This window comes from Dickeya dadantii NCPPB 898 (assembly GCF_000406145.1).
In the GTDB taxonomy this organism is placed as follows: domain Bacteria; phylum Pseudomonadota; class Gammaproteobacteria; order Enterobacterales; family Enterobacteriaceae; genus Dickeya; species Dickeya dadantii.
The window spans coordinates 2,942,021-2,999,691 of the sequence record NZ_CM001976.1 but is presented as its reverse complement, the minus strand read 5'-3'; the positions used below and the strand labels follow the sequence as shown (position 1 = coordinate 2,999,691).

The window sequence follows — 57,671 nt, the reverse complement described above, 5'->3', positions numbered from 1 at the left end:
CATCGCCAAAGTGTCTTTTACCGGCGGCGTGGTTAGCGGCAAAACGGTGATGGCGAATGCCGCCGAGTCCAGCCTTAAAGCGGTGACCCTGGAACTGGGCGGCAAATCGCCGCTGATCATTTTTGATGACGCCGATCTGGATCGGGCTGCCGATATCGCCATGGCGGCCAATTTTTTCAGTAGCGGACAGGTGTGCACCAATGGTACGCGGGTATTTATCCCGACGGCGCTGAAGCCGGCTTTTGAACGCAAAATTCTTGAGCGCGTAGCCCGTATCCGTATGGGTGAGCCGACCGACCCGGCGGTGAATTTTGGTCCGCTGGCGAGCGCTGCCCATCGGGAGTCGGTGCTGCGTTACATCGAACTTGGCAAAGCTCAAGGCGCCAGATTGTTGACCGGAGGCGGCGTGCCGGAAGGCGAGGCATTCGCGCGTGGCGCCTGGGTGGCTCCGACGGTGTTCACCGATTGCCGGGATGACATGATTATCGTACGCGAAGAGATTTTCGGGCCGGTGATGAGCATCCTCACATATAGCGATGAGGACGAGGTGATTCGACGCGCTAATGCTAGCGATTATGGGCTGGCGGCTGGCGTGGTGACGCGAGACATCAGTCGGGCGCATCGGGTTATCCAGCAGCTGCAGGCCGGGATCGGCTGGATCAACACCTGGGGGGAATCGCCGGTGCAAATGCCGGTCGGCGGTTACAAGCACTCGGGCATCGGGCGTGAAAATGGCATCGTCACGCTGCAAAGCTACACCCAAACCAAATCCATTCAGGTCGAACTGGGAGATTTCAAGCCGATTTTTTAATGCTGACGGAGGATGACATGGATTATGACTACATCATTATTGGCGCCGGCTCTGCCGGTAACGTACTGGCCGCCCGATTGACGGAAGACCCGGATGTCAGCGTTCTGCTGCTGGAGGCGGGCGGACCGGACTACCGGCTGGATTTTCGGACTCAGATGCCGGCCGCGTTGGCCTGGCCATTAAAGGGGCGGCGTTATAACTGGGCCTATGAAACCGATCCGGAACCGCATATGGATAACCGGCGCATGGAGTGCGGCCGAGGTAAAGGATTGGGCGGTTCGTCGCTGATTAATGGCATGTGCTACATTCGCGGCAACGCCATGGATTTTGAACACTGGGCGAGCATGCCCGGTCTGGCGGACTGGCACTACCGCGACTGCCTGCCGTATTTTCGCCTGGCGGAACGGCGCGACAGCGGCGCCGATGCTTATCATGGCGATCAAGGTCCGTTGTGTGTGACGACACCCAAAGCGGGAAACAACGAGCTTTTTCATGCGATGGTCGCCGCAGGCGTACAGGCTGGTTATCCGTGTACGGATGACCTGAACGGCTATCAGCAGGAAGGGTTTGGCCCCATGGATCGCACGGTAACCCCTGACGGACGCCGCTCCAGCACCGCACGCGGTTATCTGGACATGGCGCGGGGGCGCCCGAACCTGACCATTGTGACCCATGCGCTGACCGATCGCCTCCTGTTCGACGGCAAGCAGGCCATCGGCGTCAGTTATCTGCGTGGCGACGGCAATCAGCCGCAACAGGTTTTCGCCCGGCGAGAAGTCCTGCTGTGCGCGGGAGCGATCGCCTCGCCGCAGATATTGCAGCGTTCCGGCGTCGGGCCGGCGGATGTGTTGCGCAGTCTGGATATTCCGTTGGTGCAGCATTTGCCGGGTGTCGGGCAGAATCTCCATGATCATCTGGAAATGTATCTGCAGTACCGCTGTAAACAGCCGGTTTCGCTTTATCCGGCGTTGAAGTGGATCAATCAGCCGAAGATCGGCGCCGAATGGTTATTTCTCGGCACCGGCATCGGCGCCAGCAATCAGTTTGAAGCCGGCGGGTTTATCCGCAGCAGCGCGGCCGTTGACTGGCCCAATCTGCAATTCCATTTTTTACCGGTGGCGATCAATTACAACGGTTCTCAGGCCGTGCGTGAGCATGGGTTCCAGGCGCATGTCGGATCGATGCGTTCGCCAAGCCGCGGCCGCATCCATTTGCGATCCCGCGACCCGCGTCAGCATCCGAGTATTCTGTTCAACTATATGTCGACCGAACAGGACTGGCAGGAATTTCGCGCGGCGATTCGCATTACCCGGGAAATCATGTCGCAACCGGCATTGGATCGTTATCGGGGAAGTGAAATTAGCCCGGGGCCGCAGGCGCAGAGCGACAGGGAACTGGATGCCTTTATTCGCCGGCAGGCGGAAACCGCCTATCATCCTTGCTGTTCCTGCAAAATGGGGCAGGATGCAATGGCAGTGGTGGATGGTCAGGGACGAGTGCACGGGCTTTCCGGATTGCGGGTGGTGGATGCATCGATCATGCCGCAGATTATCACCGGCAACCTCAACGCCACCACGATCATGATGGCGGAGAAGATCGCCGATCGGATTCGCGGATGTACGCCGTTACCACCCAGCGAGGCGGATTTTTATGTTGCGAGTTCCGCATTGGCTCATCCGGCATAAACCATCAACAGAAATCATCCGCTACGCGGCATGTAGTCATAAGGAAAGTCGTCGTGGAGGGAACAATCATACGGCGAATGGTCGCGCCGGAAAATCGCAGATAAAAAAGCAGCTGGCGTGTCGAGAGGTGGGGCATCAACCCGCGCAGGAATCGCCCTTCATAGCAAAACGCGGCGTTATAGCCGCGTTTTATCTGCTATCAGAAGGTACTGGTGTCTTTAAACAGACCCACTTTTAGGTCGGTTGCGGTATAGATGAGACGACCGTCCACCAGAACTTCACCATCAGCGATACCCATGATCAGCCTACGGTTGATAACGCGTTTAAAGTGAATGCGATAAGTCACTTTTTTCGCTTCTGGCAGCACCTGACCGGTGAATTTCACTTCGCCTACGCCCAGCGCGCGGCCTTTTCCTTCGCCACCCAGCCAGCCGAGATAGAAGCCTACCAACTGCCACATGGCATCCAGACCCAGGCAGCCTGGCATCACCGGATCGCCGATAAAGTGGCAACCGAAAAACCACAGATCCGGACGGATATCCAGTTCTGCTTCCACATAGCCTTTTCCATGCAGACCGCCTTCTTCGGTCATCGAAATGACACGATCCATCATCAGCATGTTGCCAGCCGGCAGTTGTGGCCCCAGCGGCCCAAACAGTTCACCGCGTCCGCTGGCGAAAAGGTCTTCTTTGGAATAGGAATCGCGTTTGTCTACCATGTTTCTATAAGCCCTGTTTTTGTGGAGCACGCAGGTTAGCGTACAGATGTACGCTGAGCAAGTCTGTTGCTTCTGGCCCAACCAGTTTCCTCAACGGAAAAACCACGGGAAGCGACGGCGTTCCGGAGGCGCCAACTGCGCGATTCGCTCGCGGATAGCCGCCAATAGACTGGGTTGCCGATCGTCATCGTACGGCATTTGGGTTAACAGCATTAGCGCTTCGGCCACTGAATCTACAACATAGATATGGAATTGTCCTTCGCGTACCGCGTCGACCACTTCCGGCTGCAAACACAAATGACGCTGATTGGTCGCAGGAATGATCACACCCTGTTTGCCGGTCAGACCACGGCGCTGGCATACTTCGAAAAATCCTTCGATCTTTTCGTTAACGCCGCCGATCGGTTGCACGTGCCCAAACTGGTCGACAGAACCGGTCACGGCCAGTTGTTGATTGATGGGGAGCAGCGATAGCGCGCTGACCAGCGCGCTGAGCTCAGCCAGCGAGGCGCTGTCGCCATCGACTTCGCTGTAGGACTGTTCAAATACAATCGATGCGGAGAATGGCAACTGCTGTTCCAGTTCCAGCTCGGAAATCAGGAACGCCTGCATAATCATCATGCCTTTGGCATGCAGATTGCCGCCCAGTTCGGCTTTGCGCTCGACGTCGGTCAGTTCGCCGTCGCCGGGATGCACCACGCAACTGATGCGGGTCGGTTCGCCGAACATCAGCGGATAACCGGGATACTCCAGCACCGACAGACCGTTAACCTGACCGATCATGTCGCCTTCGGTTTCGATCAAGATTTGACCAAGCTCGATTTCGTCCTGCATCCGTTCGGACAAGTAACCTTCACGCCAGCGGCGCGCGGTCACGGCATCAATAATAGCCTGTCCGGTGATGTCTTCCTCACGGGCATAGAGCGCGGCGTGTTTGAGTTGATGGAGCAGCCATTGCGGGCACAAGGGGACATTACCCTGATCGCCGCTGTAACGCACCGCCAGCGTAAACAGTTCCGGCCAGGCATCGGCGGCCAGCAGCGGCAACTGGTTTTCCAGACAGAGCGCATTGATGTAGGAACACCAGTGCACCATGTCTTCGGGTTCGATCAGTTGCAATTGTGATTCAAATTCGCCATAGATTGCCAGTTCGCCCAGCTCCGGCTCCATCTCATGGATATCGCCAAGGCTTTCACGATCGCCGAGCACAATCAGACGCAGATCGACAGGCATCGGTGGAATAGCCACCGGCAAGGGCCGCCGTTCGTCGGGAGACAGCCAGTGGTACTGACCGTCAATAATGATCTGCTTGAGTCGCAGCCACATCAGCGGCTGAGCCAGCAATGTTCGGGCGGACAGAATCAACGTGCCGCCGTTGACGCGATGGAGCAGGCCGGGCTGTAGGCTGATATCGTCCTGATACATCCTCACGCAGCCAAACAACTGTTCCGGCTCGATCCACTCCTGATAGCCGCAGCGCAGGGTGGCCGCAAAATTGTCGTCCGGATACTGGGCCGGCTGGATACTGATCTGACGGCCGTCGATCTGATAACGGTTACCATGCAGCGTTTCCGATTGACGGGCTGGCAGATGAGCGATGGCATTGGCAATCAATGCCAGATAGGCGTTGTTCTCCTGCGCCTTCAATAACATGAAGCGGGAAGGCGAGCGGGGATGGCAGAAAATCGTTAGCGCATCGGCCAGGCGCGGCTGTACCGCGGAGAACTCGGCGGGGGCAAGTTGGGCTGCCTGGGAGAATAACGTCTGATATGGCGTATGATCGGGCAGCAGTTGCTGCCATTCGAGTCGGTTGCTGGTCAAAGTATCTGCTGTAATCGTTTAAAGGAAAACCGCAATTATACAAGAATTCTTGGGGCTGCATATGCGCTGAGTCCGGAGATGCGAACAAGAGAACATCTATAGGCGAATTTTTGGACGAAAAATAGGCAGTCAGGCATTGCCTGAAACGGGAATATCGGGCAACAATGGAGACAAGTTCAGGCACGTTACACGGTCACTAAAGAATAATGTATGAAATATCAACAACTAAAAAATCTTGAGTGCGGCTGGAAGTGGAAGTACTTGGTCAAAAAACATCGCGAAGGTGAACCAGTTACGCGCTTTATCGAACAAAGCGCGGCCGATGAAGCCGTAGGTCGGTTGCTGAAAATGGAAAGCCAGCCAGCGCTGGTGCTGGAGTGGATTGCACAGTGCATGAATCCGGCGCTGGAAAACCGCATGAAACAGACGATTCGCGCCCGGCGCAAAAGGCACTTCAACGCAGAGCACCAGCATACCCGCAAAAAATCCATCGATCTTGAATATCTGGTCTGGCAGCGCCTGGCGGCGCTGGCGCAACGCCGCGGCATTACCCTATCGGAGACGATCGTGCAGTTGATTGAAGACGCGGAGCATAAAGAGAAATATGCCAGCCAGATGTCGCTGCTCAGGCAGGATCTGCAAGCGATGTTGAGCCAGCCGCCGGAAAACGAATAGCCTAATTAATGTATGCCGGCGGCAGGACGCGGTCTGATTATTAACACCGAACCCGCATCAGCGCTGGTGTTCTTTTCTCTCCGTGCTACCCGCAGTTGAACCGGGCTGCAAATATCATGTCTGCTAATTCATTAAGTGATAATAATTAAAAAAATGAAAAAACGATGACCACGGGAAAACTTAATGGCCAGGTGACGCCGATTAATATAGATGCCAGAAAGCGCATGGTCAGAGAATTATCTTTGCTCATAAAAAAAGTAAATAGCGTCGAGACCGAAAGGCCCAGGAAATAGAGGATTCTGATCATTTCCCACAGGTGATGGTGTGACACATTTACTTCCTTATGGTTACAGGGGCGCGTATTCTATGCTGTTAAAACTTTTCGATCAATCGATTAACCTGCCCGATGCCTGGATGAGCTCGCCGATAGACAACCCCTGCTGTGCGGGCGTTGGCGGGACACTTTGGTTCTCGTCAACGCGGCGGCTAACCGTTATCTGCATCCGCCGGTTGATGTGCCAGTTAAATGTTAACAACGTTAAGTGTTAACGGCATGGCATAGCGTTGTGAGCGCCATCGGTCAGCTATGCATTCCTTGTAATAATATTACGCGGAGTTCTCATTTATTTTTGACGGACGTGTCAAAGAATACAGATCCAGAAGAATCCGAACCTCGATTGATAATTTTTCCAGCGGCTATTTATTTACCGGTGGAACGGATAGATGGAAATGTTAAATCGATCCGGCGCAGATAGTCGATTTGATAAAGATAAAAGCCTGGATGAAAAATGTGAGATAAAACTGAGATATATATCACATCCAAAGTATGATTTTTTTATATTTTTTTGTGGTTTTCATGACATTTATATTAATTTTTTGTTTCAGTATGGACTTTGTCAGGATACTGGCATAGCTTGAGATTTTCTCCTGCCATAAAGGTAATGAAATGAGCGAGATATCAAGTCTGTCACTGAAAATCCCGTTGGATCTGAAAGAAAAGATCAAAGCTGCTGCGCTGGAAAACGAGGTCTCGATCAGTGCTGAGGTCAGTGCTCGTTTGCTGAAAAGTTTTGATATCGAAGACCATGCCCATGACGCTGATGAGGCAGAGATCGTTGATAGCCAGAATACGGAAGAGATCGTGGAGCAACCGCTGACGGCGAAGGAAATCAAAAAACTTCGTCAGTTGCTGAAAGGCAAGGGCGTTTCCAGGAAGAAGTAATTTCGGTTCTCGTATGCTGTATCCGCAGTAAGGATACAGCATCTATTCCTCCTTCATTCATCTCACCTCTGATTTTGTTTCTTCCTAACCTCCCATTTTTCCTTTGGCTCGCGGATCGCAGATATCAGGGGCGAAAGCGCCTGTGGCAACGTGAGCGATACCTGTGCGTGACAAGATCGTAGGCGACGATTGCAGATAATCTGACGGAATTCTTATTGCGTTGCACCTACTCAACCATAAAGGAGACGATAAATGGCGGGAAAGTGATACTCTCCGGATGATAATCCTTCAAAACCAGGTGAAACCCATAGCGCATAATGGCAGGCAATAATCACAAAGCATGTAACACAAAAAAGATATCTGAATGAAATAAGATTCACTTTTCTGTTAGAAAATTATCCTGAAAGCGTAAATATTTGACTGGTTTTCCCAAAATTCGTCGAGCATTTTTCTGTTCTATCGTAGACTGACGCTAATTTCAGAAGAAAAATTTTTTGGCGTAAGGGTATTTCTTGCATGAACAGTCACGCGTGTTATCACGTGATGAGGTAGAAAATTCTGTAAGATTTTTTTTTGTATTCACAACAACGCACTTACCATTCCTTTTATAATGTGAAACAATCCGCTATCAGCGTGGTCTACGACAATGTGATTGCGCTGATAATGGGGATGGCAGGATGCCGCATCCGATTATTGTTAATCAATAGCCGGAATAAATAACCGTGCCGCGGTTTAGGTTTTGGCCTGAACCGTGGCATGGTTACTTCACCTGCCGATTGATGGCGGGAATTGATGATCATGGAGGATAAAATGATTTCCAGGACTGGAATAACGCGTTGGCGTGCACATTGCGTCAACTGGATTGGTTCGACTTTCACCCATACCGGGTTCCATCATACAGACTCTGCTGCATGGCATGCAGGTAAGAGCTCTGTGCTGTTACCTCACCCTGTTTCCCGACTATCCGGGTCGAGATGGCTTGCCGATGGCCCATCTTGCAATGGAATGACTTTCTTAAGGTATGGAGCCTGGTAAATATAAATTATTTGCCACTCGATTTTTAATTGGATTGTAATCGAAAGGATTTTATTAAAGGGGCTTGTAATGAGTTTTTCTAATTTTAAAATAGGCTATAGACTGGCAATCGGATTTTCATTTCTTATCATTATGCTGCTGATCGCAGGGGCGGTGGCATTAAGTAATCTGAGCGATTTTAACCGTAAGATGGATTATACCGTTTCCGAGCTTTATCCGCTGACGGCAAAAGGGAATCAGCTGATCGATGAACTGAATAATGCTCTGTTAGGGCAACAGCTAATATTAATGCTGGATTCTAATGCGGATATTAAACGTAAGAACGAAGAAATCAAAGGATATTCTGCAGAGATCACGGCTTTACTGGCTGATTTAAACAAGAGTGCCAAAGATGCTCGTTCTATCAGTCTGCTCAACGATATTCAACAGATTCGCAGCGAATATAGCGTGTCGGGAAATAAACTGATGGATCTGGCCAGCCGCGGTAATAAGCAAGAGGCTGTGGCAGAATTGATTAATGTTTCTTTGTCGTTGCAGCAAAAATATAAGGACAAGGTAGCCGAGTTCATCGACTATCAGGATGACCAGATGACGAGCGCGCGGGAAGAGGTGCAGCGAAGCTATACCGATATTCGCATGGTTTTGTGGCTGGTTTTCATTATCAGCATCGTAGCCGGAGGGCTGATCGCCTGGTGGATCACCCGTAGCGTGACGCGGCCGCTGCAGGAGGCGTTAACGCTGGCGGAAAAGGTGGCGAAAGGCGATTTGACTACCGATGCGTCTGCCTGTGCGCAGGATGAAACCGGTAAGTTGCTGCAGGCGTTGTATGGAATGAATGACAGCCTGCGAAGTATTGTCAGTCAGGTGCGTGATGGGGCTGAAACTATTTCTTCCGCCGCGTCGCAGATTGCCGCCGGTAATCAGGACCTGTCCGCCCGTACCGAAGAACAGGCCAGCTCTCTGGAACAGACCGCCGCATCGATTGAACAACTGACCGCCACTATCAAGAATACGGCGGCAAATACGGAGCACGCGGCTTCGCTGGCGGGTCAGGCTTCCGATATTGTCCGTCAGAGCGGCGAAATGATGGCGGATGTCACTCGGGAAATGCGTGAAATCCGCAGCGCGTCCCAGCGCATGGCGGAAATCATCGGTGTTATTGACAGTATCGCTTTCCAGACCAATATCCTGGCGTTGAATGCCGCGGTGGAAGCCGCCCGAGCCGGCGAACAAGGGCGGGGATTCGCCGTTGTGGCCAGCGAAGTCCGGGCGCTGGCGCAGCGTAGCGCCAATTCGGCCAAGGAAATCAAAGAACTGATTGATAACTCGGTGCAGAAAGTTCAGGAAGGCATGTCGCTGGTGGAAAATACCGAACAGACCATGGTCGCGGTGATTGATAATGCGCACAATGCTGATGGCGTGATCACGGAAATCGCCAAAGCCAGTCTGGAACAGAGCGAAGGCATCAACCAGATTAACCTGGCGATTGGGCAGATCGATACCACGACGCAGCAGAATGCGGCGCTGGTGGAAGAGTCCGCAGCAGCGGCGCTTTCTCTGCAGGAACAGGCGCAAACGCTGGCGAAAACCGTCAGCGTGTTCAAACTGAATAACAACTGGTCCGACAAAGGGACAACGCGACGGCAGCCAGGAGGAAAAGCGCTGGCGCTGGCCGGGTTGCCTGGCGCGAAAGATGCGAACGCATCTGATACGCCGGAATGGGCGGCCTTCTAATAGCAATAATTGATGTCGAATGAAAACCGCAGTCGATGGTGACTGCGGTTTTTTTCTGTCCATCCGGGTCAACTGGGGCTACGCCGTTTGACGCTGCCTCGACCAGCGCCAGATATCGACCAACAGGAACATGACCAGGCTGATTCCCATCACCGGCAGGCTGACCGCCAGCGCACCCGCGATAACCAGCACCAGTAGCCGTAAGCGGCCGTTCAGTTGCAGAAAGGCGGTCGTCAGTGTCTGCAGTGGATTATGGGAAGAAGGATGTGTTGGTCGCCGAGTCCACCACATCCGGTATCCCCAGACGATCAGAGAACAGAGCCCGAGGCCGAATGCCGACAACAGCAGTTGATTCGGCAGCCCGAACAGTACCCCCATATGCGCGTCGACCCCCCAGCGCGTCAGTTTGGCCGCTAACGGATAGTCGGCAAAATTGACTTTGTCGATGACGCGGAACGTCATCGGGTCAACCGCCACGGCGTCAACCTGCGTGGGCCATGCCCGATCAATTTCGCTAACGGTCCACGCCCGTTCAGGCCTGGCCGCCGGGCGAATCTCTATTTTCCCGGCATCAATTCCCGCGGCTCTGGCGGCGGCCAGTACGCTATCAAAGGTTTGCGGCGCGGCCTGGAAGGCCGCCGGGTGCATTGGCATCGACATCATGTCGTGTTCTGCATGCGCTGAGGGAAGAGGCGCAGACGCGGTATCAAGGCGGGTATTGACCGAGGGCGTCTGCCAGCCCATGACCGCACGAAGCTGGGCGACGTTATCGCCGGCCCAGCGCGACCAGGTCAGGCCGGTTGCCGAAAAGAATAGCAACCCAACCAGCAGCAGCAGGCCGGTAGCCGCGTGATTGCCACGTAACCGCTGACGTTGCCGGACCGGGCTCAGGCGTTCTGCGGCGGGGTGACGGCGTGGGCGAGAATGGTTTTTGCGGGTCGAGATCCAGATATACAGGCCGCCCAACGCGGCAATCCATAGCCAGGAAGCGGCCAGCTCGCTGTAGTTTCGGCCGATGTCGCCCAGCAACAGACTACGGTGCAGATAATCCAAACTAGTGCGAAACGGCAGAATACCGCTGGTGCCATAGACCGTGAGCGCGCCACGGATATCGAGCGATACCGGGTCCACAAATACCGCAAAACTTTCGGATGAACCGAGATCCGGCAGGGAAAACATCACCCGTGTTGTCTGTCCGGCTTCCGGCGCTGGGCGAACGGCGATCAGCCGGGCGTGTTGCGCCTTATCGCCCAGCGCATGGGTCGCCGCCGTTATTTGTTGCGACAGCAACTGGGGCGTTCCCACCGTGTTGGTAAACAACTGATGAGAATAGAGCTTTGATTCAATCTGCGGCGTCAGCACGTACAACGTGCCGGTCAGCGCCGCGATAAAGATGAACGGGCCAACAAATAACCCGATATAAAAATGCAACCGCATCAGCAATGCTTGCAACGCTACGCGTTGTGAGCGGACCCGACTGTTGCGATACGTATCGTACGCGGGCGGTGCGTTAGTAACCGCACCCCCCTGAATGAAGGATGTCTCGGTTTTCGACTCGGACATAAAACCTCCGGATAGGGTAAGCCAGCAGCCGACAAAGACGAATATTTCTCCTGTCGACAGGCACGATTGTTCAACGGTATCTGGCGATAAAAACCATCGGCAGAGTGACCGTAAGTAGCGTCAGACACGGCTTTAATGAACAAACAGTTTTGATGACGATGGATTATCCATGGGGAGGGGCGCGGGGGAGCGGTGAAAGGAAGCGGGGATCATTGAACAGGGAAAATACGGGCCGAAGCGCTTGCCAACGAGGCGACCAGGCGGTAGCGACAGGGTAAAGCAGACCTGATAATGTCAGCAGCGGCAGATAAGAAAGCAGTACGCAGTAGCCGCAGGCAGCATGATCCATGCCCATGCCCATGCCCATCTCATCCATGTCTCCTTTTGGCATCGTAGAGGAGGCCATGACGTGGTGGCTGTGGTGATCCGGCATTGGGAGGCTGGCGGAAGGCGGATGATGGGGTGGCGACGATATCTGAACGTGATGGCTGGCCCGCAATGACTGCGATATGGGTGGGGCCAGGAAGATCATGACAAGGGCCAGTATTCCCAGCCAGGCCGGGGTTTGCCGTTGTCTCAGTTCAAACAGAGACATGCGTTACATGTGATGATGAGAAAAAGGCAACATAGACGACACTGTACCCGATCATGGAATAAGGGTTAAGAAAATGTTCTTTTTTGATCATCCCTGGTGAAAAAGTTGCGCGCTGCTTTCCATAAAACACCGGTTAATGGCCGTCAGACCCAGAAGTTTCTTGCTACTGTGGTCATGTGAGAGGAAAATTTACCTCGTTTCTAAACGGACTATTCCTAGGCATTTTTAAGGTGATATCCGTTATGGTTTTTCATCCTGAAAAGGCGGTTTGTCATTTAAGCGCGTCAATGTTGTTTAAACGGTGACCTATTATGATGAACCATTCTTTTCTCAAGTTGTCGGAAAGCTAACTTATCCATTAATATGGGTTTTAGTTGATTTAGGCACACATACAGGGGGAGATGTGCTGGTTAATAAATTTAGGGTTAAGCAGCGGGTTGCTAATCTTCGCTGGGTTTCAGCTGCGGTTATGTTGTCTCTGACATCATTGCACGCTTGGGCTTTTTCCATTGACGATGTTGCGCAAAAGGCGGAAAAGCTTGCTGAAAAGGGGTATGAAGCGCCAAAGAGTAATCTTCCGGCCCAATTTCGCGACATGAAATTCGTCGATTATCAGCAGATTCGCTTCAACCAGGACAAATCCTACTGGAATTCGGACCAGACGCCTTTCAAACTGCAGTTCTACCATCAGGGTATGTATTTTGACATTCCGGTCAAAATCAATGAAGTGACTGCCACTGAAGTCAACGAAATCAAATATTCTACCGACTATTTTAATTTTGGCTCCGTTAACCATGATCCGGCAACGGTGAAAGATCTGGGCTTCGCGGGCTTCAAGGTGCTTTACCCGATCAACAAAGCGGATAAGCACGACGAAATTCTCAGCATGCTGGGCGCGAGCTATTTCCGCGTGGTAGGTAAAGGACAAGTTTATGGTCTGTCGGCCCGCGGCCTGGCTATCGACACGGCGTTGCCGTCTGGCGAAGAGTTCCCGCGTTTCCGCGAGTTCTGGATAGAGCATCCGAAGCCGGAAGACAAGCATCTGGTCATTTACGCGTTGCTGGATTCTCCACGCTCCGTCGGTGCCTACCGCTTTGTGCTCTATCCGGGCAGCGACAGCATGATGGATGTGGAAGCTAAGGTTTATCTGCGCGACAAAGTGGGCAAACTGGGCGTGGCGCCGCTGACCAGCATGTTCCTGTTTGGGCCGAACCAGCCGTCTCCGACGTTAAACTATCGTCCGGCGCTGCATGATTCCAACGGCTTGTCCATCCATGCCGGCAACGGCGAGTGGATCTGGCGTCCGCTGAATAATCCGAAGCACCTGGCGGTGAGTACCTATACGATTGAGAATCCGAAAGGCTTCGGGCTGCTGCAGCGTGGTCGCGATTTCTCCGGTTATGAAGATTTGGATGATCGTTACGATCTGCGTCCCAGCGGCTGGATTGAAACCAAGGGCGACTGGGGTAAAGGCAAGGTGGAACTGGTAGAAATTCCGACCGCGGATGAAACCAACGATAACATTGTGGCTTTCTGGACGCCGGAAAACCTGCCTGAGAAAGGCAAGCCGCTGGAAGTTAAGTACCGCTTGCATTTCACCAAGGACGAAGAAGCGCTGCATTCGCCGGAACAGGCTTATGTGATGCAGACCATGCGTTCAACCGGCGATGTGAAACAGTCAAATCTGATTCGTCAGCCGGACGGCACCACTGCATTCCTGGTCGATTTCGTCGGCGGCAAATTGAAGGATTTGGATCCGAATACGCCGATCGCGTCACAAGCCAGTATCGGTGACAACGGCGAAATTGTGGAAAACAGTGTTCGCTATAATCCGGTAACCCATGGCTGGCGCCTGACACTGCGTATGAAAGTGAAGGACAACAAGCAGCCGACGGAAATGCGAGCGGCATTGGTCAATGGCGAAACCACATTGACTGAAACCTGGAGCTATCAGCTGCCTGCTAATGAATAAATCAACTTCTACTCTCGAGTATATCGAGAAATTGCCTCTGCCTGCCGAGCAGGCAGAGGCCCTGCGTGAGAACTTGTCCTCGTCTCAGGATCTATCTTCCTTGCATCAGGCTTTGTCTGATGGTTCTGTCGTCACCATGCAATCGCCGGATGATATTCCGCTGGTTTCCGTACCGCGTCGTCTGGAGCTGGCATGGGAAGACGGGCTAAACGGCGGCAAGCAACTGGGTAAAGACCGTGAAGGGCGAACTGCGCTGCAGGCGATGCCGCGTATCACCCGCGCCTCCATGTTCCCCGATGCCTGGCAGACGAACCCGATGGTGCGCTGGTGGGATATGATCAACGGGCGCTCCAAGCCACTCCGCCATCATGATAAGACGGCGGAAGAGAACGAAGCGGAGAATCGCTGGCGCAGAGTAGGGACGTTGCGTCGCTATGTTCTTCTGCTGCTGACGCTGTTTCAGACCGCCATCGCCACCTGGTATATGAAGACCATTCTTCCTTATCAGGGATGGGCGCTGATCGATCCTTTTGCGATGGTGCATCAGGACGTATGGCGTACGATCATGCAACTGCTGCCTTATGTGCTGCAGAGTGGGATTTTGATTCTGTTCGCTATCCTGTTTTGCTGGGTATCGGCTGGTTTCTGGACCGCACTAATGGGGTTCCTGCAACTGCTGATCGGAAAAGACAAATACAGTATTTCGTCGACAACGACCGGCAATGAACCGCTGAATCCGGAACACCGCACGGCGTTGATCATGCCGATCTGCAACGAAGATGTGGAACGTGTCTTTGCGGGCTTGCGGGCGACTTACGAGTCGGTTGAGGCTACCGGCGAGCTGGATCACTTTGATATTTATGTGCTCAGCGACAGTAACGATCCGGATATCTGCGTCGCTGAACAGAAAGCGTGGATGGATTTGTGTCGTGAAGTCGGCGGTGCGGGGCGTATCTTCTATCGCCGCCGTCGCCGCCGCGTGAAGCGCAAGAGCGGCAACATCGACGATTTCTGCCGTCGCTGGGGCAATCAGTACAGCTATATGGTCGTGCTGGATGCCGATAGTGTCATGAGCGGCGAGTGCCTGACGTCACTGGTGCGGCTGATGGACGCCAATCCGAGAGCCGGGATTATCCAGTCTGCGCCGCGTGCATCGGGTATGGATACGCTGTACGCCCGCTGCCAGCAGTTTGCTACCCGTGTTTATGGCCCGCTTTTCACCGCTGGTTTGCACTTCTGGCAATTGGGTGAATCCCATTACTGGGGTCATAACGCCATCATCCGTGTTAAGCCGTTCATTGAGCATTGTGCGCTGGCGCCGCTGCCGGGTGAAGGGTCTTTTGCCGGCTCCATCCTGTCGCACGACTTCGTTGAAGCCGCGCTGATGCGTCGCGCCGGGTGGGGGGTGTGGATTGCCTACGATCTACCGGGCAGCTATGAAGAATTGCCGCCTAACCTGCTGGATGAATTGAAACGCGACCGCCGCTGGTGTCACGGTAACCTGATGAACTTCAGACTGTTCCTGGTTAAAGGCATGCATCCGGTGCACCGTGCGGTGTTTCTGACCGGGGTAATGTCTTACTTGTCAGCGCCGCTGTGGTTCATGTTCCTGGCGCTTTCTACGGCATTGCAGGTGGTGCACACGTTGATGGAGCCGCAGTACTTCCTGCAGCCTCGTCAGCTGTTTCCGGTATGGCCACAGTGGCGGCCGGAACTGGCGATAGCTTTGTTCTCGACAACATTGGTTCTGCTGTTCCTGCCGAAATTGCTGAGCGTTATTCTGGTGTGTGCTAAAGGCGCTAAATCATACGGCGGAGTGGCCAAGCTGTTTATCTCTCTGTTGGTTGAAATGCTGTTTTCCGTGCTGCTGGCGCCGGTACGCATGCTGTTCCACACCGTGTTTGTGGTCAGCGCGTTTCTGGGATGGTCGGTGCAGTGGAAATCGCCGCAGCGTGATGATGATGCTACTCCCTGGAGCGAAGCGTTTGCCCGCCATGGTTCTCAGCTGCTGTTGGGGCTGGTTTGGGCCGGCGGCATGGCATGGCTGGATTTACGCTTCCTGTGGTGGCTGGCGCCTATCGTCTTCTCGTTGATCCTGTCGCCGTTGGTATCAGTGCTGTCCAGCCGTGCGGGTTTGGGGCTGGCCTGTAAACGCGCCAAGCTGCTGTTGATCCCGGAAGAGTCCGATCCGCCGCGTGAGCTGGTTGCGACCGATGAGTATTTCCGGCGCAATCGTGAGCGCAAGCTGGATCATGGCTTCATGCACGCGATCTTTGATCCGTCAATCAATGCGCTGACCAGCGCAATGGCGACGGCGCGTCACCGTTTCAGCAGGCCGATTGAGGATATGCGTGAACAACGTGTCAATGATGCGCTGAGTCGCAAACCTCAGGATGTTGATGGCAACCTGCGTCTGGCGTTGATGAGCGACCCGGTAACCTTGGCTCGCCTGCACCATCGGGTGTGGAGCCAGCCGGATACTCATAGCGACTGGCGAAGCCATTACCAGACCCTTGCCGCTCCGGTGATTAAAAGCGCTCAGTGAGTCAGGGTGAACGACGAAAAAGCAACGGCCAGTCCGTTGCTTTTTTTATGGGCTGAATACGGCATTGCCAGGATTACTTTTATCCTGCACCGGGGACGCGCTTTATTCTGGTTCAGACACCGGTATGCGATTGGGTTTACGGCGCAGAGAGAACCATGAGTAGAACACATTGATCATCACGACGGCAGCGGTAACCAGAAATACGGTTCTGAACCCGAAGCTGGCTGAAACACTTGCGCCCAGCAACGGCCCCGTTACATTGCCGACATCACGGAATGATTGGTTATAGCTGAATATCCGGCCGGCGACCTGATGAGAAGAATGGTAGAGCAGCAACGTTTGTACCGCGGGTAATAGCGCGCCGTCGGCGGCCCCCAGCAGGAAACGCAGCAGCGCCAGTTGCCAGGGTGATTGCACGAACGCCATGGGAATCAGCAGTAGCACCGAGAGTATCAACATAGCGATCAGGATGCGCTCCGGGCCAATCTTGTCGCCGAGTTTTCCCAACCGTGGGGCGCTCAGTAGTGCCGATACGCCCGGAATGGCGGCAATAACGCCGCTGATAAAGGCCAGATTATCGGTTTGCCCCGCCAGCTCACGTACATACAATGTCAGAATCGGCGCGATGGAACCTGTGGCTATCTGAATAATCATGGTTGTCACAAACAGGCTCACCACCAGGTGCGGGTTTTTCAGTGAGACCATCACCTGGTGCCCGCTGAGCATGTCCTTTTTCCTAATGGGTTCAATGCGTTCCCGAATAAGAAAGAGCGTAATCAGAAAACAGATGAACAAGACCACGGCAGTGATGAAAAAAACCGGTCGCAGGCCAAATGTATCCGCCAGATAGCCGCCCAATAGCGGGCCGAGCAAGGCGCCGCCCACTGCGCCGGTGGACAGCGTTCCCAGCGCCCAGCCGCTGCGATTGCGGGGCACCTGGGTGGCAATCAAGGCATTGGCGTTAGGCACGAAACCTCCCAGGATACCCAACGCTGCCCTGAGCAGCAGGAACTGCCAGATATTTTGTACTACGCCCATCAGCGCCATCACTATCGCCATTCCTAACGCTGAGCGCAGCAGCATCAGCTTGCGTCCTTTACGATCGGCAAGACGTCCCCAGAACGGCGAAGCGATAGCTGAAAACAGGAAAGTAATGCTGAAAACCACGCCTGACCACAGATTCAACGCTTCATGGCCCTGTATGCCGAGTTGCTCGACATACAATGAAAGAAAAGGCATGACTAGGCTGAAGGCGGCCCCGGTAAAGAAACATCCCAACCAGGCGATGTAGAGGTTACGTTTCCAGTCAATCGGGGCGGTGTTATCCATCGTATTTTCCTGACTGGGATATCCCAGGGCTTAGTACAGCGAAGGTTCCCCGGCAGGGCGTGTTTTGAAGCGTCGGTGCAGCCACATATATTGGTCTGGCGCCAGCAGGATATTTTCTTCAACCAGCTTGTTCATCCAGGCGGCGGTCACCTCCTCACTTTCCAGCGGGACATCCAATTGCGCAGGCTGAATAATCAATTCATATCCCCTGGCATCCGGCAGGCGGCGGGGAACAAACGGAACGATAGCGGGTTTGGCGGCGCGGGCCAGCATGTAGCTGCCGACGGTGGTCGCCGTTTTTTCGACGGCAAACAAGGGGACGAATACGCTGCTGCGCGGGCCGTAGTCATGATCGGGGGCGTACCAGATGATTTCTCCCTGCTTCAGGGCGCGGATCATGCCTTTTAAATCCTTGCGATCCAGCATTGATTTGTTGGAGCGCATTCTGCCCCAGGTTTGCAGCCAGTCGATCAGTTTATTGTCATTGGGGCGGTAAACGCCGATCCCGGCATTTTGCAGACCGAAGATGCGTGCGCCCAATTCCAGAGTCAGAAAATGCAGGCCAATCAGCAGTATGCCGCGTTTTTGTTCACGCAAGGGCTGTATATTTTCGATACCAGTTACCTTAAACCAGCGCTCTACCCGCCAGTCAGGCCAGAACCATGCCATACCGGTTTCCATCACCCCCATACCGACGGATTCAAAATTTTTCTTCACCAGCTGTTTGCGTTGCTCTTCAGGCATATCCGGAAAACAGAGTTGCAGATTGCGATGGGCGATAGCGACGCGGCGTTTTAGAAAACGCATGGACAATCTTCCCAGTCCGGCACCGATGCGGTAAATGAGAGGATAAGGCAGTAATACCAGCAGATAGAGAAGAACAATGCCTGACCACGTCGGCCAGTAGCGAGGGTGTAATAGTGAACGATGGAAAGAGGGGAGTTGTGTCATAACCTCAGTATCAGAAAACGGCGAACAACGCGCCGACGGTTTAATGTAATGATCAGCGTTTTCCAACAGAATAGCCGAAAGCGGCGTTATTAAGGAGAGAATACGCTTGTTGCTTTTATCCGCAAATTCAACACGGTATCCATAATAGCATTTGAGGGATATGGGTTTTAACGTTTGGTGACATTGGGTAGCGCTGTCCCCGCGCGAGGCGGGGACATTAATTTATAGCGGGGTAAATAACCCTTTGGCGTAATGCGGTTCGCAGCGCCAGTACTGGGGAGGCGCGATTAACTTTTTCTTTCAGCCGGATCGCCGCGTGCCACGGCCAGCGCGGATTGAACAATATCGCGCGGGCAAGGGCTATGGCATCCGCTTCTTCGGTTGCCAGAATAGCTTCTGCCTGCTCGGGCTCGGTGATCAAACCGACGGCGATGGTTACCAGCCCGGTTTCCTGACGAATTTTTTGTGCGAAAGGCACCTGATAATTGGGCGCGGGATGAATTTGCTGTAAGGGCGACAGACCACCGCTGGAGACGTGAATATAGTCGCACCCCAACTGACGCAGCACGTGGCCTAGCTCAACGGATTGCGCCAGATCCCAGCCCCCCTCGACGGCATCAGTGGCGGAAATACGAACGCCTACCGCTTTATGAGGCGGGAACACTTCACGCACTGCCATATAAATCTCGCGTAGCAGGCGCATTCGATTTGTCAGCGATCCCCCATATTCGTCGTCGCGCTGGTTGGTTAGTGGCGACAGAAACTGGTGCAACAGGTAACCGTGAGCGGCATGGATCTCGATCAAATCGAATCCCAGCCGATCTGCCCGTCTGGCCGAGGCGGCGAAGGCGTCAATCAGGTTCTTGATTTGATCGTGGCTCATGGCGACAGGCGGGGTGTCATCCGGGTGGTAAGGCAACGCGGAAGGCGCCACCGTCTGCCAGCCGCCTTGTTCTGGAGGCAGGAATGTTCGATTAGCCCAGGGCGCGCCGGTTGAGGCTTTGCGGCCGGCGTGGCCGAGCTGAATGCCCAGTGGGATGGCGGAGTGTTTACGGATGCCCCGCACAACCGGCGCCAGTGCGCGTTCGGTATCGTCGTCCCACAGACCGAGGTCCTGCGGTGAAATGCGCCCCTCCGGCAAGACGGCGGTGGCTTCCAGAATCAGTAATCCGGCGCCGGAATGCGACAGCGTACCCAGATGCATCATATGCCATTCGGTCGCTTTGCCATTTTCAGCTGAGTACTGGCACATCGGTGCGATGATGATACGGTTTGGCAGCGTCAGGTTTCCCAATGCCAATGGGCTGAACAGTTTGCTCATGAAGATAACCTCCGTCTGAGATATGCCCGGGAAACATTGCCAGAGATGTCGCTGCGCCTGAAATAACGATTTCACATTCCGATATGCACGTCATTCACTGACAGTATGCTATCCCTCGTGTATGATGCGGCGGCAATTTATTGTTTGCGCAACATCGCCTTCATATCATCTTAACGCTATTCACCTCAATAAAAACAGGATCGTACACCATGCCAGTGTTACATAACCGTGTTTCCAATGAGGAACTGAGAGCGCGCATGCTCGCTGAAACCGAACCGCGCACCACAGTTTCTTTTTACAAATATTTCCAGTTGGACGACCCGCAGGCTTTCCGCGATGCGCTCTATATCGCCTTTAGCCATGTAAAGGTATTCGGTCGCGTTTATATTGCCAGAGAAGGGATTAACGCGCAGGTCAGCGTTCCGGCCAGCCATTTTGAGGACTTTCGTCGTGCTCTGTTCGGCTCGCATCCGGCGCTGAACGGGATTCGGCTGAATATCGCGCTGGAGGATGACGGTAAGTCATTTTGGGTATTGCGCATGAAGGTGCGGGATCGCATTGTCGCAGATGGCATTGATGATGCCAGTTTCGATCCGACCCGGGTCGGCCAGTACCTCAAAGCGGAAGACGTCAACCGGATGGCGGACGATCCTGATACGTTGTTCGTGGATATGCGCAATCATTACGAGTATGAAGTCGGCCATTTTGAAAACGCGATTGAAGTGCCCTCCGATACCTTCCGTGAGCAGTTGCCGATGGCGGTCGATATGCTGGCGGGCGCACGTGACAAGAATATCGTGATGTATTGCACCGGCGGGATTCGCTGTGAAAAAGCCAGCGCCTACATGCTCCATCATGGTTTCAGGAATGTCTATCACGTTGAAGGCGGCATTATTGAATACGTGCGGCAGGCTAAAGCCAACGGATTACCCCTCCGGTTTATCGGCAAAAATTTTGTATTTGACGAACGGATGGGGGAACGAGTATCCGGGGATGTGATTGCCCACTGCCATCAATGCGGTGAGCCGTGCGATACCCATGTCAACTGCAAGAATCAGGGATGCCACTTACTGTTTATTCAATGCCCGACGTGTGCAGAAAAATATGAGGGATGTTGTAGCGCCGTGTGTCAGGATGAAATCCGGTTACCGCTTGAAGAGCAGCGTCAGCGCCGGAAAAATCGTGAAATCAGTATGAAGATCTTCAATAAATCTAAAGGATTGCTGAATGCCACTTTGGGTATTCCCGCACCGGAAGAGAAAAAATAACGCTGATGGCGAAAAGCGCAGAGCCTATAAAGACTCTGCGCAAAATATTATTTCTGACGAATACCTTCGACCGAAATGATCAGCTCCACTTCCTGAGAAGCCGGGCCAAGATCGGTAGTGATATTAAAATCTTTCAGCTTCAGTTTCCCTTCGGCTTCGAAACCGGCACGATAATTTCCCCACGGGTCATTACCTTGGCCCAGCGCTTTGGCTTCCAGCGTCAGCGGTTTAGTTACGCCGTTTAATGTCAGGTTGCCGGTAATTTTCAGTTCATCGCCGTCTTTTTTCACTTCGGTGGATGCGAATGTCGCCTGAGGGTGTTTGGCAACATTCAGGAATTCGGCGCTGCGAATATGTTTATCACGTTCGGCGTGGTTGGTATCAACACTGTTGGTATTGATGGTTACGCTGACTTTGTCTGAGGACGGATTATTTTCATCAAAGGTAAATGCGCCGTCGAAATCCTTGAACGTACCGTATAACCAGCTGTATCCCAGATGCTTGATACGGAACTGAACAAACGCATGCTGTCCTTCCTTGTCAATTTTATAGTCGGCAGCGGTAGCGGCTCCTGCGAAGCTGAACAGGGAAGCCATAGTCACGCCCAGAATTGCCTTCTTAAACATTGGTATTTCTCCTTAAACCCAGAATGAATTAATCCGCCTGTCGACCCAACATGCGTTTTAATGTCGCGTCACGGTCGATGAAGTGGTGTTTAAATGCCGCCAGCGCATGCAAGACGGACAAAATGACGACCGCCCACGCAAGATACAAATGGATAGTGCCGGCGGTATCCGCCTGATCCTGAATACCGCTCAGCGTAGCGGGCACCGAGAACCAGCCAAAGACGGAAATTGGCTGACCTTCGGCGGTGGAAATCAGGTAACCACTAATCAGGATGCTGAATAACAGCAGATACAAGAATATATGCGCTAACGTGGCGCCAATATGTGTCAGTGTGGAATAGCTGGATAGTGGACGCGGCGGGGGAGAAACCCAGCGCCATATCACCCGGAATAGTAGCGCCAGAAACAGCAATATGCCTATGCCTTTATGTATTTCAGGGGCGTTGTGATACCAGGGATCATAATATCCCAGTGCGACCATCCATAGCCCTAATGCAAACATGCCATATACTGTGGCAGCGGTAATCCAGTGCAGCAGTACGCTAATGTGTCCATAGCGGGTTGACGTATTACGCCAAAGCATTATTGAAATCCTTATCATCGGTTGACCTTTGTTTCGGGAAAGTAAACACCTGGAAACATAAAATCAATATAAAAATAGAATATCTGATACGATATTTTTATATTTCAATAAATTTGAAATTATAACGGCGTTATTGTTCAGAGTAACTGTGTAAGGTTATTAAAATATTTCTTTATTTATTTAAATTCAGGAAGGTAAATTTTGGCTTATTAAATTGAGTTATTTATTTTTTTGATTTCATTTTTTGGAGAATTTCTTTTAATAAATAAATTAGTCACTGAATTTGTTGTAATGAAGATATAAACGCTAAGACACCGCTCCGGGGAGCGGTGTCGGGGGAGATAATGACAATGGTGAATAGTGATAAATATAAAAAATATTAATGCTTAAGATAGTCAGCAGGTTGATATTCATTCGATTCGATTTTGGCAATCCCAGCCTCCAGGATAGAGATAAGCTGTTTTGCCACGTCCGTGGTTAACCATAATGTCCGGTCAACCTGCGCTTCATCTGGCGCCTGGTCCGCCGTAGAAAGGTAATGCAGGCGGATCATCATTGCGTCATAACTGTCAACGGTACTGATATCCCAGCCGACTAGCGGGTGCGTTTGAATAATCTCATTTTTTCTGTCCATAAATACCCCTTATTGACTAGTTACTACCGTGAGTGACTAAACGAGGTTTAAGACGGCTCTTGTAGCTGAGCAATATCAGTATATCTCTGTCAGATTCATTTATGGAAATTAAATGTAAAAAAAACTCAAGTGGATGTTTCAGCTAATTATCTGGTGAAATGCACGATGATTTCTGAACAAAATAGTACAGCTCGTTAATGTAAACGTACGATTTAGCGCCACATTCGCGAAAAAAATTAAGAGGCCAGACGTAAGAGGACTGGCCATGAGGTAATCTGTGCAGATGGAAAAAGTACTACTCGTTTTGAATAAACCAGTCGTCAGCGCTTTCCCATGTCTCCTGTAGGATTTCCGATATTCTCTCTTTATCGTCTTTGTTGCCGCCAAAGACGCTTAGATTATTGGCAGCAGCGTAGCGGATGTGGACCGGGGTATCCGGATAAATGCCATGCACCCGGTGACTCAGTTCGTCGGTCAGCGCTTCAAGTGCGCCAGCAGGCAGAAGGGTAGTTTTTGCTATGGTCAGTTCAATACGCATGATTGCCTCCTTTTTAACTGTATTTTTATACAGTATCTCAGGGAAGGCAACAATATACATAAAAAAATGTGTACTAAGTGACTCCCTGGCTGGCAGGGAGTGGGGGGATCAGGCGACAGACCAGTTCAGGCTTTGGCCGGCAAGAAACGGAATGATGGTCTCTTCGTTAGCGACAATTTCTTCCGGAAACTGTACCGGTTGACGGTGTAATTCAAGCGTGCCTTCGTTAACCGGCAACCCGTAAAAACGCGGGCCATTCAGAGAGCAGAACGCTTCCAGTTTATCCAGAGCGTTCAATTCCTCAAATACGGTGGCGTAAGCGCTCAATGAGGCCTGTGCGTTGAAGACGCCGGCACAGCCGCAAGATGATTCTTTACGGTGTTTGGCATGAGGGGCGGAGTCGGTGCCGAGGAAGAATTTCTCGCTACCGCTGGCGACCGCTTCGCGCAAAGCCTGTTGGTGCGTATTGCGCTTGAGGATCGGCAGGCAGTACAGATGCGGACGGATGCCGCCCACCAGCATGTGATTGCGATTGAACATCAGGTGCTGCGGAGTGATGGTGGCCGCGACAAAACGATCGGCAGACTGCACATACTGAGCGGCTTCGCGAGTGGTAATGTGCTCAAACACCACTTTCAATTCCGGGAACTGCCGACGCAGTGGCTGCATGATGCGTTCGATGAAACGGGCCTCGCGATCGAAAATGTCGACCTCTGGATCGGTGACTTCGCCATGAACCAGTAACGGCATGCCCAGTTTTTGCATCGCTTCCAACACCGGGTAGATAGTTTTGATATCCGATACGCCGTGGCTGGAGTTGGTGGTGGCGTGCGCCGGATAAAGCTTGGCGGCGGTAAATACGCCTTGCTGATAGCCCGAGATGATTTCGTTTTTGTCCAGTGACTCCGTCAGGTAACAGGTCATCAGCGGCTGGAAGGTCTCGCCGGCTGGAACGGCGGACAAAATCCGCTGCCGATATGCTTCAGCCTGGGCCACGGTGGTAATAGGCGGCGTCAGATTCGGCATCACGATCGCTCTGGCGAACAGTCGGCTGGTATAGGGTAATACAGCCTTGAGCATCTGATCGTCACGCAGGTGAAGGTGCCAGTCGTCAGGACGACGAATCTTCAGAACATTCGGCAAGGGGGTCATGAAAAAACTCCGGCGGTCGGTAAATAACGTCCCTGAAACAGGGAGTGATATGGCGGGGAATAAGCATAAGCGGAAAGTGTAGCGATTGCATCCGTTTGTAGCGAAAAGGTTGAAATTAGCCTGCGGTTGGCGTTTTATAGTTGGATATTCAATCGGTTGTTATATTCATGGAGTATTATGATGGAAATTCGTATCGTCGCCAGCGTTCAGGCTAAGCCGGAATTCATTAACGATGTCGCGGCTGCTGTCCGCCAGGTTGTTGCGCCGAGCCGTCAGGAAGCCGGCAATCTACAGTATGAGTTGCATGAAGAACTGAATAAAACCGGTTCGTTCGTGTTCTTTGAGCGCTGGAAAAGCCAGGAGGCTATCAACGAGCACGAGCAGACGGCGCATTTTCGCGCGCTTGTCGCTCAGTTGGAAGGCAAGATCGATGGCATGGATATCAAGTTGCTGCAGACGATTGCCTGAAAAAATAATGCCCGTCATTGACGGGCATTTAGGTGGAAAAGCACCCGCTGAAGCGAGGTGCTTTTTTTATATTATTATTCCACCGGTCGTGTCGCTGGCGCGCTGGACTGATTCTCGGCAGAATGACCACCGGCAGAACCTTTACCAGTGAACGCGAATGCCGGGCGTTGCCAGTCGCTGACGCGCGGAGCGTCAGGAACATATGCCGGCGCTGGCGCGCGAGTCATCGGCGCGGCGGCATAGTGCTGACGGGGCGGCACCGCAGTCGAAGTATCGGCTGGCGCTGGCGCGGCGATCGGTTCCTGAGTGGCTGGCGTATTCTCGGCCTGCACTGGCTCGTGAGTAACCTGCGGTTGCTCAGTTGCCTGTGTTTCGGCGAGTTCGCTGCTGGTCGTCGCGTTGCTATCGGCAGCAACAATCTCTGTAACAACAACCGCGGCGGGCGCTTCTTCGACGGACTCTTCGACAAGAGCGGCGATTTCCTCAAGCTTAGGTGCCGGCTGCTGTGTCTCCTGAGGCTGAGGAATCTCTTCCCGATCCTGCACGTTGCTGGCGTTAAGCTCCTGAGTCGCTTCAGTCAGCGTGACTTCTTGCTGCGTCGGAATGGATTCCGCCGCTGGTGTCTCCACCGCCGGGATGCTTGCCGGAGTCGTATCCAGAACATCTACTGCTTCTACTGCTTCAGGGAGCGTTGCAACCGCTACTGCCGCCAGTTCCGGTGCGATGGAAAGCGGGGCATCGATGGATTCGGATGCCTGTTCTTCCACCAGTTCTGGTTGTTGCGGCTGGGCAACCGGATAACGAATCCAGACTTTGCCTGAGGCCATTTCCGGTGAGGCTGAAGCCTGTGCCAGCGGCATCGGCGACTGCGTCGGGTAGCGTTCATCGCGGTAACGGCGACGACGCTGACCGCTGACTCGCAGATGGCGCGGCGAGCGGCGAGAACGACGCGGCAGGCCATTTTCGCGGTTGCTTTCAACTGCGTCATTGTCCGTATCGGCGGCGTCGCCCTCAGCAACCAATGCTGCGGGTTCGGGTGCTTCCACCACGGACGATTCCTGAACGTACGGTGCGGCGGGAAGCTGCGCTTCAGCATTCTCTACTGTGGCATCGCTGTCCTGAACCCGCACTTTCTGGGTCAGTTGACGACGCTGGCGGCGCTGCATCACCTGTGCCGGTTTTTCCTGCTCGGCGCCAGTGTCTTCCGTGTCGACGGCTACCGTGTTCAACTCTTTGACTTCGGTCTGCGCCTGACGTTTTTCTTCCTGACGACGGCGTTGGCGCTCGGCACGCTGCTCACGACGTTGTTCATCACGCGCGGCTTTGTCTTGCACGGAGACTTCCGCTACCGGTGCGGTTTCGATGTCGGCGTTCTGCGGTTGCGTGCGCTTGTTACGACGCTGTTCGTCACGCTCGCGCGGCTCACGATTGTCGCGAGTACGTTCACGACGGCCGGATTGACGGCGGTTGTTGCGGCGTTCCTGCTTTTGTTCCTGCTCGTCGGATGCCACGTCGACAGTTTCAGCCGATTTGGCTCCGGCGTCGACTGGCGCGGCAAAGATGCCTTTCAGTGCACCGACAAGGCGACCAAACAGACCGCGCTCGGAAGAGGCCGGTTGTTTTTCCTCTTTCGGTGCAGCAACCACAGGGGCTGGCTTGGTTTCCGCGGGCGGAATGTCCGACATGGTGAAGGACGCCAGCGCCGGCTGTTCCGGTACCCGGCGTTCGGGCACTTGCTCATCCGGTGAAGTCTGCGATTCGACATCCAGCAACTGAGGCAGCATGTAGCTCAGAGTTTGCTTTTCCTCGCCTTTACGGACACGCAGTACGGAGTAGTGCGGGGTTTCCATACCGTCATGCGGTACGATAATGGCGCGCACGCCCCCCTGACGTTTCTCAATCGCGTTGACCGCTTCACGTTTCTCGTTGAGCAGATAAGACGCGATGGGCACGGGTACGATAGCGTGGACTTCTTTGGTGTTCTCTTTCAGCGCCTCTTCTTCAATCAGACGCAGGATTGATAACGACAGCGATTCATTGTCACGGATGGTGCCTGTGCCGCTACAGCGCGGGCAGACATGGTGACTGGATTCGCCCAGTGACGGACTCAGACGTTGGCGGGACATTTCCAGCAGACCAAAGCGGGAAATACGACCGATCTGGATGCGGGCGCGGTCCTGACGCACCGCGTCGCGCAGGCGGTTTTCCACCTCACGCTGATGACGGACCGGGGTCATGTCGATGAAGTCGATGACGATCAAACCACCCAGGTCGCGCAAGCGCAGCTGGCGGGCGATTTCATCCGCCGCTTCCAGGTTGGTGTTAAAGGCTGTTTCTTCAATGTCGCCGCCGCGGGTCGCACGGGCGGAGTTGATATCAATGGCGGTCAGCGCTTCGGTGGTGTCGATAACAATCGAACCGCCGGAAGGCAGACGCACTTCGCGTTGGAACGCGGATTCGATCTGCGATTCGATCTGATAATGGCTGAACAGCGGGATCTCGCCGGTATACAGCTTGATTTTGCTGCTGAAGTCCGGGCGACCCAGTGCAGCGATATGCTCTTTGGCCAGTTCCAGAATTTTCGGGTTATCGATCAGGATTTCGCCGATGTCCGGACGTAAATAATCGCGGAACGCGCGGACGATAACGTTGCTTTCCTGATGGATTAGGAACGGCGCCGCACGGCCTTCCGCCGCTTTCTTGATCGCTTCCCAGTGTTTCAGGCGGAACGCCAGATCCCACTGCAGCGCGTCGGCGGATTTGCCCACACCGGCGGTACGGACGATCAATCCCATACCGTCCGGCAGTTCCAGCGAGCCCAGCGCTTCTTTTAATTCGGTACGGTCATCCCCCTCGATGCGGCGGGAAATACCGCCGGCTCGCGGGTTGTTCGGCATCAGCACCAGATAGCTGCCTGCCAGACTGATGAATGTGGTCAGCGCGGCGCCTTTGTTACCGCGCTCCTCTTTATCCACCTGAACGATGACTTCCTGGCCTTCGCGAAGCACATCTTTGATGTTCGGACGGCCATGCGCGTTGTAGTTGCTGGGGAAGTATTCGCGGGCGATTTCTTTGAGAGGGAGGAAGCCATGTCGCTCTGCGCCATAGTCAACAAAAGCGGCTTCAAGGCTGGGTTCGATGCGGGTGATTTTGCCTTTGTAAATGTTTGCCTTTTTCTGTTCATGACCGGGGCTTTCAATGTCCAGATCGTAAAGCCGCTGACCATCAACCAAGGCAACACGCAACTCTTCCTGCTGAGTTGCGTTAATCAACATTCTTTTCATCGTACTTAACTCGTTATTTTTACTTGCATTATTGATAGAGCTGCGGATGAACGGAGGCATGACCGGAGGGGACCGATGGCCTCGTGTCTTATCGCAGGGGCGTCAACCTCACGGTTGTCGCCTGCATAGAGGCGCATGTTTCGGTAGCCTGTATTTCCTGATGGAATACAGCGCATTTACTGCGGGAACAGCTTCTGAAAGTAGGTTGCCAGATCTGATTCCATATGCCGGCCAAGCTGCAAACCACAGCTCGCTAACTGCCTGATTATTCAATACGTCTTACGCCATTGCTGCGTTTATGAGTAATCCGGCAAAGATAATAATTCCGCAATTTCCCTTGTTTTACCGGAAATCAGCACGGAAAGCCAAAGCATTATTCCATTGCTGACACGTCGATAGCAAGGTGACTTTGCCTGTCAATATAAAGTTTATTGTGCTGTTTTTAACCAAACTGATGTCAGTCGATGCTGAAATCACTCTGGATGCGGACAGTAACAATATCTTCATAAGCCAGACTGACAGTTAAGCATAGAAAAAGATGTGGCGCTATCAGTGTGTGCTATTTAGAATCCGCCTCCATGAAAACAGAGAACCCAACCGTACAATTTCTGACGGTTTCCTCCGAGGAAGCCGGTCAGCGAATCGACAACTTTTTGCGCACCCGGCTTAAAGGCGTGCCGAAGAGCATGATTTATCGCATCCTGCGCAAAGGCGAGGTGCGGGTAAATAAAAAACGCATCAAGCCGGAGTACAAGTTGCTGGATGGCGACGAAGTGCGTATTCCGCCGGTGCGTCAGTCGGAGCGTGAAGAACCGGCGGTTTCCGCCAGCCTGGATAAAGTCTCGGCGCTGGTTGATTGCATCCTCTATGAAGATGATTATCTGTTGCTCCTGAATAAACCGTCGGGCACGGCGGTGCATGGCGGCAGCGGGCTAAGCTTCGGCGTGATTGAGGGACTCCGAGCGTTGCGTCCCGAAGCGCGTTTCCTGGAACTGGTTCATCGTCTGGACCGAGACACCTCCGGGGTGCTGCTGGTGGCTAAAAAGCGTTCGGCGTTGCGTTCGTTACACGAGCAACTGCGCGGCAAGGGGATGCAAAAGGATTATCTGGCGCTGGTTCGTGGCCAGTGGCAGTCGCACTGTAAAGCGGTGCAGGCGCCGCTGTTGAAAAATGTGCTGCAAAGCGGCGAGCGCATTGTCCGGGTTAATAGTGAAGGAAAGCCGTCTGAAACGCTGTTCAAGGTAGAAGAACGGTTTGATTGCGCCACGCTGGTGCGCGCCAGTCCGATTACCGGGCGAACCCACCAGATTCGCGTTCACACCCAATATGCCGGGCATCCGATAGCGTTCGATGATCGTTACGGCGATCGTGAATTCGACGCCCAGTTGGCGGGTACCGGGCTTAAACGCCTGTTCCTGCATGCGCTGGCGTTGCGTTTTGAGCATCCGCATACCGGTGAGACGATGCGTATTGAAGCGCCGCTTGATGCCGGCTTGCGTCATTGCCTGCAGGCTCTGCGGCAGCGCCAGAAATAAGCTTGTACCCACGTCCCAGACTACCCGAAGGGACGTGGTTCGCACATTGCTGTCATCACGGCAGTATCACAGTAATAATGGATTCACGCCTTCCTCTCGCAATAATTCCAGCAACGTAATCAGCGGTAAACCGACCAGCGTATTGGGATCCCGGCCGGATAACCGGTCAAACAGCGTAATGCCAAGCCCTTCGCTTTTAAAGCTGCCGGCGCAGTCAAAGGGCTGTTCACAATCGACGTAGCGTTCGATTTCGCGCACGCTGAGCGCACGGAAATATACATCAAACGGCTCTACCACGCATTGCAGACGCGTGGTTGCGCTGTTGAGTAGCGCCAGTCCGGTATAAAAAGTGATGCGCCGTCCGCTGGCCTGCTGCAGTTGACGTATAGCGTTTTCCCGGGTGTGGGGTTTACCGGTAATAGCGCCCTCTAGCACACAGACCTGATCGCTGCCGATAATAAGGCTGTCGGGATATCGCCCGGCCAGCGAACGCGCTTTAGCGATCGCCAGTCGGCTGACCAACTCACTGGCGCTTTCGCCATCGTCAGGTGTCTCATCGATATCGGGCGCCGCACACACAAACGGCAGGCCCAGTTTTTCCAGCAGGGCTTTGCGGTAAAGGGAAGTGGAAGCAAGGACAATTTGGGACATAAATGCAAACCAGGTCATAGCGTAATCAGAGAATGCATTTTAAACTGTCTGCCGCTTTGGAAGCGAATTTGGGTGTGCGAAAGCAATTTTGGGTGAAAGCACTGACATCGCCACCTTTTTCTTTGACTCTCCGTCGTTACGACGTTAATATGCGCGCCCTATGCAAAAGGTAAAATTACCCTTAACCCTTGATGCGGTTCGCACTGCTCAAAAGCGTTTAGATTATGTTGGTGTCTATACGGCTGAACAGGCGATGCGCGTTGCCGAATCAGTGGTTAGTGTGGACAGTGATGTGAATGCGACGCTGTCGTTCAGCATTGACAGCCAACGGCTGGCGGTGATTGATGGACAGGCTGATGTGACGGTGACGTTGCTGTGTCAGCGCTGCGGCAAGCCTTTCGAACATCAGGTCCACGCCACATTCTGTTTTAGCCCGGTCATCAGTGATGAACAGGCCGAAGCCTTGCCGGAAGCGTATGAACCTATCGAAGTCAATGAGTTCGGTGAGGTTGATTTGCTGGCGATGGTTGAAGATGAGCTTATCCTCTCTTTGCCCATTGCGCCGGTGCATGATTCTGAACACTGTGAAGTGTCCGAAACGGATATGGTGTTTGGTCAGTTACCCGCCGAGGCGGAAAAGCCAAATCCATTTGCCGTATTAGCCAGTTTAAAGCGTAAGTAATTAAGGAGTAAGGTCCATGGCCGTACAACAGAATAAACCTAGCCGTTCCAAACGTGGTATGCGTCGTGCTCACGATGCGCTGACCACTTCCGCTGTATCCGTAGATAAAGTTTCCGGCGAAACGCATCTGCGTCACCACGTCACTGCGGATGGTTACTACCGCGGTCGCAAGGTTGTTGCCAAGTAATTCCTGCGATTTAGCAAGGAAACACTTTGACGCGCCTAACCTTGGCGTTAGATGCAATGGGCGGGGATTTCGGTCCCTGCATTACAGTGCCTGCAGCGTTGCAGGCACTGGCTTCTAATCCAGACCTCCATCTGCTGCTGGTTGGCGACCCTTCTGCGCTTACTCCATTACTCGCTAAAGTCGATTCCTCTTTATTTTCCCGTTTGGAAATCGTGCCGGCTGAATCGGTAATCGCTGGCGATGCGCGTCCATCCCAGGCTATTCGAGCCAGTCGGGGGACATCTATGCGTATCGCCCTGGAGTTGATCAGGGAAGGGCGCGCGCAGGCCTGCGTTAGCGCAGGCAATACCGGCGCATTGATGGGGCTGGCGACATTATTGATCAAACCCATTGAGGGGATTGATCGTCCGGCATTGGTGACAATGCTGCCCCATCAGCAACACGGAAAGAGCGTGGTGCTGGATTTGGGCGCGAATGTTGATTGCGACAGCGCAATGTTAGTGCAGTTCGCCGTGATGGGCTCCGTCATGGCGGAAGAAGTGCTCGGATTGCAGAATCCGCGCGTAGCGTTGCTGAACATCGGTGAAGAAGAGAGCAAAGGGCTCGCCAGTATTCATGGTGCGGCAGCGCAACTGAAAACCATGCCTTCGATTAACTATATCGGTTATCTGGAAGGCAACGAATTACTGACCGGCAAAACGGATGTGATGGTCTGTGACGGCTTTGTGGGAAATGTCACATTGAAAACTATGGAAGGTGTAGTGCGAATGTTTCTGTCTCTCCTGAAGGGGTCGTCCGACAGGGGAGAAAGTCGGCAAGCACAGCCATGGTGGTTGAAATTTTTAGGGCGCTGGCTGCAACGGCGTCTGGCCAGGCGTTTTGGACACCTGAACCCTGACCACTATAACGGCGCATGTCTGTTAGGATTACGTGGAACTGTCATAAAAAGCCACGGTGCAGCGAACCAGAATGCGTTTGCTGTTGCAATTGAACAGGCGATGCAGACGGTGCAGCGGCAACTTCCGGAGAGGATTGCGTCGCGACTACAGGCTGTATTACCCAAGAGTGACTGAGCGTACATGTATACAAAGATTCTCGGAACGGGAAGCTATTTACCCGAACAAATCAGGACCAACGCTGATTTAGAAAAAATGGTGGATACGTCGGACGAATGGATCGTCACACGTACCGGTATTCGCGAACGCCGCATTGCTGCGCCGGATGAAAGCGTTGCCTCTATGGGGTACCGTGCCGCGCAGAACGCGCTTGACATGGCGGGCCTCGACAATAATCAGGTCGGCTTGCTTATCGTTGCGACTACGTCGTCCAGCCATGCTTTTCCCAGTTCGGCCTGCCAAATCCAGCAGATGCTGGGCATTAAAGACACGATCGCTTTTGATCTTGCCGCCGCCTGCGCAGGATTCGCCTACGCATTGAGCGTGGCCGATCAGTATGTGAAAAGCGGCGCGGTGGATTATGCACTGGTCATCGGTTCCGATGCCTTGTCCAGAACGCTCGACCCGGCCGATCGTGGGACCCTGATTCTCTTTGGCGACGCCGCCGGCGCTGTCCTGCTGGGCCGCTCGGAAGAGCCGGGAATCCTTTCCACGCATCTGCACGCAGACGGTCGCTATGGCAACCTTCTGACGTTGCCTTATGCGGATCGGCAAGAACCGCAGCCTGCTTATTTGACGATGGCGGGTAACGAAGTATTTAAAGTCGCTGTAACAGAATTGGCCCATATTGTCGAAGAAACGCTGGATGCGTCCGGCCTGAATAAAAGCGAACTCGACTGGCTGGTCCCTCATCAGGCAAACCTGCGTATTATCAGCGCCACCGCTAAAAAACTCGGCATGGGCATGGATAAAGTGGTGGTGACGCTGGATCGTCACGGTAATACGTCTGCCGCTTCCGTTCCTTCTGCACTGGATGAGGCTGTCCGCGATGGTCGCATTCAGCGCGGGCAGTTGATTTTGCTGGAAGCATTTGGCGGCGGTTTTACCTGGGGCTCTGCTCTGATTCGTTTTTGATTTATCAGGACGTATTACTATGACGACATTTGCAATGGTGTTTCCCGGTCAGGGCTCTCAGTCGGTGGGTATGCTGGCTGAACTGGCTGAAAAATTCCCGCTGATTAGAGAAACGTTTGACGAAGCTTCCTCGGTTCTGGGATATGATCTGTGGCTGCTTTCCCAGCAGGGGCCGGCGGAAGAACTGAACAAGACCTGGCAGACCCAACCGGTGCTGTTAACGGCGTCTGTGGCTCTCTGGCGCGTCTGGCGGCAGCAGGGCGGCGCGTTGCCGACGCTGATGTCCGGCCATAGCCTGGGCGAATATTCTGCGCTGGTGTGCGCCGGCGTTCTGGATTTCAAGCAGGCGGTCAGCCTGGTTGAACTGCGCGGTAAACTGATGCAGGAAGCGGTGCCGGAAGGGACTGGCGCAATGTATGCCATCATCGGTTTGGATAATGACGCGATTGCCGCTGCCTGTGCCGAAGCGGCGCAAGGCCAGGTGGTTTCGCCGGTCAACTTCAACTCGCCGGGACAGGTGGTTATCGCCGGTAACAAAGAAGCGGTTGAGCGCGCTGGCGCCGCCTGCAAAGCTGCAGGTGCGAAACGTGCATTGCCGTTGCCGGTCAGCGTGCCTTCTCATTGTGCGCTGATGGAGCCGGCGGCCCGTAAGCTGGCGGATGCGCTGGAAGCTATGACCTTTAATGCGCCGGACGTGCCGGTGGTCAATAATGTGGATGTCCGCGCCGAATCCGCGCCGGAAGCTATCCGCAGTGCACTGGTGCGTCAGTTGCATAACCCGGTCCGTTGGACGGAATGCGTTGAATACATGGCCGCTCAGGGGGTGGTTACCCTGGTGGAAGTCGGTCCCGGCAAGGTGTTAACCGGGCTGACCAAACGAATCGTCGATAGTCTCACGGCAACGGCGATTAATGATCCTGCTTCCTTATCGGCAGCGCTTGAACAGTAAAACGGTGAAGATAATGAATTTTGAAGGAAAAATTGCCCTGGTGACGGGGGCGAGTCGTGGTATTGGTCGTGCGATCGCCGAGACGCTGGCTGCCCGTGGCGCCACCGTAATCGGTACGGCCACCAGTGACAAAGGGGCGGCGGATATCAGCGAGTGGCTGGGACCAAAAGGCAAAGGTTATGCGCTGAACGTTACGGATAGCGCCTCGATTGAAAGCGTTTTAGCCAGCATCAAAGAAGCGTTTGGCGATATTGATATTCTGGTGAATAACGCCGGTATTACGCGTGATGATCTGATGATGCGTATGAAAGACGAAGCCTGGCAGGAAGTGCTGGATACCAACCTGAGCTCCGTTTTTCGCCTTTCCAAGGCGGTGTTGCGCGCCATGATGAAAAAGCGTTTTGGCCGCATCATCACCGTAGGGTCTGTCATCGGTTCCCGCGGCAACGCCGGTCAGGCCAACTATGCCGCCGCCAAGGCTGGGCTGGTTGGTTTTAGCAAGTCGCTGGCGCAGGAAGTGGCGTCTCGCGGCATCACCGTTAACGTGGTGGCGCCGGGCTTTATCGAAACCGACATGACGCGGGCATTGACAGAAGAACAGCGTGTGGGCATTTTGGCGAATGTTCCTGCCAACCGTCTGGGTGATGCGAAAGAAATCGCCAGTGCTGTAGCGTTTTTAGCCTCTGACGAGGCGGGTTACATTACTGGCGAAACATTGCATGTCAATGGTGGCATGTATATGATCTGATAAGCAACACCGTAATTTGCGTTAATTTGCAGCGAAAACTGCAAAAAGCACAAAATCTTGGTTCGACCAGTCTTGATTTTGTTGCATCTTTTTCAACATTTTATACACTACGAAAACCATCGCGAAAGCGAGTTTTGATAGGAAATTTAAGAGTATGAGCACTATCGAAGAACGCGTTAAGAAAATCATCGTTGAACAGCTGGGCGTTAAGCCGGAAGAAGTCGTGAACAATGCCTCTTTCGTTGATGACCTGGGCGCTGATTCTCTTGACACTGTTGAACTGGTAATGGCATTGGAAGAAGAATTCGATACCGAGATCCCAGACGAAGAAGCTGAGAAAATCACGACTGTTCAGGCAGCCATCGATTTTATTCAGGCTAATCAGCAGTAATCGAACATATCTAGGCGGTCGCTCGACCGCCTAAGTTTTATTCTACCTCTGTATCATTTTTTATTCCCTCCCTGGAGGATCAGCGTGTCTAAGCGTCGAGTAGTTGTGACTGGTCTGGGCATGTTATCTCCTGTCGGCAATACAGTAGCGTCAACCTGGAATGCTCTGCTTGCCGGTCAGAGTGGCATCAGCCTGATTGATCATTTCGATACTAGTGCCTATGCAACGCGTTTTGCTGGCTTAGTAAAGGACTTTAACAGTGAAGATTTCATCCCGCGCAAAGAAGCGCGCAAGATGGATGCCTTTATTCAATACGGAGTTGTAGCCGGCATTCAGGCCATGCAGGATTCCGGCCTTGAAGTGACGGAAGCCAATGCGAGTCGTATCGGAGCCGCTATCGGGTCGGGTATTGGTGGTCTGGGGCTGATCGAGGAAAACCATGGCGCGCTGGTGCATGGCGGCCCGCGTAAAATCAGTCCGTTCTTTGTGCCGTCTACCATTGTCAACATGGTTGCCGGGCATCTGAGCATCATGTTCGGCCTGCGTGGACCGACTATTTCCATTGCCACCGCATGTACTTCTGGTGTGCATAACATCGGCCACGCTGCGCGCATTATCGCGTATAACGATGCCGATGTTATGTTGGCCGGCGGGGCGGAAAAAGCCAGTACGCCGCTGGGTGTTGGCGGATTCGGCGCGGCGCGCGCCTTGTCGACCCGCAACGATAACCCGCAGGCGGCAAGCCGTCCGTGGGACAAAGATCGCGATGGCTTCGTGCTGGGCGACGGTGCCGGTATTCTGGTGCTGGAAGAGTATGAGCATGCCAAAAAGCGCGGAGCGAAAATCTACGCTGAAATCGTCGGTTTTGGTATGAGCAGCGACGCCTACCACATGACGTCTCCGCCGGAAAACGGCGCCGGCGCGGCGCTGGCGATGGAAAATGCCTTGCGTGATGCCGGTATTACCACTGAACAGGTGGGCTATATCAATGCGCACGGTACGTCCACAGCGGCGGGTGATAAAGCCGAGGCGCAGGCGGTGAAGTCGGTTTTCGGTGCGGATACCCGCGTACTGGTTAGTTCGACCAAATCGATGATCGGCCACCTGTTGGGTGCGGCGGGCGCGGTGGAGTCGATCTTCTGTATTCAGGCGTTGCGCGATAAGGCCGTTCCGCCGACCATTAACCTGGATAACCCGGATGAAGGCTGCGATCTGGATTTCGTGGCGCACGAGGCGCGTCAGGTGACCAATATGGAATACACGTTGTGTAACTCCTTTGGTTTCGGCGGCACCAACGGTTCCTTGGTGTTCCGCAAAGTCTGATGTGATGTTTTAATGAAGAGCCCGGTTATGCCGGGCTTTTTTTTGCCTGACTGAAAATCGGATGACTAAAAATCGGATGACTGAAAATCGGATAGTGCCGCTTGCCGGGTGTCCGGACGACTGACAGGCTTACCCCCTCTGGCTGAGGAGACGAATATGTGGTGGATTGACGGAAAAGCGGAGCAATACCTGCCGGTATCGGATCGCAGCATACAGTTTGGCGACGGCTGTTTCACCACGGCCAGGGTTGTGAACGGCCGTATTGTGTGGCTGGATCGACATATTCGGCGGCTGCAGCAGGCGGCGGAAAAACTGTTGTTGCCCGACCCAGGCTGGCAGCAACTGAGCGATGAGATGCAGCAAGCCGCCGAGGGCCGGGTTGACGGCGTGGTGAAAGCCATCATCAGTCGGGGCAACGGCGGCCGCGGCTACAGCCCGGCAGGATGCGACAAACCAGTACGCATTGTGATGCAGGCGGCGTACCCGCAACATTACGTCCACTGGCGTCAGGACGGCATCCGGCTGGCGCTTAGCCCGGTTTCGCTGGCGCAGAGCGCCTGGCTAGCGGGGATAAAACATCTTAACCGGCTGGAACAGGTGTTCATCCGCATGCATCTTGAACAGTCCGGCGCTGATGAGGCGCTGGTGCTTGACACTTCCGGGGCGCTGGTGGAATGCTGTGCGGCTAATTTATTCTGGCGCAAGGGAAAGCGGGTTTTCACGCCGGATGTTTCGCTTGCCGGCGTTGACGGCGTCGCGCGGCGGCATATTATGGCGCTGTTGTCGGCATCTGCGTATGAACTGCATGTGGTGACCGAACCGCTGGAAACGCTGGCGGACGCGGACGAAGTGCTGGTGTGCAATGCATTGATGCCGGTGATACCCGTGAACCAGGCGCATATCTGGTGTTATCGCTCACGAGAGTTGTACGACTTTCTGAGCCCTAACTGTGAGTCATGATGTGTTATGAAGAGAATAAAACGGGGTCTTGGGATTATTGTTCTGCTGGCGATGGTCGTCTGGGGGCTGTGGAAACAGATACAGCACTTTGCCGATTCACCGCTGGCTATCAAACAGGAAACCATTTTTACTCTCCCTGCCGGCACCAATCGTGAAGGTCTAAAAGAGCTGCTGGTAGAACAACAGATTATTGGCGCCAGCGGTTGGTTCCCCTGGCTGCTGCATCTGGAGCCGGAACTGGCGGCGTTTAAGGCGGGGACCTACCGGCTGATGCCTGCGATGACGGTGCGCGACATGCTGGCGTTGCTGGCCAGCGGCAAAGAAGCGCAGTTTTCGCTGCGGTTTGTGGAAGGTTCGCGCCTGAAAGACTGGCAGGAAACGCTGAAGTCGGCACCTTATCTCAAGCATACGCTGGATGATAAAACACCGCAGGAAATCGCCGAGGCGATGGGGTTGAAAGACAAGCCCAACCCTGAGGGCTGGTTTTATCCGGATACGTATCTGCACACGGCGGGCATGAGCGACAAGTCTATCCTGCAGCGTGCACACCAGCGGATGACGAAAATGCTCAATGACGTCTGGCAGGGGCGGGATGACGGGTTACCCTATAAAACCCCGGACGAACTGCTGGTGATGGCGTCGCTGATTGAAAAAGAAACCGCGATTAATGAAGAGCGGCCGCTGGTGGCTTCGGTATTTATCAATCGTCTGCGCATCGGTATGCGGTTGCAGACCGATCCGACGGTGATCTACGGCATGGGGGACAGCTATAACGGCGTCATTACCCGCAGTGCGCTGGAAGCGCCTACGCCGTACAATACCTACGTCATCAGCGGGTTGCCGCCTACGCCGATTGCCATGCCGGGCAAGGCATCCCTCGACGCCGCCGCGCATCCGGCTAAATCCGGCTATCTCTATTTTGTGGCCGACGGCAAGGGTGGACACAAATTTACCACCAATCTGAACGATCATAACCGCGCCGTACAGGCGTATCGTTCCGCGCAGGCCGCCGCCGGAAAGGAAAAGAATGAACAGTAAATTTATCGTAATTGAAGGCCTGGAAGGCGCGGGTAAAACCAGCGCTCATGCGGTGGTGGTGGAAACGCTGCGAACCTTCGGCATTGATGACATCGTGTTTACCCGTGAACCCGGCGGTACGCCGCTGGCGGAAAAACTGCGTGAGTTGATCAAGCAGGGCGTGGCGGATGAAAAGCTGACGGATAAGGCCGAACTGCTGATGCTATATGCGGCACGGGTACAACTGGTGGAGAACGTGATTCGTCCTGCGCTGGCCCGTGGCGCCTGGGTGGTGGGCGATCGGCACGATCTCTCTTCTCAGGCCTATCAGGGTGGCGGCCGGGGTATCGATGAGCAGTTGATGACGTCGCTGCGGGATACCGTGCTGGGCGATTTTCGTCCTGATTTGACGCTGTATCTGGATATCCCGCCTGAGTTGGGGCTTATACGTGCCCGCCAGCGCGGCGCGCTGGATCGCATCGAGCTGGAGTCGCTGGCGTTTTTCGAACGTACCCGCGCCCGCTATCAGCAACTGGCGGCGGCCGACGCCTCTATCATGACGATTGATGCGTCCCGCGAGCTGGCGCAGGTCAACGCCGACATTCGTCAGGTCTTGTCTGACTGGTTGCGGCAACTGAGCGGGCGAGGGGAGTGAACGATTGATGGAGTGGTATCCCTGGCTGAATGCGCCTTACCGCCAGTTGTTGGCGTCGCATCAGGCGGAGCGCGGCCATCATGCGCTGTTGCTGCACGCTATCGACGGCATGGGCGACGCCTCGCTGGCGTATGCATTCAGCCGTTGGTTGCTGTGCCGGCAGCCGGACGGCGCAAAGAGCTGTGGCCGCTGCCACTCCTGTGAACTGATGAGCGCCGGCACGCATCCGGACTGGCATACCCTTAGCCCGGAAAAAGGTAAGCACAGCCTGGGGGTTGACGCGGTGCGCGATGTGCTGGAGCCGGTGTACCAGCGTTCGCGGCAGGGCGGTGCGAAAGTGGTTTGGCTACCGCAGGCGGAAAGCCTGACCGAGGCGGCGGCCAATGCGTTGCTGAAAACGCTGGAGGAACCGCCGGCGCAAACCTATTTTCTGCTGGGATGCCGTGACCCGGGGCGGTTGCTGGCGACGATGCGCAGTCGCTGCCTGCATTTGCACCTGGATGTGCCGGCTGAGTCGCAAGGGATGCAATGGCTGCGCGGGCGTGGACACGATGATGATCTGGCGCTGCAGACTGCGTTGCGACTGGCGGCGGGAGCGCCGCTGGCCGCTGAAGCACTGCTGCAGCCGGATAGTTGGAAGGCGCGTCAGGCCGTTTGCCAGCAGTTGGCGCAGAGCCTGCAGTCCGGTGATGCGCTGGCGTTGTTGCCCGTGCTCAATCATGAGGACGCCGATCGCCGCATCCACTGGGTGAGCACGCTGTTTCTGGATGCCCTGAAATGGCGCCATCAGGCCGCCGATCGGCGGACCAACCAGGATCAGGCGGCGCTGGTGGCGCAATTGGCGTCACAGCCTGGCGAGGCTCGTCTGCATCATGGCTTACGGCGCTGGCTGCACTGTCGTCACCAGTTGCTGTCGGTGACGGGCGTTAACCGCGAATTGTTATTGACGGAACTGTTGCTGGCGTGGGAGAGCTTGTTGTCATCTCCGACGCTGCCGGTGTCGTCGTCTTTTTCCTGAATACCGGATACCCCTGATTATGTTCTTAGTTGATTCCCACTGCCATCTTGATGGTTTGGATTATCAGTCGCTGCACAAAGACGTGTCTGACGTGCTGAACAAGGCCCGTGAGCGCGAGGTAGGCTTTTTTCTGGCGGTGGCGACCACCTTGCCGGGATTCCGCGCCATGACCGAGTTGATCGGCGAGCGCGACAATGTGGCGTTTTCCTGCGGCGTACACCCGCTCAGTCAGGAAGAGCCGTACGATTTCGCCGAGCTGCGCACGCTGGCGGCGTTACCGTCGGTTGTCGCGCTGGGGGAAACCGGGCTGGATTACTATTATCAGCAAGACACCATCCCGCAGCAGCAGGCATCGTTTCGCGAGCACATTCGCGTGGGTCGGGCGCTGAATAAGCCGGTGATTGTGCATACCCGTTCCGCCCGCGAAGATACGCTTGCCATCCTGCGCGAAGAAAAAGCGGACGAATGCGGCGGTGTGCTGCACTGTTTTACCGAAGATCGGGAAACGGCGGAGAAACTGCTGGATTTGGGGTTCTATATTTCCTTTTCCGGGATCGTGACTTTCCGTAATGCGGATGCGTTGCGAGAGGTTGCCCGCTACGTGCCGCTGGACCGGCTGCTGATTGAAACCGACTCCCCGTGGCTGGCGCCGGTTCCCTACCGCGGTAAGGAAAATCAGCCCGCCTACGTGCGCGATGTGGCTGAATATCTGGCTGTACTCAAAAATGTCAGTCTCGAACAACTGGCATCCACCACCACCGAAAATTTTGCTCGGCTATTCCACATTGATGCAGCACGGTTGACCGTGGCCTGATACTGGTTGAGAATACGCGAGTTTTTTTTGGCTTCGTAATTAATCGCTAATAATCCCTGTCATTTGCAGCTTGCGCTGTACGATGGCGGGGTTAATTTTTAGCGTTAGATCACAAACCATAAGACTTCTGATAGTAACGTGGGTTTCCCATGAGTTGAAACGTGACTGCTATCAAACATTTGATGCAACATTTATTTTACTCTGCGTAAAAATTAATGAGGATGCATATCACATCCCGACCGCATGAAGGATGACCTCCCCACCTTCAGGCGAACTGTCAGAAGTAGAAGCACTATTACTCAGGAGCACTCTCTATTATGTTCAAGAATGCATTTGCAAACCTACAGAAAGTAGGTAAATCGCTGATGCTGCCAGTGTCCGTGCTGCCTATCGCCGGTATTCTGCTGGGCGTCGGGTCGGCCAACTTTAGCTGGCTGCCGGCGGTTGTTTCCAGCGTGATGGCGCAGGCGGGCGATTCGGTGTTTGCCAACATGCCGCTGATTTTCGCTATCGGCGTGGCGCTGGGCTTCACCAATAATGACGGCGTGTCCGCGCTGGCTGCGGTGGTTGCTTACGGCATCATGGTGAAAACCATGGCGGTGGTGGCGCCGCTGGTGCTGCATATGTCGCCGGCGGATATCGCCGCTAACCACATGGCCGACACCGGCGTGCTGGGGGGGATTATCGCCGGTGCGATTGCCGCCTACATGTTCAACCGCTTTTACCGCATTCGTTTGCCGGAATACCTGGGCTTCTTTGCCGGTAAGCGTTTTGTGCCGATCATCTCCGGCCTGACCGCCATCATCGTCGGTGTGGCGTTGTCGTTCATTTGGCCGCCGGTGGGCAGCGCGATTCAGACATTCTCTCAATGGGCCGCTTACCAGAACCCAGTACTGGCGTTCGGTATCTACGGCATCGTTGAGCGTAGTCTGGTGCCGTTTGGTCTGCACCATATCTGGAACGTACCGTTCCAGATGCAGGTAGGCGAGTTCACCAACGCCGCGGGCCAAGTATTCCATGGCGATATTCCTCGTTATATGGCGGGCGACCCGACCGCTGGTAAACTGTCTGGCGGTTTCCTGTTCAAAATGTATGGCCTGCCGGCCGCCGCGCTTGCCATCTGGCATTCGGCTAAACCGGAAAACCGCGCCAAAGTTGGCGGCATCATGATTTCCGCTGCGCTGACCGCGTTCCTGACCGGTATTACCGAACCTATCGAGTTCTCCTTCATTTTCGTTGCGCCGATTCTGTATGTCATCCACGCGGTGCTGGCCGGTCTGGCGTTCCCGATTTGTATTCTGCTCGGCATGCGTGACGGTACCAGCTTTTCGCACGGTCTGATCGACTTCATCGTACTGAGCGGCAACGGCAGCAAACTGTGGCTGTTCCCGATCGTCGGCCTGTGCTATGCCGCGGTGTACTACACCGTGTTCCGCGTGCTGATCGCCAAACTGGATCTGAAAACCCCGGGTCGTGAAGAGTCCTCGTCCGAGCAGTCCGCTCAGGGCAACTCTGAAATGGCGGCGTCGCTGGTTTCCGCGTTCGGCGGCAAAGAAAACATCACCAACCTGGATGCCTGTATCACCCGTCTGCGCGTTAGCGTGGGTGATGTGTCCAAAGTTGACCAGGCCGAGCTGAAGAAACTGGGCGCGGCGGGCGTGGTGGTAGCCGGTTCCGGCGTGCAGGCGATCTTCGGCACCAAGTCCGACAACCTGAAAACCGATATGGACGATTACATTCGTAATCACTGAAATATCCGTAACCACTGACGGATTACGGGGAGTTGACGAAAAGGGGCTACGGCCCCTTTTTTACATCCTGTTTTTTATATCCTGCTTTTTATATCCAGAGACTGCCCCCCGGCAGGGCAGAATCGTTTCCCCTCACAGGAAGTTCGGCAGTAGGATAACTGACACTGCCGTGCGTGATACGCCCGTCGTCAGTCACGACAGTAGATAACCAACGCCGCTCTGCCCATAACAACATCGTCCATCAGCGGCGTACCACAACATCATTCTTTCAGAGGGAACAGTATGCGGATTTCAGCTGAGCGTTTAACGCAGATAGCCTATGAACTGTTGCGTAACACCGGGTGTGACCACGACGAAGCCGAGTGCGTGGCGCTTCATCTGGTCGGCGCGAATCTTAAAGGGCATGACAGCCACGGGGTCGGCATGCTGCCGGAGTACGTCAGCTTCATCGCGCAGGGCATCATGCATCCCAATACGCCGGCTCGTTTGCTGCAGGATGGCGGCGCGGTGTTGCAGTTCTCCGGCGATCGCGGGTTCGGGCAACGCACCGGGCGCGAAGCGATGCTGGCGGCGATCGAGCGGGTGAAAACCACCGGCATCTGCCTGATGACGCTGGCGTCGACCTGCCATCTGGGCCGCATTGGCACCTATGGCGAAATGGCGGCGCAGGCCGGTCTGATTTCGATTCATTTCGTTAACGTCAGCGATATCGCGCCGCTGGTGGCGCCGTTCGGCGGCAGCGAAGCGCGTTTCGGCACCAACCCGATCTGTATTGCTTTTCCGGGCAGTGACGACAATCCCGATTTTATTCTGGACTTCGCCACCAGCATTGTGGCGCTGGGTAAAACGCGCGTGGCCTGGCTGGCGGGGAAAAGTTTTGATGAGCCGGTGATGCTGGACAGCGACGGGCGCCCGAGCGCCGATCCGCGAGTGATGTGGGAAGGCGAGTCGACCGGCGCGTTGTTGCCGATCGCACGTCACAAGGGCGGCGGCCTGATTCTGGCGGCGGAACTGCTGGCGGGTATTTTGTCCGGCGGCGGCACCATCCATCCGGGCAATCCGCGCGAAGGCGCCATCGTTAACAACATGACCACCATTGTGATTGACCCGGCTAAACTGGTGGGGATGGCGTGGCTGAAACAGGAGTACGATGCCATGTTGGCGTATGTCCGCGCGTCGCGCTCGCCGGATCCGGCGGTACCGATTCTGATTGCCGGCGAACCGGAACGCCAGGTCCGCCGGCAGCGTCAGGCTGAAGGCATCACCATTTCCGACGGCGAGTGGTGGAAAATTACCGACGCCGGGTGTTCTCTGGGCATGCCGGCGGTATTTTTTACGGCGTAACGTCGGTGCAACGCGTGGCGAGCATCGACAAAGAGAGTTGAAAAGTATTGGATTTATACCCTAAATAATTCAAGTTACAGGAAGGCGGCAACCGAGTGAATCCTCAGGAGCTTACATAAGTAAGTGACTGGGGTGAGTGAGGGCAGCCAACGCACCTGCAACTTGAAGTATGACGGGTATATCACTCATACTGCAGGCCGCATCGTTGAACAGCGCTCGTTTTTAAAGGAACTGTGTTATGGCTGAAGAAACCATTTTCAGTAAAATCATTCGTCGGGAAATCCCCGCCGATATCGTGTATCAGGATGAATTGGTCACTGCCTTTCGCGACATCGCGCCACGTACTCCCACCCACATTCTGATTGTGCCGAATGTGCTGATTCCCACCGTGAACGACACCGCGCCGGAGCATGAAGCGGCGCTCGGCCGCATGATCACCGTCGCGGGCAGCATTGCCCGTCAGGAAGGGATTGCGGATGACGGCTACCGTTTGATCATCAACTGCAATCGTCACGGCGGTCAGGAGGTGTATCACATCCATATGCATCTGCTGGGTGGTCGCCCGCTGGGGCCGTTGCTGGCCGGTTGATGCGGTCATGCGCGCATTTTCATCAGGTGCATTGGCCGCTCTGCTGCTGAGCATGTCGCTTGTCGGATGCAGCAAAACGGCCAGTCTGCCCATTAACTCCAAACAGACGCTGGTGCTGGACGCCTCGGTGATGGCGGCCGGCATTAGCGCTTCTCGTCCGTCGTTGTCACGTGGCGACGCAGGTCAGCAGGCGTCGGCCCGTATCAGCAATGCGTCGGAACGGCCGGTAACGCTGCACTACCGTTTTTACTGGTATGATCAACAGGGGTTGGATGTGCCGCCGCTGGATGTCAGCCAGACGGCGGTGATTCCTGCCCATACGGATATCTCACTTGTGGCCACGCACGCCAACCCGGCAGCCAGTCAGGTACGGCTTTATCTTTTTCTCTGAGGCGTGATTAAGAGGACAGACATGAAAAAATATCTTGGCATCGTGCTGATGGCGCTGGTGATTGTAGGCTGTACCAGCCGCGTGCCGCAAACGGAACAGCCGGCCACCATCGAACCCGCCGTCCCCACACCGTCGAAACCGCAGTTGCCGCCGTCAGAAAGTCAGCCATTGCCGACGCCGCCGAAGATTCAGGTGCCGGTGCTGGACTGGTCGGCGGCGGTTACGCCGCTGGTGGGGCAGATGGTGAAAACCGACGGCATCGCCAGAGGCAGCATTCTGCTGCTGAACAAGCTTAAAAATAACACCAACGGTTCGTTGCAGACCGCTCAGGCGACCACGGCGCTGTATAACGCGCTGGCCTCTTCCGGCCAGTTTACGATGGTGTCGCGCGAACAACTGGGCGTGGCCCGGCAGTCGCTGGGGTTATCGGAGGAAGACAGCCTTGAATCGCGCAGTAAAGCGGTGGGGCTGGCCCGTTATGTCGGCGCGCAATACGTGTTATATGCCGACGCCAGCGGCGACGTTAAGTCGCCCGAACTGTCGATGCAACTGATGCTGGTGCAGACCGGCGAGATTGTCTGGTCCGGCAATGGTACGGTCCGCCAACAGTGAGGCGCTGAACGCGCTGTTGCAACAAGCTCTGCCGGCGGTAGCGACCGCCGGTTTTTATTTACAGCCGGTCAGCGGCCTGAGTCACCAGAGCTGGCGCATTCATTCTCCGGCCGGGCTGTGGCTGGCGCGCGGCGAAACGCCGCAGGGGCGCCAGCTCGGCACTTCCCGACAGCGCGAGTTTCATGTGTTGCGACAACTGGCTGGGCAGTCGCTGGCACCGCATCCGGTGTGCTGGCACGACGGCTGGTTGCTGGTGGAGTGGTTGGCGGGCGAGCCGGCCGATGCGCGCCAGTTTGCGCAGTCGCTGGCGGAAGGACAACTGGCGGCGATGTTGGCGCGTCTGCATCATCAGCCGCGCTACGGCTATCCGCTGCCGTTGAAACGCCTGATGACGCAGCACTGGCAGCATATGGACCCTGCCCGGCGCTCGCCGCGTCTGAGGCGCGCCTATCAGCAAGTGGTGGATAAGCCGTTGCCGACGCCGTTGCTGATCGCGCCGCTGCATCTGGATGTGCATCCCGGTAATCTGCTGTGTACCGAGGTCGGCTGGCGATTGATTGACTGGGAGTACGCCGCGGACGGCGATATCGGGCTGGAGCTGGCGTTGTTGTTCCGGGCCTGCGAGCTGGATGACGCGCGTCAGCAGGATTTTTTACAGGCGTATTGCCGGCACTGGCGTCACCTGCGCCCGGCGTCATTGCGGCGGCAGGCGGCGCGCTGGCAATATTGGGTGGATTATCTGGTGCTGATGTGGTTCGAAGTCCGCTGGCGGCAGAGCGGTGAGACGTATTACCGACAGACGGCTGACGCGTTACGGCGGGTAGCGGGGTGGCGCGGTTGAGCCTTTACCGCCGGAGCGGGCGTTTGGCTATCATGCCGATTTCATCAGGCCGATTTGACCATCATGTCGATTTGCTCATCATGTCGATGGGTAATCATACAGAAGAGGTGTTTGTGGGGCCGTTAATGTTAGATGTGGCCGGCTATGAGCTGGACGCGGAAGATCGCGAAGTGCTGGCGCACCCGCTGGTGGGCGGCGTGATCCTGTTTAGCCGTAACTTTCATGACGCCGACCAACTGGCGGAACTGGTGCGTCAGATGCGTCGCGCTTCTCGCGAGCGGCTGGTGGTATCGGTCGATCAGGAAGGCGGCCGCGTGCAGCGGTTTCGCGACGGTTTTACCGCGCTGCCGGCCGCGCAGTCGTTTGCCGCGCTGAACCCGTTGCCGCAGGCGCAACGGCTGGCGGAAGACGCGGGCTGGGTGATGGCGGCGGAGATGATCGCTATGGATATCGATATCAGCTTCGCGCCGGTGCTGGATGTTGGGCACCAGAGCGCGGCGATTGGCGATCGCTCTTTCCATGACGACCCGGACACCTTGCTGGCGGTGGCGGAGCGTTTTATTGCCGGTATGCGTGCCGCAGGCATGAAGGCAACGGGCAAGCATTTCCCCGGACACGGTGCGGTAACGGCGGATTCCCATAAAGAAACGCCGCGGGACGAGCGGCCGCTGGCACACATTCAGCAGCGGGATATGCGGGTTTTTCGGGAACTGATCGCCCGTCAGCAGTTGGATGCGGTGATGCCGGCACACGTGATTTATACCGATGCCGATCCCCGTCCGGCCAGCGGGTCGCCTTACTGGCTCAAACAGGTGCTGCGTCAGGAGCTGGGGTTCGGCGGCATCATCTTCTCGGATGACCTGTCGATGGAAGGCGCGGCGGTGATGGGCGGCTATGCCGAGCGCGCGCAGGCGGCGCTGGATGCCGGATGCGACATGATTCTGGTCTGTAATCAGCGGCAGGGCGCGATTAGCGTGTTGGATAACCTGTCTCCGGTCAAAGTTCCGGGGCTGGAGACGCTCTATCATCGGGGATTGATCACACGTCGGGAACTGCTGAATTCATCGCGCTGGAAACAGGCGACGTCGCAGTTGACGGCACTGAGTGAGCGCTGGCAGGCACACAAAGCCGCCGGTTAAATCACCCGCTACATGAGGCTGGAGGGAAGGCACCGATGATCATTTATTTGCACGGTTTTGATTCAAGCAGTCCGGGTAATCATGAGAAAGTGCTGCAACTGCAGTTCATCGACCCGGATGTCCGGCTGGTGAGCTATAGCACCCTTCATCCGCGTCATGACATGCAGCATCTGCTCAGGGAAGTGGACAAGATGCTGCAATTGAACGCGGATAGCCGCCCGCTGATTTGCGGCGTCGGGCTGGGTGGATTCTGGGCTGAACGCATTGGTTTCCTGTGTGATATCCGCCAGGTGATGTTCAATCCCAACCTGTTCCCGCAGGAAAATATGGAAGGCAAAATCGATCGCCCGGAAGAGTACGCCGATATCGCCACCAAGTGCGTAGAGAATTTCCGCGAGAAAAACCGCGATCGCTGTATGGTAGTGCTGTCACGCCACGATGAAATGCTGAATAACCAGCGCAGCGCCTGTTTGCTGGGGGAATACTACGAAATCATCTGGAACGAGAGCGAAGGTCATAAATTCCGCGATATTTCTTCACATCTGCAACGCATCAAGGCTTTCAAATCTCTGGGGTGATGTTGCCTCTATAACCCGTCATACTCCACGTCGCAGGACAACACGCCAGCGTGTTGTCCTGCGACTCGAATTATTTATAAGGTCTATACTGTTTTGAGGTTGTCGTCCCGCGCCTGGTGGGAGAGACAGCCGCTTCTCCTCTACTGACCAGCGACACTAACTTCTTGGATTTCAACGTCTAATTCTCAGCACTGACGATCTGTAACTAAAATAAATTGATATAAATCAATTTTGGTATGACCAAATGACCTTACATGCTATTCTCATCGCATATATCCAATTTCTATTCTCATAACCATATGTAATATAAGGATATTATTTTTTACCCTTTATTAACTATTGGTTCACAAATTTTCAGGGGGTCATTTTGACATCATTGCCAATCAAGAAAATCGTGATTGTCGGCGGTGGCGCCGGAGGGCTGGAGCTGGCAACCAGTCTGGGGCGTAAGCTGGGCCGTAAGAAGAAGGCGGAAATAACACTGGTGGATCGCAACCACAGCCACCTGTGGAAACCACTGTTGCATGAAGTGGCGACCGGCTCGCTGGATGACGACATGGATGCGCTGAGCTATCTGGCGCATGCCCGCAATCATCACTTCAATTTCCAGTTGGGCATGTTAACCGACATCGACCGCGAACAACGCTCCGTTCAACTGGCCGAAATCCGCGGCGAGCAGGGGGAACTGCTGGTAGCGGCCCGTTCACTGCCGTACGACATTCTGGTGGTGGCGCTGGGCAGCACGTCTAACGACTTCGGTACGCCGGGCGTTAAAGATCACTGCATTTTCCTGGACAACCCGAAACAAGCCCGTCGTTTCCATAACGAAATGCTGAACCTGTTCCTCAAATTCTCTGCCTCTCAGGGGGAAAAAGAGAAGGTCAATATCGCGATTGTCGGAGGGGGCGCCACCGGGGTGGAATTGTCCGCCGAACTGCACAACGCGGTGAAACAGCTGCACAGCTACGGCTTTGACAGTCTCAGCAATCAGGCGCTCAACGTCACGCTGGTGGAGGCGGGCGAGCGTATTCTGCCGGCGCTGCCGCCGCGTATTTCTGGTGCGGCGCACCATGAACTGACCAAGCTCGGTGTCCGGGTGCTGACCAAAACCATGGTGACCAGCGCTCAGCAAAACGGCCTGAACACCAAGGACGGCGAGTTTATCGACGCCGACCTGATGGTGTGGGCTGCGGGTATCAAGGCGGCCGACGCAATGAAGGACATTGCCGGTCTGGAAACCAATCGGATCAACCAACTGGTGGTGGAGCCGACGCTGCAAACCACGCGCGATCCGGCCATTTTCGCCATCGGCGACTGTGCGTCCTGCCCACAGCCGGGCGGCGGCTTTGTGCCGCCACGCGCGCAGGCCGCGCATCAAATGGCGTCACGTTGTTACGCTAACATCCTTGCGCTGATGAATAATCAGCCGCTCAAGCCTTACGTCTACAAAGACCACGGGTCACTGGTGTCATTGTCCAAATTCAGTACCGTCGGCAGCCTGATGGGCAACCTGATGCGTGGCTCGGTGATGGTGGAAGGACGGATTGCCCGCTTCGTTTACATTTCGCTGTATCGCATGCATCAGATTGCGCTGCATGGCTACATCAAAACCGGCCTGATGATGCTGGTCGGCAGTATCAACCGGGTGATCCGCCCGCGTCTCAAACTGCATTAAGGCCGGATTGTTCCGGTCTGGCGCCTCGGTTGCCCGCTATTCGGCGGGCAACCTGTTATTCCCCGCTATATCCCTGCTATATCGCTTACATCACAGAATAAAATATTGTACTAACGGCAACTAAAGGTAAGAAAATTCCCAAATGTGACAGTTTTGTTATCTGTGCAACCTTTTTGGGGTAGAAATCCGATTGAGAGTACCAGGTGGATTAGGCAGACTTCATCACGTCAGGCGGCGTAGCGCGCACGCCGCGCCCCGGAAGGTGGGGCTTTCGGGTAAGCCATCAGCCCGTCATGAGCCGTAAGAGCGCTTAATACAGGGCGAGATGGAAGATGCGTGGTTATTTATTCAGGAGGTTTCCTGTGAACAAGTCAATGTTAGCGGGTGTAGGTATTGGTATGGCTGCAGCTCTGGGCGTAGCAGCCGTCGCCAGTCTGGATGTGTTTGCGTCCAGGCCGCAGTTTGCACAGGTGCTGATTGCAACACCTATCAAAGAAACCGTGAAAACGCCGCGTCAGGAATGCCGTAATGTCACCGTGACGCACCGTCAGCCGGTTCAGGATGAAAACCGCATTGCCGGGTCGCTGCTGGGTGCAGTAGCCGGCGGGGTGCTGGGGCACCAGTTCGGCAACGGCCGTGGTCGTGATGTGGCGACGGTAGCCGGTGCGCTGGCCGGCGGTTACGCCGGCAATCAGGTGCAGGGAAAAATGCAGGACGGAGATACCACCACCTCCACGCAGCAGCGTTGCCAGACGGTGTATGACAAGTCGCAGAAAGTGCTGGGTTATGATGTCACCTATAAAATCGGCGATCAGGAAGGAAAAGTCCGGATGGACCGCGATCCCGGCACCCGTATCCCGCTCGATCGCAACGGCCAGCTGATTATCAATCAGTCCAGCTAATGCGGTGGACAGTCAGGCCCGCGTCGTCATGTTGCTGACCGCGGGCCTGATGTCTTGTTGACACCCGCCCGCCTGACTCAGGCATCATATAAATCGGTATCCTGCACCGGCGAGTGGCGCTGGCTGGGCCGAATACGTTTGACCGAATCTCTCACCGCCAGCGTGCCGTTAAGCAGAATATTGCCGGCGCCCCGTCCCGGCTGCATCAGCTGAAGCTGTAACAACCTGACCGCTTCCCGTCCCAGCTCTTCACGCGGGATCAGCACGGATGTCAGCGGAATATCGTGCACCGCCGCCAGATTAGCGCCATCCATGCTCATCACCGAAATATCCTGCGGTACGCGCAGCTTCGCTTTATGCAGCGCATTGACGGCGCCCACCGCCATAAAGTCGCCGCCCGCCAGTATGGCGGTAGGGTATTGTTCCCGTGGGCAGGCGGCCAGAAAATCAGTGACGGCCTGCTCCGTTTCCGCACTGCCAAAGCCGCGGGGCGTCAGCAGGTGGATGTCGTCGATAAAAGGCAGATTGTGTTGTTGATAGGCATCGCGGATGCCCGCCAGTCGCCACTCCATGGTGTAGCGCCGCAGACATAGCAGGGTCAGGATCTGACGGTGCCCCTGGTCGATCAAATAGTTGGCGGCAAATTCGCCGATAAGCTGGTGTGCCGGCGACACGCCGGACAATTTCATTTTGTGATCGAGACAGTTGACCAGCACGCAGGGTTTGTTCAATTCGGCCGCCAGCGCGTGGATATAAGGGTCATCAATGCCGATCAGAATGGCGCCTTCGGTTTCCGGCAACGACATTTTTTCCAGAAACAGCGCCGCATCGCTGTCGTTTTCCGCCAGCCCGCAGTAGCGCAGGCGGACATCGTGCGAGTCCAGCGAGTCGAGAATACCTTCCAGTACCTTATGGTAGAAAATATCCGCCCGGCTATTAAAGGCGCGCTCCGGCGCGAACACCGTCAGGCTGTTTAGCAGCAAACGGCCGGTGGCCAGATGATCCATCACACCGTATTGCCGGGCGGAGGTCAGAATTCGCGTCCGGGCCGCATCGCTGGTATTGGATTTGCCCGCCAGTACCCGGGAAACGGTGCTGACGGAGAAGCCGGTTTGCGTGGCGATTTCACGAATTTTGAGGTTTTTTTTCATTTTGTGATCCCGTTCAATTTGAACCATGAAAAAATTTTCATCACCAGAAAAAAGGCGGCTGCCGGCGTATGAATGACCAGAAAGAATCAGTTTCGACGCTATCATGAAAATAGTTGCAAAAAAGTGAGTATCTCCGGCTTTTTAATTTTTCTACGCTGAATCGGTCGTGGTTCTTCAGGCGTCGTCACGCCGAGAAATACGCCGTCACGACATAAAAATACTTATAAAAATCCGATTATTAGAACATCAGGATGGTGTTGCGCCGGCAGGTGTTTCACCGTTGTCTGTCGTAAGGAGATCACCATGAGTCTCGACGTTAATTCCTCGCCCGTCATTAATGAAAAACGAAAGTTCAAACAATTGCGCTGGTGGATACTGGCGTTATTTCTGTTTGGCGTCACCGTTAATTACATTACCCGCAACTCGCTGGGTATTCTGGCGCCCGAATTAAAAACGGTGCTGAATATTACTACCGAGCAATATTCCTGGATTGTCGGCGCCTTTCAGTTGGCCTATACGATATTTCAGCCATTGTGCGGATGGCTGATCGACGTTATTGGATTAAAGCTGGGTTTCATGATCTGCGCCGTGATTTGGGCGCTGATGTGCCTGCTGCATGCCGGCGCCGGGAGCTGGGTTCAGCTCGCTATTTTGCGGTTCATGATGGGCGGGGCTGAAGCGGCGGCCACGCCGGCCAACGCCAAAACCATCGGCGAGTGGTTTCCCCGCGAGGAACGCCCCATCGCCGCCGGTTGGGCCGGGGTGGGCTTTTCCATCGGCGCGATGCTGGCGCCGCCCATTATCGTGGTCGCGCATTCCGCTTTCGGCTGGCAAGGCGCATTCCTGTTTGCCGGGGTGCTGGCGATGCTGTGGGTAGTGTTGTGGTGGCTGTTTTACCATAATCCGGGAGAACACCCGCGCCTGAGCAAAGAAGAACTGGCGTTTATCCGTCAGGACAATGAGCCGGAGCCGGTGAAACAACCGTTTTTTACCGCCATGAAAACGGTGATGAAAAACCGCCGTTTCTACGGCATCGCCATTCCCGCGTTTATGGCGGAACCCGCCTGGGCGGTGCTGAGTTTCTGGGTGCCGTTGTATCTGGCTAAAGAGCGCGGCATGGATCTGAAACAAATCGCCATGTTCGCCTGGCTGCCGTTTCTTGCCGCCGACTTCGGCAGTATCGCCAGCGGTTACCTGACCAAGCTCTACGCCCGGCTGTTTGGCTGCTCACGCATCAACTCGGTGGTGGGCAGTTCGGTGACCGGCGCGTTTCTGATGCTGTCGCTCGCGCTGGTCAGCGTGACCCAAAACCCTTATCTGGCCATCATCCTGATTTCTATCGGCGGATTCGGCCATCAAATCATTTCCTGCATGTTGAGCGCCGTGGTGGTGGATTCGTTTGATAAAGGCCAGATGGCGACGGTCAACGGTATGCGCGGTGCCAGTGCGTGGATCGCCAGCTTCCTGTTTTCGCTGCTGATTGGCGTCACCGCCGACAGGATTGGCTTCAACCCGCTGTTTGTCGCTATGGGCTTTTTTGATTTATTCGGCGCGCTATTCCTGATTGCGTTCATCGCGGAACGCCGCCAGCGCGCTCACTGACAGAACTTCCGGATAGACGAGTGATGCTATGAAGACATTGAAACATTGGGTATTGCACCATCAGGCCGAGGATCGGGTTGAACTGCTGGTGGACGGCGCACACCGCTTTTTGTTGTACGTGCTGGCGCCGGGGCTGATGCGGGTGCTGATTAAACAGCGTGGCGAACTGCGGTTGAATCGCACCTGGAGCATCGCGCCGCAGCAGGACGTGCCGTGGCAGGGTAGGGAGCGGGAGAGCAGCGAGGGGTTTGCGCTGCCGGGCTATACGTTGTGCTGGCAAGGCGATGCCTTGCAGATCAGCACCGGACAACTGCGGGTGACGGTGCACCAGCCGCTGTGGCTGGCATGGGAATACCTTGATGCGCACGGGCAGTGGCAACCGCTGGCGTCCGATCGGCCGACCGGCGCCTATCTGCTCAATATGCACGGCGACGGCGTGGCGCACTACCAGCGTCGTACCCCGCAGGAGCGCTGCTACGGGCTGGGCGAAAAAGCGGGTGACCTAAACCGCGCCGGCCGTCGCTTTGAATTCCGCAATCTGGATGCGATGGGTTATAACGCGCAAAACACCGACCCGCTTTACAAGCACTTGCCGTTCACCATTGTGAATCAACCGGGTGCCAGCTACGGCGTGTTTTACGACAATCTCAGCTCCACCTGGCTGGATCTGGGCAACGAGATTGATAATTACCACCCGGCTTACCGGCGCTATCAGGCCGAAGCCGGGGATCTGGATTACTATTTTCTGCTCGGCCCCGCCATTATCGATGTGACCAAAGCGTTTGTCCGGCTCACCGGCAAAACCTGTTTCGGCCCCAGATGGAGTCTCGGTTACAGCGGCTCCACCATGCATTACACCGATGCGCCGGACGCTCAGCAACAGCTGTTGTCCTTCATCGAACTGTGTCGCCAGCATGCGATTCCGTGCGATTCGTTCCAGCTCTCGTCCGGCTATACCTCGATAGGCAACAAGCGTTATGTGTTCAACTGGAACTACGACAAGGTGCCGCAGCCGGAGCAGATGAGCCGGGCATTCCATGACGCCGGTATGCATCTGGCGGCCAATATCAAGCCCTGCCTGTTACAGGATCACCCCCGCTATCAGGAGGTGGCGGCCAAAGGGCTGTTTGTGCGCGATTCGGAGTCGGATAACCCGGAACGCTCCAGCTTCTGGGACGACGAAGGCTCGCATCTGGATTTCACTAACCCGGATACCGTCGCCTGGTGGCAGGAGAACGTGACCCGGCAACTGCTGGAAAAAGGTATCGACTCCACCTGGAACGATAACAACGAATTTGAGATCTGGGATGGCGAAGCCCGCTGTCATGGTTTTGGCCAACCCGTTGCCATCAAACATATTCGCCCGTTGATGCCGTTGCTGATGATGCGTGCCTCAATGGAAGCGCAGCAGCGGTTTGCACCGGCACTGCGGCCTTATCTGATTTCGCGCTCCGGCAGCGCCGGGATGCAACGCTACGTGCAGACCTGGAGCGGGGACAACCGTACCAGTTGGCAGACGCTGCGCTACAACACCCGCATGGGGGTCGGCATGAGTCTGTCCGGCCTGTATAACGTGGGTCATGATGTCGGCGGTTTCGCCGGTAATAAACCCGATGCCGAACTGTTCGCGCGCTGGGTACAGAACGGGGTGATGCACCCGCGGTTTACCATTCACTCGTGGAATGACGACGCCACGGTCAACGAACCCTGGATGTACCCGACGGTGACGCCGATCATCCGTGACGCCATCCAACTGCGTTATCGGCTGTTGCCGTATTTGTATACCTTGCTGTGGCAGGCGCACGCGGATGATGAGCCGATGCTGCGCCCGACCTTTCTGGACCACGAGCATGACCCGCGTACCTTCGAGGAAACCGACGACTTCATGCTCGGTAAGGATCTGTTGGTGGCGAGCGTGGTGGAGCCGGGGCAACGTCAGCGGGAGGTTTATCTGCCGGATAATGGCGACGGCTGGTATGACTTTTATCGCGGCGACTGGTTCAGCGGCGGACAAACCGTGACGCTTGATGCGCCGCTGGAACGATTGCCGCTGCTGGTGCGGGCCGGCGCGATGCTGCCGTTGTCGGCGCGTACGGATTTTACCTGCCCGGAGGCCGATGATCAGCGCACCTTGCTGCTGTTCCCTCTGACCGGTAATGGCGTACGGCAAGGGGTATTGTTTGAAGATGACGGCGAAACGCATCGCTGGCGCGACGGGCAGGCGCTGTGGCTGCGTTGGGAAGTGCGTTGCAGCGCCCAGCGTATTGATATCACCTTCCGCCCGGAAGGGGCATTCGTTCCGGCGTGGCGCACATTAGCTGTACAGTTGCCGCCTGACGAACGGCGCGCGCTCTATATCAACGGCGAGTGCGGCACCGAGTATCAGTTGCCTGCCGGCCGCTAACCAGACGGGCGGCGCACGTCCAGTTGGCCGATGCGCCGCCCGTGACCGGTATCGCCTTATTGTCAGCCGAATACGGCGTCCCGTTTATCAATAGGCAGCGAAGGGGTATTATCGACAGCACATTGCCAATGCCGCCTATTGAGATAGGCTCTTATTCAGGCACCGGGAAGATATATGCTGGATCATTCAGAAGTTCAACGCTATCTGCAACGCATTGGCGTCAGTTCACTGCCCACGGAACCGGCCTTACAACTGCACAGGCTCCATCTTGCTCACCTTACGCACATTCCGTTTGAAAACCTGGATGTGGTGTTCGGGAAACCGATACGCCTTGATCAATCCGCTATCTATCGCAAGATCGTTGATGCGCGGCGCGGCGGTTTCTGCTACGAACTTAACTACGGATTTTATCTGCTGCTGAAGGCATTGGGGTTTGATGTGCAACTGCTGGCAGGGCAGGTGTGGAACGACGACGGCCATTACGGACAGCCATTCGACCATCTGTTTCTGAAAGTCGAGCTGCCGCAGGCGGCGGTGATTGCCGATATCAGTTTCGGCGATTCATTCTGCGTGCCGGTGCCGCTGTCTGGCGCGGTATCCCACGAAGAGCTAGTCAGCTATCGGGTGGCGGCCACGGATGACGGTTATCAGTTGCAGCAACTGACGGCGGGTCAGGCATGGAAACCACAGTACAAGTTTACGCTGCAACCCCGGCAACTGGAGGAATACGCCGACATGGCGCATTACCACCAGACCTCGCCGTCATCACCTTTTACCGGTAAATCGCTTTGCACCCGCGTAACGCCGGAAGGGCGGGTGACGCTATCGGACAACCGGCTGATCGTGACTCGCCATGGGCAGAAAAGCGAACGACGGATCGACAGCCACCGCGATTATCTGGACTGTCTGCAACAGCAGTTCGGGATTGTGCTGGCCGACGATTACGACAGCCAGCGCTGGTTTGAGCGCCTCACGACGGCGGTGTCCTGAGGCGCCTGACGAACGGAATACTGTTTAGCGGATATAGTATTTAGCAGAACAGCCTTTAACGGAACAGCCTTTAGCGGAACAGTGTCTCGGCCCAACGGGCCAACCCGGCGGTGACGGAACCGAAATCGTCGCCGCTGGCGATCGGCACATCGGGCAGACAGTCGCTGATGGCGGCGCGCAGCAACGGCGAGCGGGCGCTGCCGCCGGTCAGG

General features: G+C 55.1%; 52 protein-coding genes and 1 pseudogene (2 of these 53 running past the window's edge). 36 read left to right on the top strand and 17 right to left on the bottom strand.

Features of this window, described 5'->3' with window-relative positions:
• Both betB and betA read left to right on the top strand, forming a co-directional pair.
• On the top strand, positions 1-811 hold the 3' portion of the coding sequence (gene betB, locus DDA898_RS13610) for a betaine-aldehyde dehydrogenase (protein ID WP_038911467.1). It extends 662 nt beyond the left edge of the window; only the last 811 of its 1,473 coding nucleotides appear in the window; its start codon lies off the left edge, out of view; the stop codon is at positions 809-811.
• Positions 812-828: 17 nt separating this feature from the next.
• Positions 829-2,496 (top strand): choline dehydrogenase, encoded by a 1,668-nt coding sequence (gene betA, locus DDA898_RS13605; protein WP_038912579.1) that lies wholly within the window; start codon positions 829-831, stop codon positions 2,494-2,496.
• A 199-nt stretch (positions 2,497-2,695) separates the two neighbouring features.
• On the opposite strand, the gene fabA is transcribed toward betA, so the two are convergent.
• Together fabA and DDA898_RS13595 are read right to left on the bottom strand one after the other, a co-directional pair.
• Positions 2,696-3,214: a bifunctional 3-hydroxydecanoyl-ACP dehydratase/trans-2-decenoyl-ACP isomerase gene (gene fabA, locus DDA898_RS13600; RefSeq protein ID WP_013318468.1), complete on the bottom strand. Its 519-nt coding sequence runs from the start codon at positions 3,212-3,214 to the stop codon at positions 2,696-2,698.
• A 90-nt stretch (positions 3,215-3,304) separates the two neighbouring features.
• Positions 3,305-5,035 carry an AAA family ATPase gene (locus tag DDA898_RS13595; RefSeq protein ID WP_038901533.1) on the bottom strand — a complete coding sequence of 577 codons (1,731 nt, stop codon included), beginning with the start codon at positions 5,033-5,035 and terminating at the stop codon, positions 3,305-3,307.
• Positions 5,036-5,245: 210 nt separating this feature from the next.
• Between DDA898_RS13595 and matP the strand changes: the two genes are divergently transcribed.
• Positions 5,246-5,710, top strand: a complete 465-nt coding sequence (gene matP / locus DDA898_RS13590) for a macrodomain Ter protein MatP (protein ID WP_013318466.1) — start codon at positions 5,246-5,248, stop codon at positions 5,708-5,710.
• Between the two features lie 145 nt (positions 5,711-5,855).
• On the opposite strand, the gene DDA898_RS13585 is transcribed toward matP, so the two are convergent.
• Complete coding sequence (locus DDA898_RS13585; protein WP_013318465.1) at positions 5,856-6,041, bottom strand: GhoT/OrtT family toxin; 186 nt, start codon at positions 6,039-6,041, stop codon at positions 5,856-5,858.
• A 615-nt stretch (positions 6,042-6,656) separates the two neighbouring features.
• Here DDA898_RS13585 and DDA898_RS13580 point away from each other — a divergent pair.
• Together DDA898_RS13580 and DDA898_RS13575 are read left to right on the top strand one after the other, a co-directional pair.
• Complete coding sequence (locus DDA898_RS13580) at positions 6,657-6,932, top strand: hypothetical protein (protein WP_013318461.1); 276 nt, start codon at positions 6,657-6,659, stop codon at positions 6,930-6,932.
• Positions 6,933-8,036: 1,104 nt separating this feature from the next.
• Positions 8,037-9,701, top strand: coding sequence for a methyl-accepting chemotaxis protein (locus DDA898_RS13575; RefSeq protein ID WP_038911466.1), 1,665 nt, complete (start codon positions 8,037-8,039; stop codon positions 9,699-9,701).
• Positions 9,702-9,779: 78 nt separating this feature from the next.
• Here the strand turns inward: DDA898_RS13575 and DDA898_RS13570 are convergent, their stop codons facing one another.
• Entirely contained in the window at positions 9,780-11,264 is a 1,485-nt protein-coding gene (locus tag DDA898_RS13570) for a PepSY-associated TM helix domain-containing protein (RefSeq protein WP_038911465.1), read from the bottom strand.
• A 163-nt stretch (positions 11,265-11,427) separates the two neighbouring features.
• Positions 11,428-11,859, bottom strand: coding sequence for a DUF2946 domain-containing protein (locus tag DDA898_RS23910; RefSeq protein WP_071604540.1), 432 nt, complete (start codon positions 11,857-11,859; stop codon positions 11,428-11,430).
• Between the two features lie 469 nt (positions 11,860-12,328).
• On the opposite strand from DDA898_RS23910, the gene DDA898_RS13565 reads away from it, so the two are divergent.
• Both DDA898_RS13565 and mdoH read left to right on the top strand, forming a co-directional pair.
• Positions 12,329-13,831 (top strand): glucan biosynthesis protein G, encoded by a 1,503-nt coding sequence (locus DDA898_RS13565; RefSeq protein ID WP_107768320.1) that lies wholly within the window; start codon positions 12,329-12,331, stop codon positions 13,829-13,831.
• A complete protein-coding gene (mdoH, locus tag DDA898_RS13560) occupies positions 13,824-16,376 on the top strand; it encodes a glucans biosynthesis glucosyltransferase MdoH (RefSeq protein ID WP_038901528.1) in 2,553 nt (850 codons plus the stop codon). The genes DDA898_RS13565 and mdoH overlap by 8 nt, the downstream gene beginning before the upstream one ends.
• Before the next feature lie 102 nt (positions 16,377-16,478).
• On the opposite strand, the gene mdtG is transcribed toward mdoH, so the two are convergent.
• The 3 genes and pseudogenes from mdtG to DDA898_RS13545 all read right to left on the bottom strand — a co-directional run bounded on the left by mdtG (position 16,479) and on the right by DDA898_RS13545 (position 19,977).
• Positions 16,479-17,705, bottom strand: a complete 1,227-nt coding sequence (gene mdtG / locus DDA898_RS13555) for a multidrug efflux MFS transporter MdtG (protein ID WP_013318453.1) — start codon at positions 17,703-17,705, stop codon at positions 16,479-16,481.
• A 30-nt stretch (positions 17,706-17,735) separates the two neighbouring features.
• Entirely contained in the window at positions 17,736-18,656 is a 921-nt protein-coding gene (locus DDA898_RS13550) for a Kdo(2)-lipid IV(A) acyltransferase (protein ID WP_038911463.1), read from the bottom strand.
• A 222-nt stretch (positions 18,657-18,878) separates the two neighbouring features.
• Positions 18,879-19,977, bottom strand: a pseudogene (locus DDA898_RS13545) (NADH:flavin oxidoreductase/NADH oxidase).
• Positions 19,978-20,186: 209 nt separating this feature from the next.
• On the opposite strand from DDA898_RS13545, the gene trhO reads away from it, so the two are divergent.
• Positions 20,187-21,245 (top strand): oxygen-dependent tRNA uridine(34) hydroxylase TrhO, encoded by a 1,059-nt coding sequence (gene trhO, locus DDA898_RS13540; RefSeq protein WP_013318450.1) that lies wholly within the window; start codon positions 20,187-20,189, stop codon positions 21,243-21,245.
• Positions 21,246-21,292: 47 nt separating this feature from the next.
• Here trhO and DDA898_RS13535 read toward each other — a convergent pair whose 3' ends face one another.
• The 5 genes from DDA898_RS13535 to pyrC all read right to left on the bottom strand — a co-directional run bounded on the left by DDA898_RS13535 (position 21,293) and on the right by pyrC (position 24,778).
• The gene (locus DDA898_RS13535) at positions 21,293-21,871 is read right to left on the bottom strand and encodes a YceI family protein (RefSeq protein ID WP_013318449.1); all 579 of its coding nucleotides are present in this window, start codon (positions 21,869-21,871) and stop codon (positions 21,293-21,295) included.
• A 28-nt stretch (positions 21,872-21,899) separates the two neighbouring features.
• The gene (locus DDA898_RS13530) at positions 21,900-22,454 is read right to left on the bottom strand and encodes a cytochrome b (RefSeq protein ID WP_038901525.1); all 555 of its coding nucleotides are present in this window, start codon (positions 22,452-22,454) and stop codon (positions 21,900-21,902) included.
• Positions 22,455-22,833: 379 nt separating this feature from the next.
• Positions 22,834-23,088, bottom strand: coding sequence for a biofilm formation regulator BssS (bssS, locus tag DDA898_RS13525; RefSeq protein WP_013318447.1), 255 nt, complete (start codon positions 23,086-23,088; stop codon positions 22,834-22,836).
• Positions 23,089-23,383: 295 nt separating this feature from the next.
• A complete protein-coding gene (dinI, locus tag DDA898_RS13520; protein ID WP_038902710.1) occupies positions 23,384-23,626 on the bottom strand; it encodes a DNA damage-inducible protein I in 243 nt (80 codons plus the stop codon).
• A gap of 108 nt (positions 23,627-23,734) precedes the next feature.
• Positions 23,735-24,778 (bottom strand): dihydroorotase, encoded by a 1,044-nt coding sequence (gene pyrC, locus DDA898_RS13515; RefSeq protein WP_038911462.1) that lies wholly within the window; start codon positions 24,776-24,778, stop codon positions 23,735-23,737.
• 180 nt (positions 24,779-24,958) lie between these two features.
• Here pyrC and DDA898_RS13510 point away from each other — a divergent pair, with 180 nt between their 5' ends.
• On the top strand, positions 24,959-25,246 hold the full coding sequence (locus DDA898_RS13510; RefSeq protein WP_033111932.1) for a putative quinol monooxygenase: 288 nt from the start codon (positions 24,959-24,961) through the stop codon (positions 25,244-25,246).
• Positions 25,247-25,320: 74 nt separating this feature from the next.
• Here the strand turns inward: DDA898_RS13510 and rne are convergent, their stop codons facing one another.
• On the bottom strand, positions 25,321-28,530 hold the full coding sequence (rne, locus tag DDA898_RS13505) for a ribonuclease E (protein WP_038911461.1): 3,210 nt from the start codon (positions 28,528-28,530) through the stop codon (positions 25,321-25,323).
• 578 nt (positions 28,531-29,108) lie between these two features.
• Here rne and rluC point away from each other — a divergent pair.
• Positions 29,109-30,065, top strand: coding sequence for a 23S rRNA pseudouridine(955/2504/2580) synthase RluC (gene rluC / locus DDA898_RS13500; protein ID WP_013318441.1), 957 nt, complete (start codon positions 29,109-29,111; stop codon positions 30,063-30,065).
• A gap of 66 nt (positions 30,066-30,131) precedes the next feature.
• Here the strand turns inward: rluC and DDA898_RS13495 are convergent, their stop codons facing one another.
• On the bottom strand, positions 30,132-30,716 hold the full coding sequence (locus DDA898_RS13495; protein ID WP_038912578.1) for a Maf family protein: 585 nt from the start codon (positions 30,714-30,716) through the stop codon (positions 30,132-30,134).
• Between the two features lie 160 nt (positions 30,717-30,876).
• Here DDA898_RS13495 and yceD point away from each other — a divergent pair, with 160 nt between their 5' ends.
• The 23 genes from yceD (at position 30,877) to DDA898_RS13380 (ending at position 51,312) form a co-directional block, all read left to right on the top strand.
• Positions 30,877-31,398 carry a 23S rRNA accumulation protein YceD gene (gene yceD / locus DDA898_RS13490; protein WP_013318439.1) on the top strand — a complete coding sequence of 174 codons (522 nt, stop codon included), beginning with the start codon at positions 30,877-30,879 and terminating at the stop codon, positions 31,396-31,398.
• 16 nt (positions 31,399-31,414) lie between these two features.
• The gene (gene rpmF, locus DDA898_RS13485; protein WP_012769343.1) at positions 31,415-31,585 is read left to right on the top strand and encodes a 50S ribosomal protein L32; all 171 of its coding nucleotides are present in this window, start codon (positions 31,415-31,417) and stop codon (positions 31,583-31,585) included.
• A 26-nt stretch (positions 31,586-31,611) separates the two neighbouring features.
• A complete protein-coding gene (plsX, locus tag DDA898_RS13480; RefSeq protein ID WP_038911460.1) occupies positions 31,612-32,658 on the top strand; it encodes a phosphate acyltransferase PlsX in 1,047 nt (348 codons plus the stop codon).
• Positions 32,659-32,664: 6 nt separating this feature from the next.
• Complete coding sequence (locus DDA898_RS13475) at positions 32,665-33,615, top strand: beta-ketoacyl-ACP synthase III (protein ID WP_038911459.1); 951 nt, start codon at positions 32,665-32,667, stop codon at positions 33,613-33,615.
• A 19-nt stretch (positions 33,616-33,634) separates the two neighbouring features.
• A complete protein-coding gene (fabD, locus tag DDA898_RS13470; RefSeq protein WP_038911458.1) occupies positions 33,635-34,564 on the top strand; it encodes an ACP S-malonyltransferase in 930 nt (309 codons plus the stop codon).
• Between the two features lie 13 nt (positions 34,565-34,577).
• Complete coding sequence (fabG, locus tag DDA898_RS13465; protein WP_013318435.1) at positions 34,578-35,312, top strand: 3-oxoacyl-ACP reductase FabG; 735 nt, start codon at positions 34,578-34,580, stop codon at positions 35,310-35,312.
• A 154-nt stretch (positions 35,313-35,466) separates the two neighbouring features.
• Positions 35,467-35,703 carry an acyl carrier protein gene (acpP, locus tag DDA898_RS13460; protein WP_012765204.1) on the top strand — a complete coding sequence of 79 codons (237 nt, stop codon included), beginning with the start codon at positions 35,467-35,469 and terminating at the stop codon, positions 35,701-35,703.
• 84 nt (positions 35,704-35,787) lie between these two features.
• Positions 35,788-37,026, top strand: a complete 1,239-nt coding sequence (gene fabF / locus DDA898_RS13455; RefSeq protein ID WP_038901518.1) for a beta-ketoacyl-ACP synthase II — start codon at positions 35,788-35,790, stop codon at positions 37,024-37,026.
• A 156-nt stretch (positions 37,027-37,182) separates the two neighbouring features.
• The gene (pabC, locus tag DDA898_RS23250) at positions 37,183-37,986 is read left to right on the top strand and encodes an aminodeoxychorismate lyase (protein ID WP_038901517.1); all 804 of its coding nucleotides are present in this window, start codon (positions 37,183-37,185) and stop codon (positions 37,984-37,986) included.
• A gap of 6 nt (positions 37,987-37,992) precedes the next feature.
• The gene (gene mltG / locus DDA898_RS23245) at positions 37,993-39,024 is read left to right on the top strand and encodes an endolytic transglycosylase MltG (protein WP_038911457.1); all 1,032 of its coding nucleotides are present in this window, start codon (positions 37,993-37,995) and stop codon (positions 39,022-39,024) included.
• On the top strand, positions 39,014-39,658 hold the full coding sequence (tmk, locus tag DDA898_RS13440; protein ID WP_038911456.1) for a dTMP kinase: 645 nt from the start codon (positions 39,014-39,016) through the stop codon (positions 39,656-39,658). Before mltG ends, tmk begins: the two co-directional genes overlap by 11 nt.
• A 7-nt stretch (positions 39,659-39,665) precedes the next feature.
• The gene (gene holB / locus DDA898_RS13435) at positions 39,666-40,676 is read left to right on the top strand and encodes a DNA polymerase III subunit delta' (protein WP_038911455.1); all 1,011 of its coding nucleotides are present in this window, start codon (positions 39,666-39,668) and stop codon (positions 40,674-40,676) included.
• A 19-nt stretch (positions 40,677-40,695) separates the two neighbouring features.
• Complete coding sequence (locus tag DDA898_RS13430; RefSeq protein WP_038911454.1) at positions 40,696-41,490, top strand: metal-dependent hydrolase; 795 nt, start codon at positions 40,696-40,698, stop codon at positions 41,488-41,490.
• Between the two features lie 317 nt (positions 41,491-41,807).
• Positions 41,808-43,241 (top strand): PTS glucose transporter subunit IIBC, encoded by a 1,434-nt coding sequence (gene ptsG, locus DDA898_RS13425; protein ID WP_013318428.1) that lies wholly within the window; start codon positions 41,808-41,810, stop codon positions 43,239-43,241.
• Positions 43,242-43,523: 282 nt separating this feature from the next.
• Positions 43,524-44,585, top strand: a complete 1,062-nt coding sequence (locus tag DDA898_RS13420) for a malate/lactate/ureidoglycolate dehydrogenase (RefSeq protein WP_038911453.1) — start codon at positions 43,524-43,526, stop codon at positions 44,583-44,585.
• 238 nt (positions 44,586-44,823) lie between these two features.
• Positions 44,824-45,174, top strand: coding sequence for a purine nucleoside phosphoramidase (gene hinT / locus DDA898_RS13415; RefSeq protein WP_013318426.1), 351 nt, complete (start codon positions 44,824-44,826; stop codon positions 45,172-45,174).
• A gap of 7 nt (positions 45,175-45,181) precedes the next feature.
• Complete coding sequence (locus tag DDA898_RS13410; protein ID WP_033112344.1) at positions 45,182-45,565, top strand: YcfL family putative periplasmic lipoprotein; 384 nt, start codon at positions 45,182-45,184, stop codon at positions 45,563-45,565.
• 21 nt (positions 45,566-45,586) lie between these two features.
• Positions 45,587-46,177: a penicillin-binding protein activator LpoB gene (lpoB, locus tag DDA898_RS13405; RefSeq protein WP_038911452.1), complete on the top strand. Its 591-nt coding sequence runs from the start codon at positions 45,587-45,589 to the stop codon at positions 46,175-46,177.
• A complete protein-coding gene (locus DDA898_RS13400) occupies positions 46,155-47,018 on the top strand; it encodes a phosphotransferase (RefSeq protein ID WP_038911451.1) in 864 nt (287 codons plus the stop codon). Before lpoB ends, DDA898_RS13400 begins: the two co-directional genes overlap by 23 nt.
• Before the next feature lie 113 nt (positions 47,019-47,131).
• On the top strand, positions 47,132-48,157 hold the full coding sequence (gene nagZ, locus DDA898_RS13395; protein WP_038912576.1) for a beta-N-acetylhexosaminidase: 1,026 nt from the start codon (positions 47,132-47,134) through the stop codon (positions 48,155-48,157).
• A gap of 35 nt (positions 48,158-48,192) precedes the next feature.
• Positions 48,193-48,735, top strand: a complete 543-nt coding sequence (ycfP, locus tag DDA898_RS13390) for an alpha/beta hydrolase YcfP (protein WP_013318421.1) — start codon at positions 48,193-48,195, stop codon at positions 48,733-48,735.
• 367 nt (positions 48,736-49,102) lie between these two features.
• A complete protein-coding gene (locus DDA898_RS13385; protein ID WP_038901509.1) occupies positions 49,103-50,410 on the top strand; it encodes an NAD(P)/FAD-dependent oxidoreductase in 1,308 nt (435 codons plus the stop codon).
• Positions 50,411-50,772: 362 nt separating this feature from the next.
• Positions 50,773-51,312 carry a glycine zipper 2TM domain-containing protein gene (locus tag DDA898_RS13380; protein WP_013318419.1) on the top strand — a complete coding sequence of 180 codons (540 nt, stop codon included), beginning with the start codon at positions 50,773-50,775 and terminating at the stop codon, positions 51,310-51,312.
• A gap of 77 nt (positions 51,313-51,389) precedes the next feature.
• Here the strand turns inward: DDA898_RS13380 and DDA898_RS13375 are convergent, their stop codons facing one another.
• On the bottom strand, positions 51,390-52,463 hold the full coding sequence (locus tag DDA898_RS13375; RefSeq protein WP_038912575.1) for a LacI family DNA-binding transcriptional regulator: 1,074 nt from the start codon (positions 52,461-52,463) through the stop codon (positions 51,390-51,392).
• Positions 52,464-52,766: 303 nt separating this feature from the next.
• On the opposite strand from DDA898_RS13375, the gene DDA898_RS13370 reads away from it, so the two are divergent.
• From DDA898_RS13370 to DDA898_RS13360, 3 genes are all read left to right on the top strand, one after another.
• The gene (locus DDA898_RS13370; protein ID WP_013318417.1) at positions 52,767-54,065 is read left to right on the top strand and encodes an MFS transporter; all 1,299 of its coding nucleotides are present in this window, start codon (positions 52,767-52,769) and stop codon (positions 54,063-54,065) included.
• A gap of 28 nt (positions 54,066-54,093) precedes the next feature.
• Positions 54,094-56,469 (top strand): glycoside hydrolase family 31 protein, encoded by a 2,376-nt coding sequence (locus tag DDA898_RS13365; protein ID WP_038911450.1) that lies wholly within the window; start codon positions 54,094-54,096, stop codon positions 56,467-56,469.
• Between the two features lie 174 nt (positions 56,470-56,643).
• Positions 56,644-57,459: an arylamine N-acetyltransferase family protein gene (locus DDA898_RS13360; protein ID WP_038911449.1), complete on the top strand. Its 816-nt coding sequence runs from the start codon at positions 56,644-56,646 to the stop codon at positions 57,457-57,459.
• Positions 57,460-57,529: 70 nt separating this feature from the next.
• Here DDA898_RS13360 and yegD read toward each other — a convergent pair whose 3' ends face one another.
• Positions 57,530-57,671, bottom strand: the final stretch of a protein-coding gene (yegD, locus tag DDA898_RS13355) for a molecular chaperone (RefSeq protein WP_013318414.1). It continues 1,208 nt past the right edge of the window; the window shows 142 of its 1,350 coding nt (coding positions 1,209-1,350); its start codon lies off the right edge, out of view; the stop codon is at positions 57,530-57,532.

Bases quoted from the DNA above. Each gene is read 5' to 3' on its own strand.
- betA (WP_038912579.1), top strand. From the start codon at position 829: ATGGATTATGACTACATCATTATTGGCGCCGGCTCTGCCGGTAACGTA.
- fabA (WP_013318468.1), bottom strand. From the start codon at position 3,214: ATGGTAGACAAACGCGATTCCTATTCCAAAGAAGACCTTTTCGCCAGC.
- matP (WP_013318466.1), top strand. From the start codon at position 5,246: ATGAAATATCAACAACTAAAAAATCTTGAGTGCGGCTGGAAGTGGAAG.
- DDA898_RS13580 (WP_013318461.1), top strand. From the start codon at position 6,657: ATGAGCGAGATATCAAGTCTGTCACTGAAAATCCCGTTGGATCTGAAA.
- DDA898_RS13575 (WP_038911466.1), top strand. From the start codon at position 8,037: ATGAGTTTTTCTAATTTTAAAATAGGCTATAGACTGGCAATCGGATTT.
- DDA898_RS13570 (WP_038911465.1), bottom strand. From the start codon at position 11,264: ATGTCCGAGTCGAAAACCGAGACATCCTTCATTCAGGGGGGTGCGGTT.
- DDA898_RS23910 (WP_071604540.1), bottom strand. From the start codon at position 11,859: ATGTCTCTGTTTGAACTGAGACAACGGCAAACCCCGGCCTGGCTGGGA.
- DDA898_RS13565 (WP_107768320.1), top strand. From the start codon at position 12,329: ATGTTGTCTCTGACATCATTGCACGCTTGGGCTTTTTCCATTGACGAT.
- mdoH (WP_038901528.1), top strand. From the start codon at position 13,824: ATGAATAAATCAACTTCTACTCTCGAGTATATCGAGAAATTGCCTCTG.
- mdtG (WP_013318453.1), bottom strand. From the start codon at position 17,705: ATGGATAACACCGCCCCGATTGACTGGAAACGTAACCTCTACATCGCC.
- DDA898_RS13550 (WP_038911463.1), bottom strand. From the start codon at position 18,656: ATGACACAACTCCCCTCTTTCCATCGTTCACTATTACACCCTCGCTAC.
- trhO (WP_013318450.1), top strand. From the start codon at position 20,187: ATGCCAGTGTTACATAACCGTGTTTCCAATGAGGAACTGAGAGCGCGC.
- DDA898_RS13535 (WP_013318449.1), bottom strand. From the start codon at position 21,871: ATGTTTAAGAAGGCAATTCTGGGCGTGACTATGGCTTCCCTGTTCAGC.
- DDA898_RS13530 (WP_038901525.1), bottom strand. From the start codon at position 22,454: ATGCTTTGGCGTAATACGTCAACCCGCTATGGACACATTAGCGTACTG.
- bssS (WP_013318447.1), bottom strand. From the start codon at position 23,088: ATGGACAGAAAAAATGAGATTATTCAAACGCACCCGCTAGTCGGCTGG.
- dinI (WP_038902710.1), bottom strand. From the start codon at position 23,626: ATGCGTATTGAACTGACCATAGCAAAAACTACCCTTCTGCCTGCTGGC.
- pyrC (WP_038911462.1), bottom strand. From the start codon at position 24,778: ATGACCCCCTTGCCGAATGTTCTGAAGATTCGTCGTCCTGACGACTGG.
- DDA898_RS13510 (WP_033111932.1), top strand. From the start codon at position 24,959: ATGGAAATTCGTATCGTCGCCAGCGTTCAGGCTAAGCCGGAATTCATT.
- rne (WP_038911461.1), bottom strand. From the start codon at position 28,530: ATGAAAAGAATGTTGATTAACGCAACTCAGCAGGAAGAGTTGCGTGTT.
- rluC (WP_013318441.1), top strand. From the start codon at position 29,109: ATGAAAACAGAGAACCCAACCGTACAATTTCTGACGGTTTCCTCCGAG.
- DDA898_RS13495 (WP_038912578.1), bottom strand. From the start codon at position 30,716: ATGTCCCAAATTGTCCTTGCTTCCACTTCCCTTTACCGCAAAGCCCTG.
- yceD (WP_013318439.1), top strand. From the start codon at position 30,877: ATGCAAAAGGTAAAATTACCCTTAACCCTTGATGCGGTTCGCACTGCT.
- rpmF (WP_012769343.1), top strand. From the start codon at position 31,415: ATGGCCGTACAACAGAATAAACCTAGCCGTTCCAAACGTGGTATGCGT.
- DDA898_RS13475 (WP_038911459.1), top strand. From the start codon at position 32,665: ATGTATACAAAGATTCTCGGAACGGGAAGCTATTTACCCGAACAAATC.
- fabD (WP_038911458.1), top strand. From the start codon at position 33,635: ATGACGACATTTGCAATGGTGTTTCCCGGTCAGGGCTCTCAGTCGGTG.
- fabG (WP_013318435.1), top strand. From the start codon at position 34,578: ATGAATTTTGAAGGAAAAATTGCCCTGGTGACGGGGGCGAGTCGTGGT.
- acpP (WP_012765204.1), top strand. From the start codon at position 35,467: ATGAGCACTATCGAAGAACGCGTTAAGAAAATCATCGTTGAACAGCTG.
- pabC (WP_038901517.1), top strand. From the start codon at position 37,183: ATGTGGTGGATTGACGGAAAAGCGGAGCAATACCTGCCGGTATCGGAT.
- mltG (WP_038911457.1), top strand. From the start codon at position 37,993: ATGAAGAGAATAAAACGGGGTCTTGGGATTATTGTTCTGCTGGCGATG.
- tmk (WP_038911456.1), top strand. From the start codon at position 39,014: ATGAACAGTAAATTTATCGTAATTGAAGGCCTGGAAGGCGCGGGTAAA.
- holB (WP_038911455.1), top strand. From the start codon at position 39,666: ATGGAGTGGTATCCCTGGCTGAATGCGCCTTACCGCCAGTTGTTGGCG.
- DDA898_RS13430 (WP_038911454.1), top strand. From the start codon at position 40,696: ATGTTCTTAGTTGATTCCCACTGCCATCTTGATGGTTTGGATTATCAG.
- ptsG (WP_013318428.1), top strand. From the start codon at position 41,808: ATGTTCAAGAATGCATTTGCAAACCTACAGAAAGTAGGTAAATCGCTG.
- DDA898_RS13420 (WP_038911453.1), top strand. From the start codon at position 43,524: ATGCGGATTTCAGCTGAGCGTTTAACGCAGATAGCCTATGAACTGTTG.
- hinT (WP_013318426.1), top strand. From the start codon at position 44,824: ATGGCTGAAGAAACCATTTTCAGTAAAATCATTCGTCGGGAAATCCCC.
- DDA898_RS13410 (WP_033112344.1), top strand. From the start codon at position 45,182: ATGCGCGCATTTTCATCAGGTGCATTGGCCGCTCTGCTGCTGAGCATG.
- lpoB (WP_038911452.1), top strand. From the start codon at position 45,587: ATGAAAAAATATCTTGGCATCGTGCTGATGGCGCTGGTGATTGTAGGC.
- DDA898_RS13400 (WP_038911451.1), top strand. From the start codon at position 46,155: ATGGTACGGTCCGCCAACAGTGAGGCGCTGAACGCGCTGTTGCAACAA.
- ycfP (WP_013318421.1), top strand. From the start codon at position 48,193: ATGATCATTTATTTGCACGGTTTTGATTCAAGCAGTCCGGGTAATCAT.
- DDA898_RS13375 (WP_038912575.1), bottom strand. From the start codon at position 52,463: ATGAAAAAAAACCTCAAAATTCGTGAAATCGCCACGCAAACCGGCTTC.
- DDA898_RS13370 (WP_013318417.1), top strand. From the start codon at position 52,767: ATGAGTCTCGACGTTAATTCCTCGCCCGTCATTAATGAAAAACGAAAG.
- DDA898_RS13365 (WP_038911450.1), top strand. From the start codon at position 54,094: ATGAAGACATTGAAACATTGGGTATTGCACCATCAGGCCGAGGATCGG.
- DDA898_RS13360 (WP_038911449.1), top strand. From the start codon at position 56,644: ATGCTGGATCATTCAGAAGTTCAACGCTATCTGCAACGCATTGGCGTC.